44 protein-coding genes and 1 tRNA gene (2 of these 45 cut by a window edge) are annotated in these 57,671 nt (G+C 55.4%); 23 read left to right on the plus strand and 22 right to left on the minus strand.

Features of this window, described 5'->3' with window-relative positions; translation table 11 throughout:
* The 5 genes from SD961_RS13605 to ompC form a co-directional block, all read left to right on the plus strand.
* Positions 1–10,238 carry the 3' portion of an Ig-like domain-containing protein gene (locus SD961_RS13605; protein ID WP_318790880.1) on the plus strand. The gene continues 8,026 nt to the left of window position 1, outside the view, so the window shows 10,238 of its 18,264 coding nt (coding positions 8,027–18,264); the start codon falls outside the window, past its left edge; it ends in the stop codon at positions 10,236–10,238.
* Between the two features lie 420 nt (positions 10,239–10,658).
* Positions 10,659–12,011: a TolC family outer membrane protein gene (locus tag SD961_RS13610; RefSeq protein ID WP_412916680.1), complete on the plus strand. Its 1,353-nt coding sequence runs from the start codon at positions 10,659–10,661 to the stop codon at positions 12,009–12,011.
* Positions 12,012–12,046: 35 nt separating this feature from the next.
* The gene (locus SD961_RS13615) at positions 12,047–14,200 is read left to right on the plus strand and encodes a type I secretion system permease/ATPase (protein ID WP_318790881.1); all 2,154 of its coding nucleotides are present in this window, start codon (positions 12,047–12,049) and stop codon (positions 14,198–14,200) included.
* Positions 14,197–15,366, plus strand: coding sequence for an HlyD family efflux transporter periplasmic adaptor subunit (locus SD961_RS13620; protein WP_318790882.1), 1,170 nt, complete (start codon positions 14,197–14,199; stop codon positions 15,364–15,366). Before SD961_RS13615 ends, SD961_RS13620 begins: the two co-directional genes overlap by 4 nt.
* A 594-nt stretch (positions 15,367–15,960) precedes the next feature.
* Entirely contained in the window at positions 15,961–17,076 is a 1,116-nt protein-coding gene (ompC, locus tag SD961_RS13625) for a porin OmpC (protein WP_318790883.1), read from the plus strand.
* A 75-nt stretch (positions 17,077–17,151) separates the two neighbouring features.
* Here the strand turns inward: ompC and SD961_RS13630 are convergent, their stop codons facing one another.
* On the minus strand, positions 17,152–17,280 hold the full coding sequence (locus tag SD961_RS13630) for a hypothetical protein (RefSeq protein WP_318790884.1): 129 nt from the start codon (positions 17,278–17,280) through the stop codon (positions 17,152–17,154).
* Positions 17,281–17,439: 159 nt separating this feature from the next.
* Here SD961_RS13630 and apbE point away from each other — a divergent pair, with 159 nt between their 5' ends.
* The 3 genes from apbE to SD961_RS13645 all read left to right on the plus strand — a co-directional run bounded on the left by apbE (position 17,440) and on the right by SD961_RS13645 (position 20,888).
* Positions 17,440–18,480: an FAD:protein FMN transferase ApbE gene (gene apbE, locus SD961_RS13635; protein ID WP_318790885.1), complete on the plus strand. Its 1,041-nt coding sequence runs from the start codon at positions 17,440–17,442 to the stop codon at positions 18,478–18,480.
* Positions 18,481–18,502: 22 nt separating this feature from the next.
* On the plus strand, positions 18,503–19,147 hold the full coding sequence (gene alkB, locus SD961_RS13640) for a DNA oxidative demethylase AlkB (protein ID WP_318790886.1): 645 nt from the start codon (positions 18,503–18,505) through the stop codon (positions 19,145–19,147).
* 88 nt (positions 19,148–19,235) lie between these two features.
* Positions 19,236–20,888: a multidrug ABC transporter permease/ATP-binding protein gene (locus SD961_RS13645; protein WP_318790887.1), complete on the plus strand. Its 1,653-nt coding sequence runs from the start codon at positions 19,236–19,238 to the stop codon at positions 20,886–20,888.
* Between the two features lie 111 nt (positions 20,889–20,999).
* Here SD961_RS13645 and SD961_RS13650 read toward each other — a convergent pair whose 3' ends face one another.
* From SD961_RS13650 to SD961_RS13675, 6 genes are all read right to left on the minus strand, one after another.
* Positions 21,000–21,776, minus strand: a complete 777-nt coding sequence (locus tag SD961_RS13650; RefSeq protein ID WP_318790888.1) for a 4'-phosphopantetheinyl transferase family protein — start codon at positions 21,774–21,776, stop codon at positions 21,000–21,002.
* 71 nt (positions 21,777–21,847) lie between these two features.
* Complete coding sequence (locus SD961_RS13655; RefSeq protein ID WP_318790889.1) at positions 21,848–22,054, minus strand: hypothetical protein; 207 nt, start codon at positions 22,052–22,054, stop codon at positions 21,848–21,850.
* Between the two features lie 149 nt (positions 22,055–22,203).
* Positions 22,204–23,028 (minus strand): benzoate transporter, encoded by an 825-nt coding sequence (locus SD961_RS13660; RefSeq protein ID WP_318790890.1) that lies wholly within the window; start codon positions 23,026–23,028, stop codon positions 22,204–22,206.
* A 154-nt stretch (positions 23,029–23,182) separates the two neighbouring features.
* Positions 23,183–23,259: transfer RNA gene (locus SD961_RS13665), tRNA-Pro, on the minus strand.
* 83 nt (positions 23,260–23,342) lie between these two features.
* Positions 23,343–25,094, minus strand: a complete 1,752-nt coding sequence (gene yejM, locus SD961_RS13670; protein WP_318790891.1) for an LPS biosynthesis-modulating metalloenzyme YejM — start codon at positions 25,092–25,094, stop codon at positions 23,343–23,345.
* Between the two features lie 21 nt (positions 25,095–25,115).
* Positions 25,116–25,343, minus strand: a complete 228-nt coding sequence (locus tag SD961_RS13675; protein WP_306211671.1) for a YejL family protein — start codon at positions 25,341–25,343, stop codon at positions 25,116–25,118.
* Positions 25,344–25,499: 156 nt separating this feature from the next.
* On the opposite strand from SD961_RS13675, the gene yejK reads away from it, so the two are divergent.
* Positions 25,500–26,504, plus strand: coding sequence for a nucleoid-associated protein YejK (gene yejK, locus SD961_RS13680; protein WP_318790892.1), 1,005 nt, complete (start codon positions 25,500–25,502; stop codon positions 26,502–26,504).
* A gap of 90 nt (positions 26,505–26,594) precedes the next feature.
* On the opposite strand, the gene rplY is transcribed toward yejK, so the two are convergent.
* Positions 26,595–26,879 carry a 50S ribosomal protein L25 gene (rplY, locus tag SD961_RS13685; protein ID WP_306211675.1) on the minus strand — a complete coding sequence of 95 codons (285 nt, stop codon included), beginning with the start codon at positions 26,877–26,879 and terminating at the stop codon, positions 26,595–26,597.
* A 193-nt stretch (positions 26,880–27,072) separates the two neighbouring features.
* Complete coding sequence (locus tag SD961_RS13690) at positions 27,073–28,827, minus strand: DEAD/DEAH box helicase (RefSeq protein WP_318790893.1); 1,755 nt, start codon at positions 28,825–28,827, stop codon at positions 27,073–27,075.
* 183 nt (positions 28,828–29,010) lie between these two features.
* Here SD961_RS13690 and rsuA point away from each other — a divergent pair, with 183 nt between their 5' ends.
* From rsuA to SD961_RS13705, 3 genes are all read left to right on the plus strand, one after another.
* Entirely contained in the window at positions 29,011–29,715 is a 705-nt protein-coding gene (gene rsuA, locus SD961_RS13695; protein WP_318790894.1) for a 16S rRNA pseudouridine(516) synthase RsuA, read from the plus strand.
* Between the two features lie 39 nt (positions 29,716–29,754).
* On the plus strand, positions 29,755–30,954 hold the full coding sequence (locus SD961_RS13700) for a Bcr/CflA family multidrug efflux MFS transporter (protein ID WP_318790958.1): 1,200 nt from the start codon (positions 29,755–29,757) through the stop codon (positions 30,952–30,954).
* A 419-nt stretch (positions 30,955–31,373) separates the two neighbouring features.
* The gene (locus tag SD961_RS13705) at positions 31,374–31,715 is read left to right on the plus strand and encodes a YejG family protein (protein ID WP_318790895.1); all 342 of its coding nucleotides are present in this window, start codon (positions 31,374–31,376) and stop codon (positions 31,713–31,715) included.
* Positions 31,716–31,725: 10 nt separating this feature from the next.
* Here SD961_RS13705 and yejF read toward each other — a convergent pair whose 3' ends face one another.
* From yejF to SD961_RS13740, 7 genes are all read right to left on the minus strand, one after another.
* Positions 31,726–33,309: a microcin C ABC transporter ATP-binding protein YejF gene (gene yejF / locus SD961_RS13710; protein ID WP_318790896.1), complete on the minus strand. Its 1,584-nt coding sequence runs from the start codon at positions 33,307–33,309 to the stop codon at positions 31,726–31,728.
* Positions 33,309–34,334, minus strand: a complete 1,026-nt coding sequence (locus SD961_RS13715; RefSeq protein WP_318790897.1) for a microcin C ABC transporter permease — start codon at positions 34,332–34,334, stop codon at positions 33,309–33,311. The genes yejF and SD961_RS13715 overlap by 1 nt, the downstream gene beginning before the upstream one ends.
* Positions 34,334–35,425: a microcin C ABC transporter permease YejB gene (locus tag SD961_RS13720; RefSeq protein ID WP_318790898.1), complete on the minus strand. Its 1,092-nt coding sequence runs from the start codon at positions 35,423–35,425 to the stop codon at positions 34,334–34,336. The genes SD961_RS13715 and SD961_RS13720 overlap by 1 nt, the downstream gene beginning before the upstream one ends.
* A 10-nt stretch (positions 35,426–35,435) precedes the next feature.
* Entirely contained in the window at positions 35,436–37,244 is a 1,809-nt protein-coding gene (locus SD961_RS13725) for an extracellular solute-binding protein (protein ID WP_318790899.1), read from the minus strand.
* A gap of 269 nt (positions 37,245–37,513) precedes the next feature.
* On the minus strand, positions 37,514–38,089 hold the full coding sequence (gene mepS / locus SD961_RS13730; protein WP_306211696.1) for a bifunctional murein DD-endopeptidase/murein LD-carboxypeptidase: 576 nt from the start codon (positions 38,087–38,089) through the stop codon (positions 37,514–37,516).
* 504 nt (positions 38,090–38,593) lie between these two features.
* On the minus strand, positions 38,594–39,301 hold the full coding sequence (locus SD961_RS13735) for a phosphatase PAP2 family protein (protein WP_318790900.1): 708 nt from the start codon (positions 39,299–39,301) through the stop codon (positions 38,594–38,596).
* Between the two features lie 40 nt (positions 39,302–39,341).
* Positions 39,342–40,328 (minus strand): GTP-binding protein, encoded by a 987-nt coding sequence (locus SD961_RS13740; protein ID WP_318790901.1) that lies wholly within the window; start codon positions 40,326–40,328, stop codon positions 39,342–39,344.
* Positions 40,329–40,485: 157 nt separating this feature from the next.
* Between SD961_RS13740 and SD961_RS13745 the strand changes: the two genes are divergently transcribed.
* Positions 40,486–40,800 (plus strand): hypothetical protein, encoded by a 315-nt coding sequence (locus SD961_RS13745; RefSeq protein ID WP_318790902.1) that lies wholly within the window; start codon positions 40,486–40,488, stop codon positions 40,798–40,800.
* Between the two features lie 51 nt (positions 40,801–40,851).
* On the opposite strand, the gene yeiP is transcribed toward SD961_RS13745, so the two are convergent.
* Positions 40,852–41,424: an elongation factor P-like protein YeiP gene (yeiP, locus tag SD961_RS13750; RefSeq protein ID WP_318790903.1), complete on the minus strand. Its 573-nt coding sequence runs from the start codon at positions 41,422–41,424 to the stop codon at positions 40,852–40,854.
* A 172-nt stretch (positions 41,425–41,596) separates the two neighbouring features.
* On the opposite strand from yeiP, the gene SD961_RS13755 reads away from it, so the two are divergent.
* The 4 genes from SD961_RS13755 (at position 41,597) to fruA (ending at position 45,950) form a co-directional block, all read left to right on the plus strand.
* Positions 41,597–41,851: a YkgJ family cysteine cluster protein gene (locus SD961_RS13755; RefSeq protein WP_318790904.1), complete on the plus strand. Its 255-nt coding sequence runs from the start codon at positions 41,597–41,599 to the stop codon at positions 41,849–41,851.
* 314 nt (positions 41,852–42,165) lie between these two features.
* Positions 42,166–43,299, plus strand: a complete 1,134-nt coding sequence (gene fruB, locus SD961_RS13760; RefSeq protein ID WP_318790905.1) for a fused PTS fructose transporter subunit IIA/HPr protein — start codon at positions 42,166–42,168, stop codon at positions 43,297–43,299.
* A complete protein-coding gene (fruK, locus tag SD961_RS13765) occupies positions 43,296–44,234 on the plus strand; it encodes a 1-phosphofructokinase (protein ID WP_318790907.1) in 939 nt (312 codons plus the stop codon). Before fruB ends, fruK begins: the two co-directional genes overlap by 4 nt.
* Before the next feature lie 15 nt (positions 44,235–44,249).
* Complete coding sequence (gene fruA / locus SD961_RS13770; RefSeq protein ID WP_318790908.1) at positions 44,250–45,950, plus strand: PTS fructose transporter subunit IIBC; 1,701 nt, start codon at positions 44,250–44,252, stop codon at positions 45,948–45,950.
* 60 nt (positions 45,951–46,010) lie between these two features.
* On the opposite strand, the gene nfo is transcribed toward fruA, so the two are convergent.
* Both nfo and SD961_RS13780 read right to left on the minus strand, forming a co-directional pair.
* The gene (nfo, locus tag SD961_RS13775; protein ID WP_318790909.1) at positions 46,011–46,853 is read right to left on the minus strand and encodes a deoxyribonuclease IV; all 843 of its coding nucleotides are present in this window, start codon (positions 46,851–46,853) and stop codon (positions 46,011–46,013) included.
* A 70-nt stretch (positions 46,854–46,923) separates the two neighbouring features.
* Entirely contained in the window at positions 46,924–47,982 is a 1,059-nt protein-coding gene (locus SD961_RS13780; protein WP_318790910.1) for a YeiH family putative sulfate export transporter, read from the minus strand.
* Positions 47,983–48,084: 102 nt separating this feature from the next.
* Here SD961_RS13780 and SD961_RS13785 point away from each other — a divergent pair, with 102 nt between their 5' ends.
* From SD961_RS13785 to cirA, 6 genes are all read left to right on the plus strand, one after another.
* A complete protein-coding gene (locus tag SD961_RS13785) occupies positions 48,085–48,456 on the plus strand; it encodes a YkvA family protein (protein ID WP_318790911.1) in 372 nt (123 codons plus the stop codon).
* A gap of 9 nt (positions 48,457–48,465) precedes the next feature.
* On the plus strand, positions 48,466–49,332 hold the full coding sequence (gene yieE / locus SD961_RS13790) for a DNA-binding transcriptional regulator YeiE (protein ID WP_318790912.1): 867 nt from the start codon (positions 48,466–48,468) through the stop codon (positions 49,330–49,332).
* Positions 49,333–49,522: 190 nt separating this feature from the next.
* Positions 49,523–50,989: an amino acid permease gene (locus tag SD961_RS13795; protein WP_318790913.1), complete on the plus strand. Its 1,467-nt coding sequence runs from the start codon at positions 49,523–49,525 to the stop codon at positions 50,987–50,989.
* A gap of 269 nt (positions 50,990–51,258) precedes the next feature.
* The gene (locus SD961_RS13800; RefSeq protein ID WP_318790914.1) at positions 51,259–52,341 is read left to right on the plus strand and encodes an iron ABC transporter permease; all 1,083 of its coding nucleotides are present in this window, start codon (positions 51,259–51,261) and stop codon (positions 52,339–52,341) included.
* Positions 52,338–53,126, plus strand: a complete 789-nt coding sequence (locus tag SD961_RS13805; protein WP_318790915.1) for an ABC transporter ATP-binding protein — start codon at positions 52,338–52,340, stop codon at positions 53,124–53,126. The genes SD961_RS13800 and SD961_RS13805 overlap by 4 nt, the downstream gene beginning before the upstream one ends.
* A 167-nt stretch (positions 53,127–53,293) precedes the next feature.
* Entirely contained in the window at positions 53,294–55,261 is a 1,968-nt protein-coding gene (gene cirA / locus SD961_RS13810) for a catecholate siderophore receptor CirA (RefSeq protein ID WP_318790916.1), read from the plus strand.
* A gap of 111 nt (positions 55,262–55,372) precedes the next feature.
* On the opposite strand, the gene fghA is transcribed toward cirA, so the two are convergent.
* From fghA to ptrR, 3 genes are all read right to left on the minus strand, one after another.
* Positions 55,373–56,215 carry an S-formylglutathione hydrolase gene (fghA, locus tag SD961_RS13815; protein WP_318790917.1) on the minus strand — a complete coding sequence of 281 codons (843 nt, stop codon included), beginning with the start codon at positions 56,213–56,215 and terminating at the stop codon, positions 55,373–55,375.
* 13 nt (positions 56,216–56,228) lie between these two features.
* Positions 56,229–57,353 (minus strand): S-(hydroxymethyl)glutathione dehydrogenase/class III alcohol dehydrogenase, encoded by a 1,125-nt coding sequence (locus SD961_RS13820; RefSeq protein WP_318790918.1) that lies wholly within the window; start codon positions 57,351–57,353, stop codon positions 56,229–56,231.
* A 202-nt stretch (positions 57,354–57,555) separates the two neighbouring features.
* Positions 57,556–57,671, minus strand: partial view of a putrescine utilization regulator PtrR gene (gene ptrR, locus SD961_RS13825; RefSeq protein WP_318790919.1) — the 3' portion only. The gene runs 760 nt beyond the window's last position; only the last 116 of its 876 coding nucleotides appear in the window; the start codon falls outside the window, past its right edge; it ends in the stop codon at positions 57,556–57,558.

The following is a 57,671-nucleotide window of genomic DNA, read 5'->3' on the forward strand; positions in this document are numbered from 1 at the left end:
GTAGCCAGAGTTACAGCGTAACGGTAGGTGATACTGCCGGAAACCCTGTTACCGTTAGCGGCGATTTTACGGTCAATACAGGTCTGAGCGCGCTGGCGGTTGATCCCGTCAGTGGCGACGGCTATTTGAACCGGACGGAAGCGGGGGCCGATCTTACCTTAAGCGGCTCTTCCTTCAATGTGCCGGAAAACAGCGAACTCACGGTGACCTTGAATCAGGTCAATTACACGGCCATCGTGGGAGCTGATGGACGCTGGAGCGTCAGCGTGCCTTCTGCCAATCTGCTGGAACTGCCCGATGGTCCGTTAACGGTTACGGTAACCGGCAGCGACTCTGCAGGCAATCCAGTCGCCAACAGTGCCAGCCTGACCGTTGCCGTGACCGATCTGCCAGCGTTGACCACAAATCAACCCTTCAGTGACGGGACTTTAAATGCGGCAGAAGCGGGCGTGGCTCAGACCTTAACCGGCACCACGGGCGTTACCGGCGACGGACAGACCGTCAGTGTGGTGATCAATGGCACCACCTATAGCGGCACCGTGGATGGCGACGGCAACTGGAGCGTCAGCGTGCCGGCAGAGGTGCTGCAGACACTGCCACAGGGAGAGACAATCGCCACGGTTAACATCAGCGATGCGGCAGGAAACGGGGCTACAGGCGACCTCACGCTGACCGTGGACACGCTGCCGCCTGCGGTGGATGTGGCTGCGCTGGCGGGTGACAACATCCTGAACGCAGCGGAACAGGGAGTGGCGCTGCCGGTGACAGGAACGGGTGATGCCAGTGACACAGTAGTGGTAACGCTGAATGGGCGGGATTACACCACCACCGTCGGCGATAATGGTCAGTGGAGCGTTACGGTTCCCGAAACCGATCTTGCTACGCTGACCAACGGTACTTACATCGTAAGTATCACCGCTACCGATGCGGCAGGAAACAGCACTTCGATCGATCGCCCGCTGGCGGTCAAAGTTGATGCGGCTTCGCTGCCGACGCTGACGATCAACACCTTTGTCGGCAATGACATCCTTGATGGCGCAGAGCAGCAAACCGCGCAGACGCTCAGTGGCTCCACCACCAATGTGGAAGCCGGGCAGACAATCACCGTGACGATTAATGGTGATATCTACACCACGCTGGTTCAGGCCAGCGGAACGTGGAGCGTCAGCCTGCCTTCAGCCGCGTTAGCTGCACTGAATGACGGCACCACCACCCTTAACGTGGCGGTAAGTGATGTGGCGGGCAATCCGACCTCCGCCAGCCGCGATATCACCGTTAACAGCGCAGCATCCGGCATCAGCCTCGATCCGCTGAGCAATGACGGTTATCTCAACGCCACCGAAGCGCTTGATGATCTGATTGTTTCCGGTACAACGGTCAACGTTGTGCAGGGTAGTACGGTCACCCTGAGCTTTAATGGTCAGACATTTACCGCACTGGTAGGCGCTACCGGCCTCTGGAACGCCATCATTCCCGCCTCAGCCCTGGCAGGCATCCCGGATGGTACCGCTACGCTGAGCGCCAGCGTAGTGGATAATACCGGTACCACCCTGACGGGCCGCGGGTCGCTTAGCGTTCACGTCAACGATCTGCCGCTGGCTACGGTGGATACCCCCTTTGCGGATGGCGTACTCAACGGTACGGAAGCAGCAGCACCGCAAACCCTGAGCGGCACCACTGGCGTAACGGGCGATGGTCAAACCGTGGCGATAGTCGTGGATGGCACAACCTATAACGGAACTGTCGATACGAACGGGAACTGGACAGTGGAACTGCCAGCCGCCGCGCTTCAGGCGCTGCCGCAGAATGATTCAACGCTGCCTGTCACCGTGACCGATGCGGCCGGAAACAGCAACACGCTCGCCATTCCGCTCTTGGTGGATACCGTTGCGCCAACGCTGACGCTGAACCCGATCGCAGGAAATGATGTGGTAAATACCGGGGAAGCCGCCGGTGAGATCACTGTCAGCGGCGGCAGCACCGGTGCGCAGGAAGGGCAACTGGTCACCGTGGCCATTAACGGGCAGAGCTATACCACGCCTGTGGATGCTGCCGGAAACTGGACGCTGCAGCTGCCGGCTGGTCTGCTTGCACAGGCTGCCGATGGGACTTATCCACTAACCGTCACCCTGAGTGATGCCGCAGGAAACAGCGCGACCGAAACGGTACAGCTGACGGTAGCCACCGAACAGTTGCAGCCGACTATCGCTACGCCGTTCGGTGATGGCTATCTCAACGGCAATGAAGCAACAGCTACGCAAACCCTCAGCGGCACCACGGGCGCCACGGGTGCCGGTCAGACCGTATCGGTGAATATCGGCGGGCAGGATTATTCCGCCGCCGTCGATGCTAACGGTAACTGGTCGCTACCGGTTGCCACTACACTGCTGCAGGCTCTGGGCCAGGGGGCGCAAACGCTTGTTGTTACCGCGGCGGATGCCCAGGGGAATACGGGCGAAATCAGCACCACAGTCACCGTGGATACGGTTGTGCCAACGCTGACGCTGACGCCTGTTGCCGGGGACAACATCATTAACGCTGCCGAAATCCTGCAGCCTGTTTCCATCAGCGGTACGGCGTCACTCAGCGAAGCTGGTCAGCAGATAAGCATCAGCTTTAACGGCCAGACATATCAGCAAACTGTGCAGAGCGATGGCAGCTGGCGGCTGGATCTCCCTTCCAGTGTGACGCAAACGCTGGCAGACGGCAGTTATCCGGTTACCGTCACGCTGACGGACAGCGCGGGCAACATCACTACTGATACGCTGACTGTAACGGTGAATGCTTCACTGGCGAACCTGCCCACTATCACCGTGGCTGCGGTAGCCGGGGATGACTACATTAACGCGCTGGAAAGCGGTGCTGATGTGACCGTGTCGGGAAGCACCACGAATGTAGCTGCGGGGCAGACGGTAACCCTTACCCTGAACGATGCCACTTACACTGCTGTTGTTCAGGCGGACGGCAGCTGGAGCGCCGTGGTGCCTGCCGCCGCTGTGGCACTGCTGGCTGATGGGGCGCAGACCCTGACGGCTTCTGTCGCGGATACCTCCGGCAATCCTGCCAGTACTACGCATCAGGTTACGGTGATTGCTCAGGCGGCCGATCTGCCTGTCATCACTGTTAATCCGATCGCCAGCGATGATGTGGTTAATTATCAGGAGTCGCGTAGCGACCTGCAGATCACCGGAACCAGTCAGAATATCGCAGCGGGTGACAACATCACCGTCACTCTGAACGGTGCAAACTACACCGCGACGGTGGATGCCAACGGCAACTGGACAGCTACCGTTCCGGCGGCGGCTGTACAGGCGCTGGATCAGGGGGCAAACAGCCTCACGGCCAGCGGCAGCGACGTTGCCGGCAACCCTGCTTCCGCTAGCGGAAGCTTCAGCGTGGATACCAATCCGCCGATCCTTACGGTGTCGTTGGGTGCGGGCGCAGATGGCATTCTGAACCTGGCTGAAGCGTTGAACGGCCTGCTGGTGAGCGGCACTTCAGAAGCCAATACCACCGTTAACGTCACGCTCAATGACAAAACCTATACCGCGACCGTTGGCACAGGCGGAACATGGAGCCTGACTGTTCCGTCTGGCGACCTGCTGCTGCTGCCTGATGGTCAGGCGCAGGTGGGCGTCTCTGTCACGGATAGCGCAGGCAATACCACCTCTGACGTAGTGAATTTAGGCGTGGCAGTCAACACTCTTCCTGTTCTTACGCTGGCCACGCCTTTTGTCGATGGTCTGCTGAACGCGGCAGAATCAGCGGCGGAGCAGGTTGTTAGCGGAACGGCGACAAACCTCGCCGCAGGCACGGAGGTGCAGGTCAGCGTGGGTACAGTAAGTGTCACCGGAGCCGTACTGGCCGATGGCACCTGGAGCGCGACTTTCCCGGCAGGTACGCTTACCGATCTGGCTGACGGCGCGTTGCAGGTTTCCGTGACGGCGGCTGATGCGGCAGGCAACCCGGCCAGCGTGAGCGGCAGCGTGGAAGTGCTGAAAAATGTAACGCTTGATGCGGTCATTGCCACGCCATTTGTGGATGGCGCGCTCAATGCCGCTGAAGCAGGCGTGGATCAGGTCATTCGCGGCACCACCGGGATTACCGGAGCGGGCCAGATTGTGACGGTAACGCTTGATGGCAGAGAAGTTACGGCAACGGTAGGCACCAACGGCAACTGGAGCGCCACGCTGACGCCAGCGCTGGCGGCAACGCTGGGCAATGGCACCCACACGATTGCGGTTACGGTAACGGATCGGGCAGGCAACAGCAGTACGGATTCGCTTGATTTCAACGCTATTGTCACCGGGCTGCCTGCACCGACGCTGGTGACGCCGTTTACAGATGGCACACTGAATGCTGCGGAAGCAGCCGTAGACGGCACGCTGACCGGCGTCACCGGTATTATCGGGGCGCAAACCGTCAGCGTTAACGTCAACGGCACGATTTACCAGGCCGCAGTAGATGAGGCGACCGGAAGCTGGAGCCTTGCTCTGCCATCCTCTCTGCTGGTCACTCTGCCGGATGGCAACTGGCCGATTACGGTTACCGCCACGGACAGCGCAGGCAACGTCGGCACCACCAGCGGCAGCCTGCTGGTGGCAGTACAGAGCGTACCGGACGTCAGTCTCAACCTGCCGTTTGGCGACGGCCAGCTGAGCATTGCTGAAGCCTTCGCTACGGCGGGCCAGACGCTCAGCGGATCAACCGGCAAAATTGGCGCAGGCCAGCTCGTTAACGTTACCATCAGCGGCTTTAACGGCGACGCGGCGGTGGCAGCAGCCGTTGACGCCAGCGGCAACTGGTCACTGAACCTGACGCCAGCCCAGCTTCAGGCGCTGGCCAACGGCAGCCATACGGTTTCCGTTACTGCCACAGACAGTGCAGGCAACAGCGATACGGTGACATCAGGCTTTACCGCCTTGCTTACTGCTCCGGACCCAACCATTAATACGCTGTTTGGCGACGGCTACCTGAATATTGCCGAGGCTGCCGGTGCGTTAACGCTGACCGGAACCACGGGCGCAGTAGGGGCGAATCAGGGCGTCCAGTTGCGGATCGACCTTGCCGGGGTAACCTATACCGGCACGGTCGATGCCACGGGTAACTGGTCGGTGACGCTGCCTGCAGGCGCACTTTCTGGCCTGGCTTCCGGTACGCACAGCGTCAACGTGACGGTAACGGATCCGGCAGGCAACACCACGACGGAAGGGCTGGACTTTACCGCCGCGCTGAGCGCGCCGGTGCCAACCCTGAGCACGCCGTTTGTTGACAGCTTCCTGAACGGCACGGAACTTGCGGCAGGCGCAGCGCTTACCGGGACCACCGGATTGACCGGCACGGGACAAACTGTTCAGGTGACCATCGGGGGCACCAATTTCAACGCTACCGTCGCCACCAACGGGGCCTGGACACTCGATCTTACCCCTGCCCAGTTGACTGATTTGGGCGAGGGCGTAAAAGCCGTCTCCGTGGTCGCTGCTGATGTGGCTGGCAACAGCGCCACTATTGGCGGCAGCTTCACCGTCGATACGGTTGCGCCAACCATTACCCTTCAGCCGTTTGCCGGCGACAATACGCTAACCTACGTAGAAAGCCTGACGGCCCAGACGTTGAGCGGCACCACCACTGGCGCAAGCGCAGGCCAGCTGGTTACCGTGACTTTAGGCACCTCGACACTCACCGGTGTGGTGCAGGCGGACGGTAGCTGGACGGTGAACGTCACGACAGCGGCAATGACGGCGCTGGCTGCGGGCGGCACTGCGGGAACCATCACCGTTTCCGTAGCGGACGTGGCGGGAAATATCGGTACGGCCAGTGCCAACGTCACCCTTGATCTGACGCCTCCGGCCACGCCGCTGCTTACGCTTGCGCCGGTATCGGACGACAATATTGTCAACAGCACTGACGGGGCGACGCTGACGGTGGGCGGGACCTTCGCCAATCTGCCGGGCGTAGCGGGGGCCGTAACGGGCGATATTACCGTACGTGTGGATGGCGTGATTGTAGGTACTTATCCCATTATCACGGCGGATGGCGACTGGACAGTGACGATCCCCAATACTGCGGCGTCACTGGCAGATGGAACGCATACTGTAACCGCAACGCTGGTCAGTACCGGAACAGCCGATCTCACCTCGACTGAACAGGTTGTGGTCGATCGCGTCGCTCCTGGCCTGACCATTAACGCTTTTGCTGGCGACAATATAGTGAACGGCAGCGAAGCCGCCGTAGCGCAGATCCTCACTGGTACCGCTTCAGAAAGTGAAGTTGGCAGGGCGGTCACGGTGACGCTGGAAGGTAAAACCTACACCGGTATCGTTCAGGCCGGGGGAACCTGGTCTGTTACCGTACCATCAGGCGATTTGCAGGCATTAACCAACGCAGGCCACACAATTACCGCCACCCTCAGCGATGCGGCAGGCAACGTGACCACAGTAGATCGCCCGATAACGGTAGATACCGGCGCGCCGCTGCTGCAGGTCGATGCGCTGCTGGACGATAATCTGCTGAATGCTACCGATATTCTGACGACCCAGTTAGTGACCGGGAACGCCTCTGGTGCAGAAGGGCAGACTATCGGACTCTATCTGGGAGACGGTTCACCGATTGCCACCGCCCTGGTGCAGGCTGACGGCACCTTCAGCCTTCAGCTCACGCCAGAGGTGCTGGGCAGCCTGACTGACGGTACGCTGGTCTTTGGTCTGCGCGTCAGTGACGCATCCGGCAACCAGACCGACGCCACGCTGACGGTAAACAAAGTGGTGAACCAGGCGCTGAATTTTGTCACTGATTCACTCACCATCTTTGGCGATGGCTTCCTGAATGCGGCTGATACGGCCGTTGCGCAGACGATTTCCGGGGTGGTAAATTCCGCCGGGATCGGGGCTACTGTTGCTTTGACTCTGGGCCAGACAACCCTGACCGCAAATGTTAACCAGGACGGGACATTTGCGCTGGTGGTGCCGCCAAGTCTGTTGGGTGCATTGCAGCCTGGCGACACGACGCTTAATCTGGTCCTGACTGATGCTGCCGGGAATACCCGTACCCTGGGGGAAACCGTCACCACCATTCTTGATAACCCGGTCATTGGCGCTCTGACTAACCTCTTTGGCGACAATGATCTGCTGAACATCGCAGAATCCACCGTCGCGCAGACCATTGGCGGCACCATTGAGGGGGTAACCGGTTCCAGCGTCACCGTGACGCTGGGATCGAAATCCTATCAGACTACCCTGCAGGCAGGAGGGCAGTGGAATGTCACCATTCCGCCGCTGGATCTGGCTGCCCTGACCCAGGGTAACCTTTCCCTCGGCGTGACGGTGGTCGATCCGGCGGGCAATACCGCCTCCACCTCAACCACGGTAGGCATCTTTACTGCTCAGCCAACCATTAGCCTCAGCTCCATCTTTGGCGACGGTATCCTTAATATTGCCGATGCGTTGACCAACCAGACTATCAGCGGCGTAGTAAACAATGTCGCCGCAGGCACGATTATCCGGCTGAACGTAGGGACCGCAGAAGTGAACGCCACCGTGGGGGCAAACGGAGCCTTCACCGCTACACTAACCCCGGATATTCTCGGAACGCTGAGCAGCGGTAATCTCACCGTGGGTGCCAGCCTCACCGACGCGGCAGGGAATACCGCCAGCACCTCGCTGGGTGCTGTGGTTAAACTTACCGCTCCTTCTGTTTCGGTCAGCCCGCTGTTTGGCGATGGCTTACTGAACCTGGCGGATGCAGTGCTTGGCCAGACCATTGGCGGCACGGTGACCAATGCGGGTGCCGGTGCTCGCGTGGTGGTCTCTATTGGCACTACGCAGTTTGTCACCACGACTTTAGCGGACGGCACCTTCAGTCTGGCGCTTTCTCCGGCCATTCTTCAGGGGCTGAGCGACGGTAATCTTAACGTGGGCGTCAGCGTAACGGACAGCGCTGGCAACACCACCAGCACCTCGGCAACCGCGCTGGTGGGCTTGCAGTTGCCGACCATCACCCTGAACCCGCTGTTTGGTGATGGCGTGCTGAGTCTGCTGGAGTCGCTGGTGACGCAGACCATCAGCGGTACAGTGGGCGGAAACGCGGCTGCTGGCTCGACGGTTGCTATCAATATCGGTAACACTACGGTGACCGCAACGGTAGGGCAGAACGGCACCTTCAGCGCGCAGGTAGCGCCGGATATCCTTGGTACGCTGCTGGATGGCAATCTTACTGTCGGCGTCCGGGTAACGGATGCCGTGGGTAACGTCTCCAGCACCAGCGCGGGCCTGAAAGTAGGTATCCATACCACGCCAACGCTGACGCTGAATACCGTCTTTGGCGACGGAATTCTTAGCGCAGCCGACCTGACCACGGCGCAAACCATTAGCGGCAGCTCGGCCAACCTGCCTGCGGGGAGCACGGTTACCGTCAGCCTTAGCGGCAGAAGCTATACCACCACCGTCGGCAGTACGGGAGCATGGAGCCTGAGCGTGCCGAGAGCGGATCTTGCCGCGCTGGCGAACGGTACGCTTGCCGTAAACGTCTCCGCAACCGATGCCTATGGTAATGCCGCCACCAACAGCGGCTCGGTAAGCGTTATCGCCCAGACGCCGCCAACGGTGACTATCTCCAGCGTGTTTGGCGATGGCCTGCTGAGCGCCACGGATGCTCTCAGCACGCAAACCATTACCGGTACGTCTACCAATGCCGAAGGGTCAATCATCACCGTCCGCGTCGGTACCGCAACGCTGACTACGACCGTTGCGGCGAACGGAACCTGGACAGTTTCAGTCCCGGCCGCCACGCTGGCTGCTTTGCCGGATGGCACAGACGCGGTAACCGCCACGCTGACCAATGCGGCGGGCAACAGTGGCGCGGCTAACACCACGGTACTGGTTGGTACGCATACGCTGCCGACCGTAAGCCTGACCAGCTCAACAGTATTTGGTGGCGACCACTATCTGAACCTTAGCGAAGCCAACGTAGCGGAAACGATTAGCGGCACCTCCACCAATGCGGCAGGCAGAACGGTGACGGTTAACGTGGCGGGCAATATCTACACCACCACGGTGGGCGCGAACGGCGCATGGAGTGTTTCCGTACCTTCAGCCGCCTTGAAAGGCATCGCCGACGGTAGCCACACCGTTTCGGTCTCCGTGACGGATGCGGTAGGAAATATCTCTACCGCCAGCGATACCTTTACAGCGGTAACGCACAATCTGCCCGCTATCGGCGTGGACCCGGTGCTGAGTCTGGTCAGCGTCCTGCTGACCGGCCTGACAATTTCCGGGGGCACGCTTAATCTGGCGCAGGGAACCCGGCTGAACGTTACGCTGGGCGGGCAGACACAGCAGGCCACGACGGATGCGCTGGGTCGTTACAGCGTGAAATTTACCGGAGGATTGCTCACCGCACTCAGCCTGAACAGCATCGTAACGGTAACGGCGGTGGATGCGGCGGGCAACCCGGCATCAACCAGCAACACCCTGCTGCTTGGCTCGCTGCTGCCGGTCGCCAGCGCTTCCGTTGCCACAGCTTCAGTGCTGATGGCAGTAGTGGCGGATGATTCCACCACTACTGCGGCCTCTACGCACGCCACTAGCAGTGAGGAGAGCACCACCACGGTAACGCACGCCGCAGCCGTCGATTCCACGCTGGTAACAGAAAACGATATCAGCACTACCGATACCAGCATCGCGGCTGCTTCAGCCAGTGACGCCACAACTGCCACTGCGGCTGCGGCTACTACCGTGGCGGATGACAGTGCCTATACCATTGGCGGCGTGGTTATCACTTTAGCGGATGGGCAGACGGTGGAAGGAGCTTCGGTCACAGGGAGCAGCGGCAACGACACGGTAACGGTGAATTCGCTGAACTTCACCCATATCGATGGCGGTGCAGGTACGGATACGCTGGTGCTGAACGGTGAGCATATGACTCTGGATCTTACCTCGCTGGGGCTGAAAGTGGAGCACATCGAAATCATCGACCTGGGTAAAGCCGGCAGCAACAGCGTCAAGTTGGATCTCAACGAAGCGCTGAACATCACCGACAGCCAGGCCAGTGATTTGATGATTAAAGGGGTGCTGGGCGACCAGGTCACGCTGGCTAACGGTGAGGGTGGGATCTGGGCAACAGCAGGGCAGCGTACGGTGGACGGACAGACGTTTGACGTTTACCACAACTCGGCGCTCTCTTCCGGCAATACGCTGGGAGACGTGCTGGTGCAGCATAATTTGCAGGTTCACGTGGTGTAACAAAGACTTTCCCTGCACGGGAGGTGAAATTCTCGTGCAGGCAGTATAAAGTTAAGAGGAGGTTAACTGTTTGAGCAGCAGATCAGGCGTATACAATAACCAGACAGAGCGCCCGGCGCGTAAGCGTTGCGTAAAGAATGACCACTATAACTAATATGTGAAAGGTGCCTCACGGGGCGCCTTTCCCTGTATGAGGGGTTTCCTCTCATTTTTATGCCAGACGAAAGGGCAGGAATATTTACCCTTTCGCCTGTTGCGGATTACGCTGTAATCCCCTGAACACCGGGTCCGGCTCAGCTCCCTCTTCGGCGCTGGCTTATCTGTGCCTGTGGAAAATAAGATATTTTTATCTTTACCGGCATGACTTTACCTTTTTCTCCGGTGTACAAGGGAATTCCGATGGTGTATTCAGGCAGTAAGATGAAGAGAGTGTGGCTCTCATTCTGTATGGGTGGGCTTTGCTTCTCTCTGGCACAGCCCGCACTGGCGGCGAAAGAGCCAAAAGCGGAGTTTAACTGGCGAGCGGCACCCAGCGAAGAGCAAATATCCACCCTTACCCTACGCGATGCCATCCTTCGCGCGTTTGCACGTAACCCCAAAATTTCCCAGGCAGCCGCGCAAATTCATGTCGGTGAAGCCGATCTGGATGCTGCTAAAAGCGCGTGGTATCCGCAAATCTCCCTGCAGGCTTCCGGCGGGCGTTCGCACCAGACCGACTCGGCGGGAAGCCTGAACAACAATGGCTCTGGCGGCATCACCTTAAGCCAGCTCCTGTATGACTTTGGCCGCACCGGCGGCGCAATAGATGAACAGCATAAGCTCTCGGACGCCTATCGCTATGCGCTCTACGACACCATGACCACTGTGGCGCAGGATACATTACGAGCCTATCTTGAGGTAAAGCGGTATCGGGCGCTGGTGGAGGCCGCAAACAATAACCTGGCCTCGCTGCAGCGAGTACGTGATATCGCCACACTGCGTGCGGACGCCGGGTTAAGCTCGCAGTCTGACGTGCTACAGGCAGAAACCCGCATCGCCGGAATGCACGCCACGCTGGAGCAGTATCGCGCTCAGGCCCGCTCTGCTCAGGCGCAGCTTACCGTGCTGACCGGCGTGGTCTCCAGCGAGCTGCCCGAGCTGCCGCAGTCTTTGCTGGATCAGCAAATTACTCTGGACAAAATCGCCTACGAAAAAAGCGCCGCAGTGCGCAGTGCGCAGGCCAAACAGGAAGCGGCGATGGAGCGAGTCCGTCAGGCACAGTCTAATCACTGGCCCACCATCAGAGTTCAGGCTGGCCGGACCCGCTATGAAAACGACAGCCGTTCCTACTGGGATGATGAACTGCAGTTGCAGGTAGAAGCTCCGCTCTATCAGGGCGGGCTGGTCAATGCCAAAACCCGGGCGGCGGAGGGCGACCGGGAAGCCGCAGAAGCCGCCATTCAGCAGTCGAAACTCGATATTAACCAGCATGCTTCTACGGCCTATGCCGACATGATCGGTGCGCAGCAGCGCCAGACGGCGGGAGAGGCGCAGCTTGGCAGTGCCGACCACACCCGTTCGGTCTATGCCGATGAATACAAACTGAACAAGCGTAGCCTCAACGATCTGTTGAGCGTGGAACAGGATGTGTTTCAGGCTGACAGCAGCCGCCTGATGGCGCTGTACGATGGCTGGGACGCCACGGTTCGTTATGCCGCAGCGGTAGATAACCTGCTGGATATCATGGGAATCGATCGCGAAGCCACCAGTGGGCAAACCCTCCCGTCACTGTGACGCCAGGCGCACACGCAACTATTTAAGGCAGTACTATGGACAAACAGACCGCAACCACCGATAACTGGATCGACGCCATGCTGCGCGTAGCCGCGCGCTTTGGCAAGCCTGCGGATGGCTCCACCTTACGCCAGCAGATGCGCTGGTTTGAGCACCTGGCGCCCGAGCAGCAGCTTGAAAGACTGGCTGGCCTGCTGGGGCTGCATATGACCATGATGCCGCGCGACAAGATCCGCTGGCGGCAGGAAGTCACGCCGGTGATCCTGATCATGGAAAACGGCAATGTGGTAGTGGTGGAGAACATTGATGCTGAAGGAAAAGCGCGTTACTGGCTGAGCGACGGCGGCGATGTGGTACGTGAAAGCGAACTGGCGCTGCTGCTGGCGCAATGCCAGGAGCAGGTTGGCATTGTTGGCGTGGCGGCACGTGGGCGTGACGCACGTATTGATGAGTTCGTTAAGCCTTACAAAAAGCACTGGTTCTGGGAGAACTTCCGCGGCATGGGGCGGAAGATTATGGAGATCTCTCTCGCCTCTGTGGTGGGAAACGTGCTGGCGCTGGCGGGAATTTTATTCTCCATGCAGATCTACGATCGGGTGATCCCGGCACAGTCTGAAGCCACGCTGTGGGTGCTCTTCTCCGGGGTCCTGATCGCCGCCGTAATGGAATATCTTATCCGGTTGATGCGCACCCAGGTGTCCGATCTGATGGGAAAACGCATCGATCTCAAAGTCTCCTCAATGCTTTTTGCCCGTGCGATGAACATTCGTAACGAGGCGCGGCCCAAATCAACCGGCTCCTTTATCTCACAGCTGCGTGAAATCGATCAGGTACGTGAGCTGCTGACCTCCACTACCGTCGGCGCCGCAGCCGATATGCCTTTTGTGATCCTGTTTCTGTTTATCATGGCTTTTATTGGTGGCCCGCTGGTGATTATCCCGCTGCTGGCGATCCCGCTGATCGTTATTCCCGGCCTGCTGGTGCAGATCCCGATGGCAAAGCTGGCGAAAGAGGGCTTGCGTGAGGGGGCGCTGCGTAATGCGGTGCTGGTGGAAACTATTGAGGGCATTGAAGACATTAAGTCTCTGCAGGCGGAACCCTATTTCCAGCGTCAGTGGGAACAAACTCATGAAGTGAGTGCGGCAGTGGGCATGCAGCAGCGCCTGTGGGGAGCGCGTCTCACCGGCTGGGCTTCCACGGTTCAGCAGTTGACCTACGCCAGCATGCTGGTGTTTGGGGTTTATCTGGTGCTGAGCGGGGATATCACCACAGGTACGCTGGTGGCGAGCAGTATGCTCTCTTCCCGCACTATCGCCCCCCTGATGCAGCTGACCATGGTGTTCTCCCGCTGGCAGCATGCTAAAAGCGCCATGAGCGGGCTGGATGAGCTGCTGAAAAAGCCGCTGGATCAGGTTGAAGAAGGCGAGATGGCGCATTGCCCGACGCTGACCGGGCACTATGATCTGAAAGGGGTGCAGTACAGCTATGACGAAGAGAATGTGAAAAATGTGATTACCATCGGCCAGTTGCAGATCAAGCCGGGTGAACGCATCGCCATTCTTGGCAAAGTGGGTGCCGGAAAATCGACATTGTTGCGGCTGCTTGCCGGGCAGGCGATGGCGACCCAGGGCAAAGTGATTGTGGATGGCGTGGATATTCGCCGCATTGACCCGGTAGATCTCCGGCGCCAGCTTGGCTGGTTATCGCAGGACTCACGGCTGTTCTTTGGCACCCTGCGGCAAAATTTGATGCTGGGCAATCCCCATGCCAGCGAACAGGAGATGCTACAGGCGCTGCGTATCAGCGGCGCGCTCAGCCTGGTACAGCAGGATGCTGCCAGCCTGGATCGCATAATCAATGAAGGGGGGCGTGGCCTCTCCGGCGGGCAGCGTCAGATGGTGATGCTCAGCCGGATGATCCTGCGTCAGCCGCAGGTGGTGCTGATGGATGAGCCTACCGCCTCAATGGATGAGCAGTTGGAGGAGCACGTTATCCGTCAGATGCAGGGATGGCTTTCCGGACGCACGCTGGTGCTGGTGACGCATCGTCCCGCGCTGCTGAAGCTGGTGGACAGGATTGTGGTGATGGATAACGGCCGCATTATTGCTGACGGCCCGAGAGATGAGATCATCCGTAGCGCCACGGCGCAGACAGCGAAACAAAACGCCGCGCGGGGGGATGCAGCATGAGCCTGATTATAGTGGACCGCAACCTTAAACGGAGCGAAAAAAAGACCTCGGCAATCATCTGGCTCTGTACGGCCGCGCTGGTGATTTTCTTTGTCTGGGCGCATTTTGCCATTCTGGATGAGGTCACCGTCGGGACCGGTAAGGTGACTCCCTCCAGCCGTGCGCAGGTAATTGAAAGTCTGGATGGCGGAATTGTCGATCAGCTTAACGTGCACGAAGGCGATATCGTCGAGAAGGGGCAGGTGCTGGCCAGGCTCGATCCTACGCGGTTTCAGTCCAACTTTGGTGAGGCTGCTTCCAAAGCCCGCACGCTTCGCGCTTCCGCCGAGCGGCTGCAGGCCGAGCTGACGGGCGCTCCGCTAGCCTTCAGCGCCGAGACCCTTAAGGAGCCGGAGCTGGTGGCACGGGAAACGCAGCTTTATCAGTCCCGTCGTCGCAACCTTTCAGAAACGGTCAGCAACCTGGAGCAGTCAAAGAAACTGGTGCAGGAGGAATTACGCATGACTGCACCGCTGGTAGCCAAAGGGGCCGCAGGGGAGGTGGAGGTAATCCGCCTTCGCCGTCAGGTCAGCGATCTGCAGGGAAAAATTGACGAAGCAAAAAATGACTATGCAGTGCGCGCGCGCGAAGAGCAGGTGAAAAACAATGCCGATCTGGATGCGCAGTTGCAGGTGGTGACCGGTAAAGAGGATCAGCTCACCCGCGCCACAATCTACTCGCCGGTACGCGGTATTGTGAAGGATATTCAGGTTACAACCGTGGGGGGCGTGTTACAGCCCGGCGGCAAACTGATGGAGATTGTGCCGCTGGAAGATCAGTTACTGATTGAAACGCGCATCAACCCACGCGATATCGCCTATATCAGGCCGGGGCTGCCCGCCACGGTGAAAGTCACCGCCTACGACTCTTCCATCTATGGCAATTTGCCCGGCGAGGTTGAAACCGTCTCGCCAGATACGCTGCAGGATGAGGTGAAACGCGATCAGTACTACTACCGCGTCTATGTCCGTACGCAGAAAGCAGAGTTAACTAACAAAGCGGGCAGGAAATTCCCTATCGTGCCTGGAATGGTGGCCAATGTGGAGATTAAAACCGGTCAAAAATCGGTGATGGATTATTTGATTAAGCCGCTGAATAAAGTTAAAGAATCGATGAGAGAACGCTAGAAAAATAACGCCACTGAATAGTTTATTAATGTTACTTTCTGCCATTAATTAACATGCCGTTTAGTGGCGCTATTAATTATTAATTTGTGCTGAAACAGGGCAAAAAAAAGCGCATCAGGGGAGTTGTTGTTCCAGGGGGATTATCTTTACTTAAATTGACATTAAGCAGGAAAAAACAATAAAAAAATGCCGAACACAAGGTTCGGCGGGAAATAGGGTAAAACATCACATTCGGGGTGAATGAAGGTAATACTTAAATAAAATGATGATAGCGGAATCATTGTATAACCTGATGACCATATTTTTTTATCATTCAGTGCTCAGCAGAGGATGTCACCTTAACTCTATGAATTACAGGCACAAGGAATTTTTATGACGTTGCGGGTGATATTTTTTATCAATATGTGCTGATGAAAAGTTCCGCAAAACTTACATTTAGCAATATCTATCTTACATCCTGAAACCCAATCGGAAATTTAGTATCATTTTCTTTATAGATTATTACTCCTGCCGCACTAACATGGCTCTGCCGGCTGAATATTCGACGTTCAGCACGCAGTGGCAAAATAAGGCATATAACTAGAGGGTAATAAAATGAAACTTCGTGTTCTCTCCCTGATGGTCCCAGCGATGCTGATCGCCGGTTCAGCAGGTGCGGCAGAGATCTACAACAAAGATGGCAATAAACTTGACCTCTTTGGCAAAGTAGACGGCCTGCACTATTTCTCCGATAACGACGGTTCTGATGGCGATCAGTCCTATCTCCGCTTTGGTTTTAAAGGCGAAACCCAGATCAGCAATGAGCTGACCGGCTACGGTCAGTGGGAATACCAGGCTGCGCTGAACACCGCTGAGTCTGAAGGCACCGCTGACAGCTTTACCCGCGTAGGTTTTGCCGGTCTGAAATTTGGTGATGCAGGATCGCTGGATTACGGTCGCAACTATGGCGTGGCGTATGACATCGGCGCCTGGACAGACGTTCTGCCTGAGTTCGGCGGTGATACTTATGGCGCAGACAACTTTATGTTCCAGCGCTCTAATGGCCTGGCGACCTACCGTAACAATAACTTCTTTGGTCTGGTGGATGGCCTGAACTTTGCGGTTCAGTATCAGGGAAAAAACGACAGTGCAACCGAACTGGGCGGACGTGACGTTCTGGCTGGCAACGGCGATGGATGGGGTCTCTCCACCACTTACGATCTGGGCGAAGGGTTCGCTATCGGTGCGGCCATGTTCAGCTCGGACCGTACTAACGAACAGAACGGCGGCTCGGCGGGCACTGATACCATTCTGGGCCGTGGCGATAAAGCTACCGCTTATACCGGCGGTCTGAAATATGACGCTAACAACATCTATCTGGCAGCCATGTACACCCGCTCACAAAACGCTACTCGTTTTGGTGCCAGCGATGCGACCACTTACGGCTATGCTAACACCGCAGACAACTGGGAGCTGGTTGCTCAGTATCAGTTCGATTTCGGTCTGCGCCCATCCCTGGCCTTTGTCAGCTCTCGCGGCAGCGACATTGAAGGTTACGGCTCGCAGAACCTGAAAAAATATGTTGATGTGGGCGCGACCTACTACTTCAACAAAAATATGTCCACCTATGTTGATTACCAAATCAACCTGCTGGATGACAACAACTTTACCGACGCGACCGGCATCAACACTGATGACGTTGTGGCGCTGGGTCTGGTTTACCAGTTCTGAGTTGTCAGGGAGCGCAGGCCGCTGCGCTCCCTCGTTTTACTGCCGTTCCCTTCTCACTTCCTGTCTCTTTTTTCGCTAGTTATTTGCCCGATGATGCCGGTGACGTGGACGAAAGAGCTGTTTGGTATGCGTCTGCTTGTAATGCTTATAGCCTGAAAAGATAATCAGCCCCAGGCTCACGGCAAGGAGGAGGTAATAGATCATAGGATCTCCTTTAAAATCACTTGTTGGCAGCCTTTTATGGCCTGCATTCACTACGTATCCTGGTGAGCAATACCGATAAGATCAAGTGGGTTTTTCCGCACATAACTGCCTGAAATGCCTGATTTCGGACCAAAATTAACTACAGGTTGATTGCGTTTAATGAAGAAGAATTGGCTGTATTCTATTGCTATGGCAGCATTTATTATGCTTTCAGGGTGTGACGATGATAACCAGAGTCGCAGCCATTCCGCGCTGGTTTTAGAAGGACGCACAATGGGAACATTCTGGCGTATCAGCCTGGCAAATGTCCCCCCGGAGCGCAAAGCCAGCCTGCAAAAAGCGGTACAGCAGCAGTTAGATGAAGACGACCGTCAGCTCTCGACATGGAAAAAAGAGTCCGTGCTGTCACGCTTTAATCAGTATCGCGGCAGTGAACCTCAGCCGGTCAGCGATAATATGGCTGATATCGTTACCCTCTCTCTGCGCATCGGTAAAATGACCGCTGGGGCGATGGACATTACCGTGGGGCCGCTGGTGAATTTATGGGGTTTCGGGCCTGAAAAGCAGCCGGTCACCACGCCGGACCAGGCACAGATTGACGCCGCTAAGGCGCTGACCGGACTACAGCATCTCCGCGTCATTCAGCGTGCCGATGGCGCTTACCTGCAGAAGGACTTGCCTGACCTCTATGTCGACCTCTCTACGATGGGAGAAGGGTTTGCCACTGACCATCTTGCCAGATTGATGGAGGAAGAGGGGATTACTGACTATCTCGTCTCTGTGGGTGGTGCAGTGCTGACCCGCGGTAAAAACGCCCAGGGTCAGCCCTGGAAGGTTGCGATCCAAAAGCCCACGGATAAAGAGAACGCCGTGCAGGCGGTGGTCGATCTGCAGGGGCATGGCATCAGTACCTCCGGCAGCTATCGCAACTATTATGAACTGGATGGCAAACGTCTCTCCCATGTGATCGATCCGGCGACGGGGCGGCCCATTCAGCATAAACTGGTTTCTGCCACGGTGATTGCCACCACGGCGCTGGAAGCGGATGGCTGGGATACCGGGCTGATGGTGCTGGGCGAAGAGAAAGCCAAAGCGCTGGCGCTGCGGGAACATCTGGCGGTCTATCTGATCCAGAAGCAGGACGACGGCTTTACCACCTGGATGTCGCCGCAGTTTAAAGCCTTTATTCTGCCGCAATAGCAGCAACAGCGAAGGAGTCATCATGCTGGATTTGTTTAGTGAAGAAGCGCCCTGGGCCGAACCTCTGGCGGAGGGCGCAGTGATCCTGCGGCGGCATGCACGGGATGAAGCGGAAGAACTGATAAGGCTGGTGGAGGAGATCTCCGCGCAGAACCCGTTTCATCATCGCATTACCCCCGGCGGCCACCGCATGTCGGTGGCGATGACCAATTGCGGAGATTTCGGCTGGTCTACGGATTCACGAGGCTATCAGTACAGCGAACGCGACAACGTCAGCGGCCGCCGCTGGCCTGATATGCCGGACCCTTTTCGTCTTCTTGCCCGCAGCTGTGCGGATGCGGCGGGCTTTCCGCAATTTTCGCCAGATGCCTGCCTGATCAATCGCTATGAGCCAGGCGCCAGACTCACGCTGCATCAGGATAAAGATGAACAGGATCTGAAACAGCCGATAGTTTCCGTCTCGCTTGGGCTGCCGGCGGTTTTCCAGTTTGGCGGTTTTGAGCGCAGCGACGCCACCCAGCGGGTGCTGCTGGAGCATGGCGATGTGGTGGTCTGGGGCGGCCCCTCGCGGCTCAGGTTCCATGGCATTCTGCCGCTTAAGCCAGGCAGTCATCCCGTTACTGGCGCTTTCCGCTTTAACCTGACCTTCCGGCGTGCTTTTCGCTAGCGCAAAAAGAGGCGGATGAGAATTATAATTGATATCGTCTGGCGACTCATTAAACTGCACACTGCCTTGTTCTTACCTGGATGGTGTCATGGAGTTGCTTCGCGTGGTGTACCGGCAATATCGCTGGCCTTTTGTTTTCGTTATTGTTCTCAGCCTGCTTAGTGCGGCGCTTGGCATAGGGCTGATCGCTTTTATCAACCGCGAGCTGATTGTTGCCCTGAATTCGTCAGTCTGGGTACTGCCTGAATTCCTCGGGCTGTTGCTGCTGTTAATGGCCGTGACGCTGGCTTCACAGCTTGCCCTGACGCTGCTTGGACACCATTTTGTTTATCGCCTGCGCGGTGAATTTATCAAACGTATTCTCGATACCCAGGTCGAACGTATCGAGCAGATTGGCAGCGCACAGCTGCTGGCCGGACTCACCAGCGACGTACGCAATATCACCATCGCTTTTGTCCGTCTGCCTGAGCTGATTCAGGGCATTATCCTTACCCTGGGCGCAGCGGCCTACCTCGCCTGGCTTTCGCCGGAAATGCTGTTTATCACCGCCGTCTGGGTGGCGATTACCATTATTGGTGGCTGGCTGCTGGTGGCAAAAGTCTACCGCCATATGGCCAGGCTCCGTGAAATTGAGGACAACCTCTACACGGACTACCAGACCATTATTGAAGGGCGGAAAGAGCTGGCCCTTAACCGCCAGCGCGCTCATCTCATTTATGAAACGGTTTATCAGGAAGATGCCCGCAAATACCGGCACCATATTGTGCGCGCCGATACTTTCCATCTCAGCGCGGTAAACTGGTCAAATATTATGATGCTGGGCGCAATTGGCCTGGTCTTCTACATGGCTAATGGCCTCGGCTGGGCGAATACCGCCGTCGCAGCGACCTATTCACTGACGCTGCTGTTCCTGCGCACGCCCTTGCTCTCTGCGGTGGGAGCGCTGCCTACGCTGCTGACTGCTCAGGTGGCGTTCGACAAGCTAAACACCTTCCAGCTGACGCCGTACCAGTCTGAGTTCACCGTTCCTGCCGTCAGCAAAAACTGGCAGACGCTGGAATTACGTAATCTTGTTTTTCATTATGGCGATCGCGGTTTTGAAGTCGGGCCGGTCAACATGACGCTGAAGCGCGGAGAGCTGGTCTTCCTGATTGGCGGCAACGGCAGCGGAAAATCGACGCTGGCGATGCTGCTCACCGGGCTTTACCAGCCGGTATCCGGGCAGATCCTGCTGGATGGCGAAGTCATAGAAGCTGCAAATATTGGCAGCTATCGCAGCCTGTTTTCAGCCGTGTTTACCGATGTGCATCTGTTTGACCGGTTAATCGACAACCAGGGGGAAGCCGCTGACCCGGCAAAGGTGCAGCTCTGGCTTGAGCGCCTGAAAATGCAGGACAAAATTAAGCTGGAAGGCAACAAGGTGCTTAATCTTAAGCTGTCGAAAGGGCAGAGCAAGCGCCTGGCCCTGCTGCTGGCTACTGCTGAACAACGCGATATTTTGCTGCTGGATGAGTGGGCGGCTGACCAGGATCCTCACTTCCGCCGTATCTTCTATCGTGAGCTGCTGCCGTGGCTGCAGGAGATGGGGAAAACGGTCTTTGCCATCAGCCATGACGACCACTATTTCCTGCATGCCGACCGTCTGCTGGAGATGCGTGAAGGCAAGCTGAGCGAACTGACCGGGGAAGAGCGGGAGCTGGCTACGCTGGACGCGGTCAAACGCACAGACGTTGTTATGTAACCAATTAGCGTGGGTTACCGCTGAAGCAACTGTGCCGATCTTGAAGGATAACTGCCTGGTGAGGCAACAGGAAGAAGGCTTTTGCCTGAGGTTCAGGTTGAGGTTTCTCTCTCAGAGGGCCTCAACGATCCAGCTAAGGATGCGGGATGAGGTTCTCTCTACCCGCCCGGTAAATTCTCTGCCTGCGGGAAAATCACTGGAGTGCGAGGTTGTTAACCGCAGCAGGACTTTCTCTGCCTGCGGTGCACAGAACACGATTTCTGCCTCGCTGAAGCTCATAAATTTTCTGAGTCTGGGAGAGAGCGCTTTATAAAGACTCTCCTTCAGCGAAAAGGCCAGAGTCAGCGCATCGGGGAAGGGCAGGCCGCTCTGCATCAGCAAATGCTTCTCCTGCGGCGTAATAATGTTCTCCTGCATCGCTTCTGCCGTCTCTGCCCGCATCACCTGTTCACAGTCCACGCCCAACAGCTTGCCGCTCTCTGCTTTAGCCAGCAGCAGCGCTATTTCCTGCGTGCTGTGTGAGAGCGAGCCGGAGAATCCGGCTGGCCAGACCGGCGCTCTGCTGGCATCGTTCGCCAGAATCCAGGGATCGCTTCCCAGTCGGCACAGCGCGTGTCGCACCAGCGCTCTGCTGGCAAGATATTCTGCACGACGTTTCCTGACGGCCTTATTCAGATGCAAGGGGACGGGCAGCCGCAGAGTAGTAAAGAGCTGTTCATCAAAACAGGCAAGGTCGTAGTTGGCCTGAATAAGGCAGACATTGGGGTGATCGGCTGGGGAACGAAAGGTTACGTTTGTGATAAAACCGCCCGAATCGGCGAGCGCTAAAGGTTTCAGCGGCAGAACATAAGGGACGCTCTGGGAGTCCGGCAAACTCTGGATAGGCACCGTATACCTGACCTGCTTATCTTGATAATGCGTAATTTAAGCAGGTTAGAGGGTTAAGAGCAAAAAAGCGATCAGTCGTTAGAAGGGATGGCAAAGTTTTTCAGCGAAACCACGAAATGTTTGTTACCGCGAGAAATTTTAGCGCCACGATCGCACCAGTGGCTGGCCAGCCGGAAAAAATCGTCGCTATCGATGTCATACGCCAGCTCTACTTTGCTGATACCAGAGTGCAGCATCTCATCCGCATCTTTGAAATTCTTTGCTTTGATTATCGCCATTTTCAGTCACCGGGTAGGTTGGTGCAATGTTGCCAGAAAAGTGTAGCGACAGCGTATGTTAGTTTCGTGACAGTTTTGTTGCAGCGGGGGAGAATGAGATTTTCGCCATATAATAGTGTGATTAAGGTCTCACTCTTTCATGCTTTTCATCATTTGATAAATTTTTTGAAGAGTTGCTGATTAGCAACTAAATATTGTGGAAAAGTACTGATATCTAATGGTTGTACTTGTAATTTTCGGTCTCTGCCCCAGATGTCTTCCGCTTGCTCAATAACTTTGGTTATGTGATCAGGATTATTAAACTCAGGCAAGTCATATTCAGTATGTGAAATGGAAGACATTTTCTCAGCAATGCGTTGTGGGGTCATAATCCAGGAAAAATGCCATCCGCCATCAGCAATAACAGCCGTGTTCCATTTCAACCATTGCCATTTTAATCTGCTTCTTTTAATAGATGAGCGCTTTGTGTTACGTAGCTCCTCGGGTTTACCACCAAAAAATCCAACTAAATTTTTATAGGCGATCGCTTTGGGTAATGTGCATTTACGGGGTGAGCCGTTGGTGTTAAACACTTGAAGATTAAAGTGATAGTTATAAAAATTTTGATGTATGACGGTGCACAGTTTGTTCTTTTTGATAGAGGGAATGATGGCTGGATTAAAAATCTCATCAACATCAGAAACGAGTATAAGGTCGTCTTGCTCAGCATCAACGAGGCCCGCCATAATCGAATTTCGGGTATCAGCTTCGTTCTGCCAGGCATCCAGGTGGGGAGGTTGATCGAACATAACATAGATAATTTTATCTTCGAACCGCTTAAATTTCTCTATATTAAAATTTAATCGCTTCGGTTTGCCTGTGAACGTGTGGGTTGACTCAACAATGACGAACTTGTCGACCACCTCTGACAACGTATGTAACCGAAGATCCAACAACATATCTTCATCGTAATATAAAAAACAATCGTAAATCATCAGCAGTCCCAGCAGAAGGATTTAAATTATTGATAAGTAATTTTAGTAAAAAGAAAGATAAAAAATAATGATTCAGATGCTGAATATAATAAAAAAACAAAAAAACCCGTAATTCTGTAGAATTTACGGGCTTAATGATAATGCATTGAAAATTTGGTCGGCACGAGAGGATTTGAACCTCCGACCCCTGACACCCCATGACAGTGCGCTACCAGGCTGCGCTACGTGCCGACTCGTGAGCTAATAGTACGCAAAACGCGGTCGATTGCAAGAGGCTAACACGTTGACTGCTATGAATTTAAGCAATCGCTCTGTCAGTCAGCGATAAAGCGCTTCTCTTCTGTCAGCACCTGAAGCAGCAGCGCAAGCTGCGGCTTGTGATCCTTCAGGCGGTTACCCTTTTCATCCCAGGCGGTATAGCTGCCGCTGTTATCCAGCACCAGCGTGATCGTAGGCGTGGTGATCACTAGCTGACGATCGGTACTGCTGGCTACCCAGTTATGACGTCTCTGGGCTGCGAAGAGATCTTCACCCTGTGAATAGTCCGCCGCAGGGGTACTGACATGCAGCAGGCGCTGCATCAGCGTGGTCATAATGTCCTGATGATCGGTCAGCTTTCGCACCTGCTGCGCTGGCGTATCAGGCCAGTGCACAATCAGCGGCACCTGAAGATTTGCCCGGTTGCCCAGGCTGCTGTCGCCATCCAACGCAACACCATGCTCTGCGGTGATAACCACCACCGTTTTTTCCAGCAGCCCTTTTTCCTGCAGTGTGGTCAGCACATCCTGAATCTGCTTATCCACATCCGCGGCGGTACGGGCGTAACGGCGGGTGATATTTTTCGCAGGCCCTTCTTTGATCTCATTTCCACCCAGTGAAAGGTAGGAAAACCACGGCGAACTTTGCGACTTCTGACTTTCCAGCCAGCGTTGCCACTGGGCCGTGGTCTGTGCGTTAGTCTGCGTTTGCGACGGCGGCAGCGAGAAGTCTGCTAACAGTGCCTGACGATAGAGCGGTGAAGCAAAACCATCAGAGGCAAAGAGGCCAAACTGGTAGCCCTGCTTGCCCAGAGAGTCAACCAGCGCAGAAGGCACTCTGGAGGAGAGCACGCCATCCATATAGCTTGGTGAGATGCCATAAAACAGCCCAAACAAGCCGCTGTCAGCCCGGCTACCGGCACTAAAATGCTGGGTAAAGCTGACGTTCTGCTGAGCAAATTGCGCCAGGTGGGGTAGCGATGTCGACAGCGTGCTCTGGTTCAGGCCATCAACAGTGATAATCAGTAAATTATTGCGCGTCCCGCTGTCCCGGAAGGTGATGTCATTCAACGGATAGGCAACAGAGACCGCTTCAGGATTACCCTGTTCAACCAGTCGGCGCTGATACTCCTGCGCATCCAGCAGGCCGTGACGCTCCAGGAAGCGGCGGGCAGTCATAGGATAGGAGAGCGGCAGGTTAGAACGCTGCATGGTGATCGGACGATAGAAGTTCGCATCCGCCCAGATATAGAGCAGATGGCTGGTGAAAAAAGCAATAATAAACAGAAGAGCGAGCGGCTTGCCGAAGTTGCGCCTGTTAAGGCTGCGCAGCTTCTGCCAGCTCCAGGTGGCAAACAGCATCTCCACCAGGAAAATGGCGGGCACGCTGATAAACATCAGCTGCCAGTCGCGGGCCATCTCCGTCTGATCCGGGTTCACCACCAGCTGCCACACCACCGGGTTGAGGTGCAGGTGGAAGCGATTGAACACCGCGCTGTCTACCAGGATCAGCGTCAACCCTGCGGTGGCGATAATGGCAGAAAGGAAGCGCAGCAGCCGCTGCGACATCACCACAAAGGTCAGCGGAAAAATGATCAGCAGGTAAGCGGCAAAGACGATAAAGCTGAAATGGCCCAGCCAACTGGTAAAGGCGTAAATGCGCCCGGCCAGCGAGGCAGGCCAGTCAGAAACAAACAGGTAGCGGCTGCCCAGCACAAAAGCCACGATGATATTAAAGAGGGCGAACCAGTGCCCCCAGCTAATCATCTGGGAGACTTTTTCACGGTAGCGCTGCCGATTTGTTACCATAACAGGGTCAGGATCATCAGATTAATGGGCTTTATCGTCACGCACGGAAGCCTTAAGCGCTTCGGCGAATGAGTGCGCCAGCGAGTGCCGTTGAGCTGGCGCTACGCTGGTATTCAGCAAATTGGTCACCATATTTCCCAGTACCATCAGGGAAAGGTCGGTGGGGGCCTTGTCTTTTTCAAGTACATGGGCCAGTTCTGCGAGGAGTTTTTCCACGCGGTCGTCACTGTAGCGAGATGATTGTGGCATAACGTCGAATTTATTGAGTATTAAAGGGCGGCATCTTACCGTAAAACCGCGATTTTTTCTGCACTTTTATCGATCGCAACAGGTTAATGTTGCTGGCAGTTGATCGCCGGAAGACTCGGTGATTGAATACGCGCTAAATCTAAAGGAGAGTCTACCATGAGTCTGGATATTGAGCAGATTGCCCTGCATCAGTTGATCAAGCGCGATGAGCAATCGCTTGAGCTGGTGCTGCGCGAAACGCTGCTGCCTGCCAATGCGCCCGTCACCGCGATGATGGAAGAGCTGCACCGCGTTTACAGCGCTAAAAGCAAGGCTTATGGCCTGTTTAATGAAGAGAGTGAACTGGCAGATGCGCTGCGCAACTGCCGCAAAGGGGAAGATGACTTCCTGGCGTTCAGCCGCGCTGCAACGGGACGTTTACGCGATGAACTGGGGAAATATTCCTTTGCCGAAGGCGGCATTGTGCTGTTCGGTCACTACCGTTATCTGGCGGTAGAGTATTTGCTGATTGCGGTGCTGAACAGCCAGAACAGTATGCGTGTTAACGAAGAGCTGGACATCAGCAGCACGCACTATCTGGATATCAACCACGCCGATATTGTGGCGCGTATCGATCTTACCGAATGGGAAACTAATCCTGGCTCCACCCGCTATCTGACTTTCCTGCGTGGCCGGGTAGGGCGTAAAGTCGCCGATTTCTTTATGGATTTCCTGGGTGCCAGCGTTGGCCTGGATACTAAAGCCCAGAACCGGGGGCTGTTGCAGGCCGTTGACGATTACTGTTCTGAAGCCAGCCTCGATAAAAACGAGCGGCAGAACTATCGCCAACAGGTTTACAGCTACTGTAATGAACAGCTGCAGTCTGGCGAGGAAATCGAGCTGGAGGGGTTATCCAAAGAGCTGGCTCCGCTGGGTGAAAAAACGTTTCAGGCCTTTACGCAGGAGCAGGGCTATGAGCTGGAAGAGAGCTTTCCTGCTGACCGCAGCACGCTGCGCCAGCTAACCAAATTTGCCGGAAGCGGCGGTGGGTTGACGCTAAACTTTGATGCGCTACTGCTGGGAGAACGCATTTTCTGGGACCCCGCGACCGATACGCTGACCATCAAAGGCACGCCGCCTAATCTGCGTGACCAGCTGCAACGCCGCAGCAGCGGAAGCTGACAGGAGCGATCTGCCGCTCTTTTCTGCCTGACGCAAGCCAAAAAAAACGCCGCATAAGCGGCGTTTCTTTCACAAAAACCTGGTCGGCAATTAAGCGCGAACGAAGTCGATGTGGTGCAGTTTTGGCTTGAACGGGTGACGCTGAACAGCCTGCACTTTTACTTTTTCTTCTTTACCATTAACAACCAGAGTCAGAACTTCAGTGTAGAAACCCGGTTTTGCCTGGGTGTTCATTACTGAGTCGTGGTCCAGTTCGATGGCTACAGCTGCTTCTTTACCGCCATAAATGATGGCCGGGAATTTGTTAGCTGTACGCAGGCGGCGGCTCGCACCCTTGCCCTGCTCTTTACGTTCTTCTGCATTGATAGTGAACATTGTTCAATCTCTTTATCGGATTATCCTGCTACAGGCGACCCAGCAGCAGGTTGGAGTATTCAACTTTTGCTTCAGCAAAAGCGGGGCGCATTATAGCCCAGGTTAGGCGCTGCGGGCAATGGATTAAAGTTGCCGTGAAAATGCGCGCCGTTATTCAGGCTAATCCTGTTCTTTATACGGGGGTTGCGCCCTGTTAGCGGAGTTCGTTGGCGCGGCGGTAGCGGCCCTGGTAATCGAACATTTTTTCCCGTATCTGCCAGTAATGACGCTGCTTGCGGGCGACCACAAAATCGGGCTGGCGCAGCAGCGGTTGCAGGGCAACGATATCCGCCGCGTTTTTCCAGCCCAGCGGCACGCCGGGCGCGCGTTGATGTGGCCGTAAAAAGACCTGCTCAAAGGCGGTGCGTTGTGCGGGGGTAGTGAGCCGGAAGCGTTCGCTCACTTCGGTCGCTTCTTCATCGTAGTAGCGCGCTTTCAGCCATTCGCCTTTCTCATCCCGGCCACACTCCAGCACCATAGCGGCACAGCGTAAAACCAAAGCATCCTTGAGTTTCAGCGCCGCCTTCAGCATATCGTCCGGGTCCACCAGTACCGCGTCGCACTCGTGACAGCGTCGTGCCGCAATATCGTTTTCAGCATTGCAGTGCGGGCAACTTTTGAAGCGGAAGCGGAAGTCACACTGCTCCCTTTCACCCTCGTCATCTTCCAGCACGCCCTCACAGCGGCGGCCAAAATGTTCAATGATGGTGCCGTCCGCGGTTGTTTTTCCCCAGAAGGTATTGGCGAACCCGCAGGCGGGACAGAAAACCTGCACCGGTTTGTTATCGCTTTTCCCTTTAGGGGAGCCGACTTCAGGAGTGAAAATATCGTGTGGATTACCAGCATAGTCGAGGATCAGGCAGTCGGTTTTTCCCGGCGAGAGGCGCAAACCTCGCCCGACAATCTGCTGATAAAGACTGACCGATTCGGTAGGACGGAGAATGGCGATCAAATCCACGTGGGGCGCATCAAACCCGGTAGTTAATACGGCCACGTTGACCATATAGCGGATTTCACGCGCTTTAAACGCGGTAATCAGCGCATCCCTTTCTGCGCCTGGCGTTCCTGCGCTGATCAGCGCTTTACTGCCAGGCAACAGGCCAAGCACTTCTTTTGCGTGATCGACCGTTGAAGCAAAAATCATGACTCCCTGCCGATCCTGTGCAAACTCGACGATCTGCTGAACGATATGGGGAGTAATACGCTGCTGTTGCTTCAGCTCACGGTTGAGGTCCGCTTCGCTGAACAGGCCATTTTCATTGGCGGTCAGACGGCTGAAGTCATATTGTACTACCGGCATATCAAGCCTTTCCGGGGGAACCAGAAAGCCGTGCCTGATCATATAGCGCAGCGGCAGTTCGTAGATACAGTCCCGAAACAGCGCCCGTTCGTCACCTCTGACCATGCCGTGGTAATGGAACTGATAAATCCAGCCTTTGCCCAGACGGTAGGGCGTTGCGGTCAGACCCAGCAGGCGAAGCTGGGGATTGCTCTGGCGCAGATGCGCGAGGATTTGCTGGTACTGACTTTCATCCGCATCGCTGATGCGGTGGCATTCATCCACGATCAGCAGCGTAAATTCACCATCAAACTGTGCCAGATTGCGCGCAACGGACTGGACGCTGCCGAAGACCACCTTGCTGCGGCTCTCTTTGCGCTGCAAACCGGCGGCGAAGATATCCGCCTCCAGCCCATAAGCCTGATATTTGCTGTGATTCTGCGCCACCAGCTCTTTGACATGGGCCAGCACCAGCACCCTTCCGCGTGCCAGCCGGGCCAGCTCGGCAATCACCAGGCTTTTGCCCGCGCCGGTAGGCAGCACGATCACGGCGGGCTGGTGGGAGCGACGAAAGTAGCTGAGCGTGGCATCAACCGCTTCCTGCTGATAGGGACGTAGCGTAAACGACATGAGTTAGCAATCTGCGAGCAAAACCGCATTATGCCACGAAAGCAGAATTCGTGCGCTTCAGCCTCTGTGCCTGAGCGCTAACTCCCGATATACTGTGGATTCATTTCGAGACTCTCTCTTCAAACGTGCCCGTTACGGGTGCGTCGGTTTTTATTTTCAACTCAAACAGGCAGTGCAGATTTAATGCGACTTGATAAATTTTTATCTCAGCAACTGGAAGTCAGCCGGGCAATTGCCCTTCGTGAGCTGCGGGCTCGTAAAGTCACCGTTGATGGGGAAGTGGTCAGGGAAGGCGCCTTCAAGCTGAAACCTGAAAACCAGGTTGAGTACGACGGCAATCCTCTGCATCTGCAGTTTGGTCCCCGCTACTTTATGCTGAACAAACCTCAGGGCTACGTCTGTTCTACAGAAGATCCCGATCATCCTACCGTACTCTTTTTCCTGGAAGAGCCTACCGCCTATAAGCTGCATGCGGCCGGGCGGCTGGATATCGACACCACCGGGCTGGTGCTGATGACCGACGATGGCCAATGGTCCCACCGTATTACCTCGCCACGTCATCATTGTGAAAAAACTTACCTGGTCACGCTGGAGTCACCGGTTGCAGAGGATACGGCGGAGAAATTTACCGCCGGGGTGCAGCTGCATAACGAGAAAGATCTGACCAAACCGGCCAGACTGGAAATCATTAGCGAGAATCAGGTGCGCCTGACCATCAGCGAAGGGCGCTATCACCAGGTGAAGCGGATGTTTGCCGCCGTGGGTAATCATGTGGTGGCCCTGCATCGCGAACGGATTGGCAGCATTGTGCTGGACGAAGAGATGGAGCCGGGTGAATACCGTGCGCTGACGGCAGAAGAGATCGCCAGCGTGGTTGTTCCCCGCTAGCGGCAGACTAATTCAGAGAGGAAGTGAGCAGCAATGAGGGTGCGTAAGGACAAGAACTCATCAGTGGGTCTGGTGGTGATCCTCGGCCTGTTGGCCATGTTAATGCCGTTATCGATTGATATGTATCTGCCTGCGCTACCGCAAATTGCCCGCGAGTTCGGCGTGTCGGCAGGCAGCGTGCAGATGACGCTGAACCTCTACATTCTGGGGTTTGCGCTGGGCCAACTGGTGTATGGTCCTCTTGCTGACAGCTTTGGCCGCAAGCCGGTGATTGCTGTGGGAACCCTGGTGTTTGCCGTGGCTGCCGCAGCCTGCGCGATGTCGCAAACCATCGATCAGCTGATCTTTATGCGCCTGCTGCATGGCCTGTCGGCAGCGGCGGGCAGCGTAGTAATCAGTGCTCTGATGCGTGACAGCTACTCGAAAGAGGAGTTTTCCCGCATGATGTCCTTTGTGATGCTGGTTACTACCATTGCGCCGCTGCTGGCCCCGATAGTGGGCGGCTGGCTGCTGTTGCTCTGGAGCTGGCACGCCATTTTCTGGGCCATTTCCGGCGCGGCCGTGGTCACTACGGTGCTGGTGGTCACGCAGATCAAAGAGACGTTGCCCCACGACAAGCGGCAGAAGTTTCACCTGCGCACCACGCTGGGCAATTTCCTCTCCCTGTTCCGCCACAAGCGGGTCTTCAGCTACATGCTGGCCAGCGGCTTCTCCTTTGCCGGGCTTTTCTCCTTCCTGAACGCCGGGCCGTTTGTTTATATTGAACTGAACCATATCAGCCCGCAGGACTTTGGTTACTACTTTGCGCTTAACGTAGTGTTCCTGTTCCTGATGACGCTGCTTAACAGTCGCTCCGTTCGTCGGTTCGGCCCGCTGGCGATGTTCCGTTTCGGTCTGCTGATACAGTTCACCATGGGTCTCTGGATGGTGATTGTCAGCGCCTTGAACCTTGGCTTCCTGCCGCTGGTGTTTGGCGTGGCGATGTTTATCGGCTGCGTGGCCATGGTTTCATCGAATGCGATGGCGGTGATCCTGGAAGAGTTCCCGCATATGGCGGGTACTGCCTCCTCGCTGGCCGGTACGCTGCGTTTTGGCGTCGGTGCGCTGGTCGGGGCGCTGCTCTCAACGCTGTCGTTTAACAGCGCATGGCCGATGGTAGGGTCGATATTTATCTGCTCGACCTTCTCTATTTTGCTGTTTATCTACGCCACGCGCCCGCGTAAAGCGGCCGCAGCCTGAATTATCTTGTGCGCCTGACTCTTCAGGCGCACAGGGTTTTCCACTCTGGCAAATTTTCCTTTTGCCAGTTCGCCAGTTCGCTATTTCACCTTTACGTTTTGCACCGCCTCCCTCTCTTTATCTCTGGTACATCCCTTCTGCTTACTGCAATGCTGTTTTCAGCAACACCGGTTCTGTACAACCCTCAATAACGGTATTGTTATTTATTTGTAAAAATAACTGATGGAAAAGTTACCGTCGTGCAACAAATTAGTTGTTATTACGCCCCTGACGCGGTAAATATAACGTTAAAATGAGAGTTACTTCTCAAATTCAGCCCGTTAAGCGGGTGAAGAACAAAGCCATTGCGAACCCTGATGATGCTGATAAAAGCAGGTTGGCGTAGCTGAAGAGAACCGGTACCGGTCTGGGGAGTTTGGGTGAATACGTTACAACATTCTGTGGTACATCGTTTACCGCAAAGCTACCGTTGGGGAGCGGGACCGACTGGCAGCAGCGTCGAACCGCTGGTGGTAAATAACCTCTCTGCAGATGACGATCTGATTGGCCTTACGCTGCTCAGCCATGAGGGCGAGCAGGCAAGAGAGATCATGCGCATGATTCAGGATGCGCTGGCGGAAATCCAGATTGAGTGTGCCGTAGTGGAGTACGCGGGCGAACCCTGTCTGTTTGTGACCCGTCAGGATGAGTGTGCCACCACATGTCGGCTGAAAAACTTTGGGGTGGGCATCGCCGAACCCTTTCAGGATGCCTCTGCCTGACCTGATCCGGTCAGGCAAGAGAGAGTAGCTGCCGCATATACTCTGCCCGGGGCGCAGCAAACAACGCTTCACACTCACCTTGTTCCACCACTTCTCCCTCCCGCAGCACCACCACCTGATGGCATAGCGAACGCACCACCTTCAGATCATGGCTGATAAAAATGTAAGCCAGACGATGGGTTTGCTGAAGCTTCAGCAGCAGAGCCAGGATCTGCTTCTGTACCGAGCGGTCAAGAGAAGAGGTCGGCTCATCCAGAATAATCAGCTGTGGCTGCAGAATAAGCGCGCGGGCAATGGCGATGCGCTGACGCTGTCCGCCCGAAAACTCTGCCGGATAACGGTGCCGGGTATCGGCATCAAGACCGACTTCCTGCATCGCCTCAATCACTTTTGCCTCACGCGCCGCTGCATCCAGCCTGGGGTGATGCACCTGAAGGCCTTCAGCGATAATTTGCAGCACGCTCAGCCGGGGATTTAGCGAAGAGTTGGGGTCCTGAAAAACGACCTGCACCTGGCGACGAACCGGCAACATTTTGCGGCGATCCCACTGATGCAGCGGCTGGTCGTGGAACCAGATTTCACCTTCAGAGGCAATCAGCCGCAGCAAAGCCAGGCCGGTGGTGCTTTTTCCGGAACCGGACTCGCCCACCAGACCCAGACTTTCGCCCGGCCGCAGCGTAAAGCTCAACGACTTCAGCGCGTGATGGTAGCCGCTAATCCGCCGCAGAAATCCCTGTTTGAGAGGAAAAGAGACCCGCAAATCCTTAACCTGCAATAAAGGTGGCGCGTCGTCATCCGCCGGAGCAGGGCGCCCTTCGGGTTCGGCATTAAGCAAGGCCTGCGTGTATGAATGGGCCGGTGCACTGAACAGCTTTGCGGTTGTATTGCTCTCCACCGCCTGGCCGTTACGCATTACCACCACGCTGTCAGCCAGCTGACGCACAATATTGAGATTATGGGTGATAAACAGCAATCCCATATTCATCTCCTGCTTTAACTCTTTCAGCAGCGTCAAAATTTGCGCCTGCACGGTCACGTCAAGTGCCGTGGTCGGTTCGTCAGCAATCAACAGCTCCGGCTGAGTCAGCAGCGCCATCGCAATCATCACGCGCTGACGCTCGCCGCCGGAAAGCTGATGAGGGAAATCCCTCAGGCGTCTGGCGGCCTGGCGGATCCCAACCCGATCCAGGCAGGTCAGCATCTCCGCTCTGGCCGCCTCTTTACGCATGCCCCGGTGCAGTGACAGCACTTCATACAGCTGCTTTTCGATGCTGTGCAGCGGATTAAGCGACACCATCGGTTCCTGAAAGATCATAGCCATGCGGTTACCGCGCAGACCGCGCAGCATTTGTTCATTCGCTAGCAGCACATCCTGCCCGGAAAACAGGATTTCGCCCTGTGGATAGAGAACGGGCGGCGAAGGCAGCAACCGCATCATCGACAGCGCCGTGACGCTTTTACCGGAGCCGGATTCCCCCACCAGCGCCAGCGTTTCACCAGCATCAACAGAAAGCGACAGATCGCTGACCACCAGACGCTCCACGTCGCCCTGGCGAAAGGCGATACTCAGATTATTCACGCTCAGCAATGACATCAGTACACCTTACTGGGATCAAAGGCGTCACGAACCGCTTCGCCGATAAAAATGAGCAGCGACAGCAGGATCGCCAGTGAGAAGAACGCGGTAATTCCCAGCCAGGGCGCCTGCAGATTATTTTTCCCCTGTAGCAGCAGCTCGCCTAAAGAAGGCGACCCCAGCGGCAACCCGAAGCCGAGGAAATCGAGAGAGGTCAGGGTGGTTATGGAGCCGCATAAAATAAACGGCAGATAGGTCAAAGTGGCGACCATAGCGTTTGGCAGCATATGGCGGGACATAATCTTACTGTCGCTGACGCCAAGCGCCTGCGCCGCACGGATATAGTCGAAGTTTCGCGTGCGCAGGAACTCTGCTCTTACCACGCCCACCAGTTGCATCCAGCCAAAAGCGACGGTGATCGCCAGCAGCCACCAGAAACCGGGCTGGATAACGCTCGACAGCAGAATGATTAAAAACAGGGTAGGCATGCCGGACCAGACTTCAATAAATCGCTGGCCCCAGAGATCCACCCTGCCGCCGTAGTAACCCTGCGAGGCGCCCACAACAATGCCAATGACGCTGGAGACCAGCGTCAGCATCAGGCCAAAAATCAGCGAAATACGCATACCGTAAAGAATACGCGCCAGCACATCGCCGCCGTTGGCATCGGTGCCCAGCCAGTTCTGGGTCGAAGGGGGCGAAGGGAAGGGCACCGTGGTGGCAAAATTGATCGAGCCGTCACCAAAGCGGACAGGCGCCCAGATTGCCCAGCCCTCTTTATCCAGGCGTGATTTCAGCCACGGGTCCTGGTAGTCCGCCGCCGTGGCTAAAGCTCCGCCGAAGTCGGTTTCATCGTAATCCACCAGCAGCGGGAAATAGGTGCGGTCGTGATAATGCACCAGCAGCGGCCTGTCGTTGGCTATCAGCTCAGCACCCAGGCAGAGCAAAAACAGCACGGCGAAGATCCAGAGCGACCAGTAACCACGGCGGTTATGGCGGAATCGCGCCCAGCGCGCCTGATTAACGGGGCTTAAATAATTCATTAGCGTCCCTCAAAATCGATGCGTGGATCGACCAGCGTATAGGTGATATCGCTCAGGATATTCAGCAGCAGGCCAATCAGCGTGAAAATATAGAGCGTGCCAAACATCACCGGATAATCGCGCTGGATCGTGGCGTCATAGCCCAGCAGCCCCAGACCGTTCAGGGAGAACATCACCTCTATCAGCAGCGAACCGGTAAAAAACATGCTGATAAAGGTCGCCGGGAAGCCGGCAATCACCAGCAGCATCGCGTTGCGGAACACGTGACGATAGAGAATTTTTTTCTCATCCAGCCCTTTGGCGCGGGCGGTAACCACATACTGTTTGCGGATCTCATCCATAAATGAGTTTTTAGTCAGCATGGTGAGCGTGGCGAAGCCGCCGACCACTGTGGCGATAACCGGCAGGGTGATATGCCACAGATAATCGATAATTTTGCCATACCAGGGCAGGGAGTCGAACTGGGCAGAGACCAGCCCTCTTAACGGGAACCAGTCCAGATAGCTGCCGCCGGCAAACAGGACAATCAGCAGAATACCAAAAAGAAAAGAGGGGATAGCATAGCCGATAATAATCAGCGAGCTGCTCCAGATATCAAAGGCGCTGCCGTTACGCACCGCTTTCTTAATACCCAGGGGAACAGACACAAGATACATGATCAGCGTACTCCACAGCCCCAACGTGACTGAAACCGGCAGGCTCTCTTTAATCAGTTGAATGACCGAACTGCTGCGAAACAGGCTGTCGCCAAAATCAAAGCGCACGTAATTCCACAGCATGGTGAAGTAACGTTCATGCAGCGGCTTGTCAAAGCCGTAACGTTTAGTGATCTCTGCGATAACTTCAGGATCAAGCCCGCGGGAACCGCGATACTGGCTGTCAGTCGGGCTGGCGTTGAGCCTGGTGCGCGTCTGCGCTTCACCGCCGTTCCCTCCGCCCGGCATTCCGGTGGTTTGCCCGAACTCGATATTGGCGAGCGCCTGGTCAACAGGCCCGCCTGGCGCTATCTGCACAATAAAGAAGTTAATCGTGATGATCGCCCACAGGGTGGGGATGACCAGCAGCAGTCTGCGAAGTAAATAGGCGCCCAAGCTCTTCTCCTTAACGACGTTGGGCCGGCAGCTGCGCGGCTTTATTCACATCATACCACCAGCTGTCGAAGCCCAGAGAATAAGTGGGACGCGTACCCGGCATGGAAAACTTGTTCCAGTAGGCATACCGGTTGGTAGCGTTGTACCACATCGGGATCATGTAGTAATTCCAGGTCAACACGCGATCCAGCGCCCTGCCAAGGGGCAGCAGAGCAGCCTTATCGCCCTGGTGCTGGTTGATTTTGGCAATCAGCTCGTCCAGTACCGGACTTTCTACATGCGGGCGATTATAACTGGAGTCGATAAAGGCAGAGGCCCAGTAAATTTGCAGATTACTGTCGGGGAAGGGCATAGCCGGATAAGGGGAGGGCAGCATATCAAAGTCGCTTTTGCGCAGCCGTGCGAGATATTGTGAGCTGTCTACCTGGCGAATAGTCAGGGTAATCCCCAGCCGGCTGAGGTTATGCTGGAACGGCAGCACCCACTGATCGTTGCCTCCGCTACGCAGCAGCAGCTCAAAAACGAAAGGCTTGCCGGATTTGACGTTGATCAGCCGGTGGTTTTTCAGCTCCCAACCTGCCTGTTTAAGCAGTTCCAGCGCCTTCAGCATATTATCGCGGTCATAGCCGCTGCCATCGGTATGGGAGGGCTGATAAATCTGCGAAAAGATTTCATCAGGAATTTTCCCTTTCAGCGGCCCCAGCAGCTCAAGCTCCTGCGCATCGGGATAGCCAGTGGCGGCATACTCGGTGTTCTGAAAATAGCTGCGGGTGCGCTTATAAGCATGGTAGAAGAGCGCTTTATTCATCCACTCAAAGTCAAAGCTCAGGGAGAGAGCTTCTCTGACACGCCGGTCGCTGAACAGCGATTTCTGCACGTTAAATGCCAGCCAGGTAGAGTTGGTCGCCACATCATTAGGCTGTTCCTCTTTGCTGATAAACTGATTATCAAAATTTTTGCCGCGATACTGCGTGGCCCATTTTTTAGCCGAGCCTTCGGTACGGAAATCAAACGCACCAGACTTAAAGGCTTCAAACGCTACGTTATCATCGAGGTAATAGTCATAGCGCAGCGTATCAAAATTAAAGCGCCCTTTATTGACCGGCAGATCGGCGGCCCAGTAATCTTTGACCCGCGTATAGGTGATGTACTGACCCATTTTATAAGAGGCGACCCGGTAAGGGCCACTGGATAAGGGCGGCTTTGCCAGCGGCTCCCCCAGATTATGGTCCTTCCAGAACTTTTCCGGAAAAACCGGCGTAGAGAGCAGAGAGAGCATTTTGTCACGGTTACTCTCCGGCAACTCAAACCGCACCGTCAGGCGTGAAATAGCTTTCGCCGTTACGCCTTTATAGAAAACGCGATATTGCGGCACCCCTTCCGTCATAAATTTATTGAAGGTGAAAGCGACATCTTCCGCGGTGATGGCGGAACCATCATGGAAACGTGCGCGGGGATTCAGGGTGACCTCAATCCAGCGACTGCTGTCAGGGTAACGGGCAAATTCAGCAATCAGGGGGTAATAGCTGCCGGTCTCATCATCGGAAGTGGTGAACAGCGGATCGTACAGCGTATCCGTGCCCGCGCCAGGGTTCCCGCGTGTGGCAAAGCGGTTAAAATTGTCATAGGTACCGATAGCGGAGAGGGTAACGCTTCCGCCTTTTGGGGCAGCAGGATTAGCATAATCATAATGGGTGAACTGGGTAGCATATTTGGGTTCACCAAGCTGCGCGAAGGCATAACTCTCATTGATATTTTCAGCGCGGGCAGCAAGCGCGAACAGGCTGAAAAGTAAAAATGTAAACCAGCGCACTATCATGGTGTTAATCAGCTCCCGCAGAGATAAACAGATGTCGCAAGGTTAGCAGCAGCGCAACAGACGAAGCAACGGCAAACAGCGGCTCTTTACGCTTTCAGACACTCACCCCGCAAGAGAGAGCCTGGGTTTGCGCTAAATCAGGCTATCCGCTGCGGCTTTGCAGGGAAGTGTTATAAAAGTCGGCTTCTCTGTGATGGCCGACGGCTAAAAAAAAACGCTGCCGAAGCAGCGTTTATTATCTCGTTTTCGCAGACTTCAGGGATCTGAAATCAGCTCGGCGTGTGGCTCAGCACCCGGCGCGCTTCGCGGTAACGCTTCTTCCAGTAGCTGTCGTTCAGACTTGAGATCATAACGCCACTGCTGGTAGAAGCGTGAACAAAGTTATCATTGCCGAGGTAGATGCCGACGTGCCGACCGGTAGAACCGGCGCGGAACAGAACGATATCGCCTGGACGTAACTTGCCACGGTTAATGCTTTTTCCGGAATCTTCCTGCTCATAGGTCGAACGGGGAAGATCTAAACCAAACTGCTCACGGAAGGTGGTCTGTACAAATGCCGAACAATCAATGCCGCGTTTGCTGGTACCGCCGAGACGGTAACGAACGCCTTTCCAGTCCGCATACTGATCCATCAGGCGGGATTTAATATCCACATTCTGGACCATCTGTTCGAATTCATCCTGAGACGCTTGAAGTAAAAAGCCGTTCTGGCCTTTAACTGCATGAGTATCAGTTTGTGCATTATTGCTGGTATTCGTCGAGCTACATGCTGATAAAACTGTCGCTAATGCGATTGCGGGCAACACCCGCCAGATATATCTCAGTATTGGTTGAGACTTGACCATTATGTTTGTAATCCCTTGAGGTCCTTAACGACGAGGTCGTTAGAAAAGTTGCGAAACGGAACGAGATTAATTAGCGCGACAGGGTAAGACAATTCCTGAAACGCAGAAGTGTGCAAGGGAGCACATTTTTTAGCGTAAATCCTGGAAATGGTCTACTGAAGTAGCCTAACTGAAAGTGAGGTTACCCGATTACAAGCCCCATGGCGAGGGGTTTAAACGACTTTTTACAGGTTTTTTTGATATGAAATAGGAATGTATCAATGCGCGCACTTTATCGGCAATCATGGAGAAAACTTGAGGAAATAATGGAACGAAGTGTGCAAAAAACAGGCGGAGATGAAAAAATGAGATTAATACCGCTGGACAATAGCGCTAAGTCACCGTTTTTTGTCGGGCGGTAACCATAATAAAAACTTCTCGTTACTCTTTAATAAGGAGGCTAATAATAAGGGCGGTAAATAAGCTGCTGAGGAATCAGCCCCTTTTTACCGCCCCGAATCATCTTTATTTAGCGGGTTTGTATTTGCCCGGCAGGTGACGATAGAGCGCATTAACCAGGTAATCGCTAATTGGGGTCAGTAAGCACCAGCTCATGCCAACCAGCACCACTGAGAGCGACCCCACAACCACATCAGTAAACCAGTGCGCGCCGATCATAATGCGCGGCGAAGCGAAAACAATCACAATCGCTACCGCAATCATAAAGGCGCGGCGCGTGAAATAACGCAGCATAAAGCAGGCAAATATCATTAGCATCATGCCGTGGTCGCCGGGGAAACTGTCAGTTGAAGCATCTTTAGCCGGGATCCCGGTTAATTTCGTGACGTGATTAACGTCAGGGAAAAATTTGGTCGGACTTGGGTGGGAGACCGGAATTAAATGCCCCAGCTGGTTCAGCACCACGGCACAAATTAACATCGCAATACCAATCGCCAGTAACCTGCGGCGGCCAGGCGGGGTTTCACGCCGCCAGAAATGCAGATATAAGCCGCCCATCGCCAGTAATGAAACACCGTCAAAGGCGCGGAAGTTGGTAACAGCCAACAGCCAGAGCAGCGGCTTATTAGTCAGCAGCCGGTCGTTAAACCAGTAAAAGATATTTTTATCCAGCTGGAACCAAAAACCGTGGTTAACCGGCAGATACCAGGAAAAGAAAAGCGCAAATCCCAGGACATTAAGCACCAGGATGGTCAGTAAACGGTTAGTGGTCATTTCGCGTTAAGGATAAATTAAGAAAAAGTAATAGCGTAGATTATACCTCAGGAGTTAAACGAAGTTTCAACAAAGAACTTTGCAACCTGTTCCAGTCCGCTTCCGCCTCATGAATCATTTCAATACGGCTGTCTGGCGGAGAGGAGGGGCGGGTTTCAATATGAAAGTCGTCGCCCTGACGGTTGACGCTGACCAGCCCTTCTTTAATACGCATCACCCCTTTTACGCGGGTAACGGGCGCAAGACGGACCCATTCAAGCAGGCCAATGGTGTCAAACACCGTCTCATCATCAAATATCCAGCCGCAGGCATGGTAGCCCTGTCCCTGATTTAACGACCGCCGCCAGCGTGTTCCCGCAGTCAGCGACAGAGCAGCCAGCCCGAAAGGGGGCGCGGCGTGTGAATGATGCTGCTGCGCCTGAGGTAACGTGCGCAGATTCAGGCGCGGCTGCGCCAGCAGAGTCTGGTCTATTTTGCCGAAGCTGACCGGGATCACCGGCCGTTGCAGCGCATCGTTGCTCTGCCACTGCGCCAGGGCTGCTCTGTCCGCATCCTGCCAGCGATCTTCTTTATTCGCCACAATGATATCGGCTGCGGCCAACTGATCGCGGAAATTTTCATTCTCCACTACGCGGGGATCAGCAAACTGACGGGGGTCCAGTACGCAGAGAGAGGCATCCAGAGTCAACCACGGGCGATACACCTCTGCCGAGAGCATATCCAGAATCTGCTTTGGATGACCCAGACCTGTGGGTTCAATCAGCAGGCGGTCGGGTTTAGCCTGCTTCAGCAGCATATTAAGCCCAACCTGCATCGGCAAACCGTTGACGCAGCACATGCAGCCGCCGGGGATCTCTTTCAGAATGGCACCGCTTTCCGCCAGCAGCGCACCGTCAATACCGATCTCACCGAATTCATTGACCAGCACCGCCCAACGTTCTTTTTCTGGTTTGTTAGCCAGCAGGTGCAGCAGGGTAGTGGTTTTACCGCTGCCCAAAAAGCCGGTAATCAGGTTTACCCGGGTCATTTATCTCTCCTGTAACGACGATCGCTTATCAAGTTGTGCTGTTTTTGGCCGATTAAGGATTTATTGCTGCCAGCATGAAATCCTGGGGGGCTTCTGTTCAGGATGTTTGCTGCCAGACATCTATGCTTATCAGACAACAAACGCGATAGTGAGGGTTATGATGAAAAGCATTCAACCAGCTTTAATAATTATGCTTTTGGCCTCCGGAACCAGTCATGCATTGGCGCATGAGATGGCCACGGATAACAATTCTGGCGCTATTGGGTTCCAGGGCGCTCTGGTGGAAACAAGTTGTGCAACGGACCTGAAGCAAAACCAGGTCATTACTTCCTGTATGCGGGACGGCACCAATCAGGTGACAACTTCTCCCGTTTCGGCAAGCGCTCACTTACCCCCTGCCATAGGAAGTTCTGAGGTTAGCTGGCTGGACAGCACACACCAGCGCGGCATCCTGACCCAAAATTATAATTAAGTGTTATAACATAACAATTAAGGCGATGCACTGCGCACCGCCTTCAGGGCATTAGTCGGCACGTGCCATATAACGACGCTCGGCAATATGAATGCGAATTTTGTCGCCGTTACTCAGATATTCCGGAACCTGGATCACCAATCCGGTGCTCATTTTGGCCGGTTTGGTGCGGGCGCTGGCAGAAGCCCCTTTGATGCCGGGCGTGGTTTCCACAATTTCCATGTCCACCGTCTGTGGCAACTCAAGCGCCAGAATCTGCCCATCCATTGTTAATACCTGAATGCCGGGAATGCCACCTTCAGGCAGAAACAGCAGCTCTTCTTCAATCTGCTCACCCTTAAAGACGTAAGGCGTGTAATCTTCATCATCCATAAAGACATATTCGTCGCCGTCGATATAAGAGAAGGTCACCTGACGACGGCTCAGAGAGATGGTATCGATGATCTCGTCGCCCTTAAAGCGCTCTTCAACTTTAAGCCCGGTCCGGATATCGGTGAAGCGCATTTTATACAGAGTTGACGCACCACGGGCGCTGGGACTCTGTACATCAATATCTTTAACTAACAGAAGTTTACCGTTATGGCTCACCGCCATCCCTTTTTTGATCTCATTGGCTCTTGGCATGCTGAACTCTCGATAATTGGGCTGTGAAAATTTCTCGCGACAACTTACTCTGGCTGACCTGTTCAGGCAAGTACCAGACCGGAAAGGAAAGGGTGAAATTGTGCTTCAGTAAAGGATAGCCTTCGCCGCATGCGCCTGCTATTGTCGCGCTTTCAACGTCGGGGAATAAACGATGAAGTGCCGTGACGCCTGTGGGGCTTGTTGTACTGCGCCTTCTATCTCTTCGCCTATTCCCGGTATGCCCAACGGCAAGCCTGCCAACACCCCCTGCATCCAGCTTGATGAGCAGCAGCGCTGTAAAATTTTTGCCTCGCCGCTCCGGCCTGCCGTTTGTGCTGGCTTAAAACCCACGGCTGAAATGTGCCACAGCAGCCGCCACGAGGCGTTGATCTGGCTGTTGGATCTGGAGCAGCAGACCGCGCCTTAATTAAATTCCCCGGTTCCATCCTGCATTTATCGCCAGAACAGCGATCTGTTTTATTCCCTCCCGCTAACTGATTCTTCTTCAGCAGCCGTCAGCAAGCGCAGCGGCACCCTGCTGCTTTTCGGAAAAAGGTCAGCAAAATGTGCGTGGCATCAAAAATCTGCTACGTCGTTGTCGGTAAAACTTGCCAGCCATTGGCGAACAGGAACACACTCCTTGAAACGTTTCAGCGGTGTCTGTTCAGCTTGTTGCTTCTACAGTCAGCGCTTTTTTCTCAAAATAGCTGAAACGATTCAAATTCAGCAGAGAGGAGAACTATGTTCCAGCTAGCACTAGATGCCATCCATCCTGGCGCCACCGCCGGGAATAAAGACGAGGCTATCCGCCAGGTTGCTGCCGCGCTGACCTTAGCCGGCAATGTGGGGGAAGGATATGTGAACGGGATGCTTGCCCGCGAACAGCAAACTTCCACCTATCTGGGCAATGGTATAGCCATTCCTCACGGCACCACCGACACCCGCGATCTGGTTTTGCAGACCGGCGTACAGGTTTTCCAGTTCCCACAGGGCATCGCCTGGGGCGAAGAGCAGACCGCGTATGTGGTCATCGGTATTGCGGCTAAGTCAGACGAGCACCTTGCGCTGCTACGTCAGCTTACGCATGTGCTGAGTGATGACAGCGTGGCTGAGGAGCTGAAAACCACAGATTCCGCCGAAACACTGCGCAGCCTGCTGATGGGTGAAAAGCAGGGTGCTGAGTTTAAATTTGATACTTCGCTGATTGCTACAGAGGTGGCCGCCAGCGATTTAATGACGCTGCAGGCACTCAATGCGGGACGTCTGCAACAGGCTGGCGCGGTTGATGCCCGTTTTGTCAGCAGCGTAATTTCTGGTAAGCCGCTGAACCTGGGGCAGGGCATCTGGCTGAGCGACAGTACCGAAGGCAACCTCGGCAGCGCTATTGCCATCAGTCGTGCCGCTGAACCTTTTGACGTTCAGGGTGAAAAGGCCGCGCTGCTGCTGACCGTATCGGTAACGGACGATCGGCCAATGAGCGTGCTGAACTACCTCAGCGACCTGCTGATGCAGCAAAAAGCTGAACGCCTGCTGAAGGCGGATGCGGCGGGCATTCTCGCGCTGCTGACCAGCGAAGTCTCTGAGCAGGCTGACGTGCTTACTGAAGAGTTCACTATCCGTAACGAGCACGGACTGCATGCCCGTCCCGGTACGGCGTTGGTTACGGTTATCAAACAGTTTAACTGCGACGTTACCGTGACCAATCTCGACGGCAGCGGCAAACCGGCCAACGGACGCAGCCTGATGAAAGTGGTTGCGCTGGGCGTGAAGAAAGGCCATCGCCTGCGCTTTACCGCCAGTGGTGAAGATGCCCGCGCGGCGCTGGACGCCATTGGTGAAGCTATCTCTGGTGGCCTGGGCGAGGGTGCAGCATGAGCAGACGCGTTGCTACCATCACGCTAAATCCCGCCTATGACCTGGTGGGTTACGCACCGGAAATTGAGCGCGGCGAAGTCAACCTGGTAAAAACCACCGGTCTGCATGCCGCCGGTAAAGGGATTAACGTGGCCAAAGTCCTGAAGGATTTGGGCATTGATGTCACCGTGGGTGGTTTCCTGGGGAAAGAGAATCAGGATGGCTTCCAGCATCTGTTCAGCGAGCTGGGGATCGCTAACCGCTTCCAGGTTGTGGAAGGGCGGACGCGCATCAACGTAAAGCTGACTGAAAAAGAGGGGGTCGTAACCGATTTCAATTTCTCTGGTTTTGAGGTGACGCCTCAGGACTGGGAACGGTTCACCACCGATTCACTAACCTGGCTTGGCCAGTTTGACATGGTGTGCGTTAGCGGCAGCCTGCCGGCAGGCGTGGAACCGGATGCCTTTACCGACTGGATGAAAGCGTTACGCACCCACTGCCCCTGCATCATTTTTGACAGCAGCCGTGAAGCGCTGGTCGCCGGACTCAAGGCGGCCCCCTGGCTGGTAAAACCAAACCGCCGCGAGCTGGAAATCTGGGCTGGGCGTAAGCTGCCAGATTTGCAGGACGTGATTGAAGCAGCGCATGCGCTGCGGGAGCAGGGCATTGCCCACGTGGTTATCTCACTCGGTGCAGAAGGCGCGCTGTGGGTGAATGCTTCAGGCGAATGGATCGCCAAACCACCCGCTTGTGAAGTGGTCAGCACGGTAGGTGCCGGGGATTCTATGGTTGGCGGGCTGATTTATGGCCTGCTGATGCGTGAATCCAGCGAGCACACGCTGCGTCTGGCTACGGCTGTTGCGGCAATGGCCGTCAGCCAGAGCAATGTGGGCGTAACCGATCGTACCCAGTTGGCCGCGATGATGGCGCGTGTCGACCTCCAACCTTTTAACTGACAGCAGGAGAGCATAATGAAAACGCTGCTGATAATTGATTCTTCGCTGGGGCTGGCCACTGGCTATCTGGCAAAAAATATCGCAACGGCCGCGGCGGCCAGTAAAGGTGTGACGCTGACCGATAATCTGGCTGAAGCAGACCAGATCATTGTCGCCGGTAAAAACGTTCCGGACGGCGTTTCGCTTGAGGGTAAAGCAGTTTATCTGACCGATATCGAACAGCTACTGCGTCAGCCCGATGCGGTACTGGCGAAAGCGCAGACGGAAGCAAAACCCTGGCATGCGCCTGCGGTAGCGGCAACAGCCGCCCCTGCGGCCGCTGCGGCAGAGAACAGACCAAAACGCATCGTCGCTATTACCGCCTGCCCAACTGGCGTGGCGCATACCTTTATGGCGGCGGAAGCCATCGACACCGAAGCGAAAAAACGCGGCTGGTGGGTGAAGGTAGAAACCCGTGGCTCTGTGGGCGCGGGCAATGCCATTACGCCTGAAGAGGTTGCAGAAGCCGATCTGGTTATTGTGGCGGCTGATATCGAAGTGGACCTGGCGAAATTTGCCGGGAAACCGATGTATCGCACTTCAACCGGACTGGCGCTGAAAAAGACGGCGCAGGAGCTGGATAAAGCGGTAGCGGAAGCCCGCCCTTATCATCCCAAAGGCGGCAGCAACGCTTCTCAGAATGATGACAGAAAAGAGAGTGCAGGCGCCTATCGCCACCTGTTAACCGGCGTTTCTTATATGTTGCCGATGGTGGTAGCGGGCGGTCTGAGCATCGCACTCTCCTTCGCTTTTGGTATTACTGCATTTAAAGAGCAGGGAACGCTGGCGGCGGCACTGATGCAGATCGGTGGCGGCAGCGCCTTTGCTCTGATGGTTCCTGTGCTGGCAGGCTTTATCGCCTTTTCCATCGCTGACCGTCCGGGCCTGACGCCAGGTCTGATTGGCGGCATGATCGCCACCAGCATCAACGCCGGCTTCCTTGGCGGGATCATCGCGGGCTTTATAGCTGGTTACGCGGCGAAATTTATCAGCAGCAAGCTTAAGCTGCCGCAGAGTATGGAGGCGTTAAAACCGATCCTGATTATTCCGCTGATCGCCAGCCTGATCACCGGTTTGCTGATGATCTATGTAGTGGGTACGCCGATTGCCAAAATTATGGAAGGGCTGACTCACTGGCTGGCTAATATGGGTACCGCTAACGCCGTCCTTCTGGGCGCAATCCTCGGCGGCATGATGTGTACCGATATGGGCGGCCCGGTGAACAAGGTGGCCTACGCCTTTGGGGTTGGCTTACTGAGTTCCCAGACCTACGCACCGATGGCAGCTATCATGGCGGCCGGTATGGTGCCGCCGCTGGCGATGGGGCTGGCGACGCTGGTAGCCCGCAGGAAATTTAATAAAGGTCAGCAGGAAGGAGGCAAAGCGGCGCTGGTTCTGGGGCTGTGCTTTATCTCTGAGGGCGCCATCCCGTTTGCTGCCCGAGATCCGATGCGTGTTCTGCCTTGCTGCATTATCGGCGGCGCGTTGACCGGTGCTATTTCAATGGCGGTAGGGGCTAAACTGATGGCACCTCACGGTGGGCTGTTCGTGCTGCTGATCCCAGGCGCCATCACCCCTGTGGTGGGCTACCTGATCGCCATCATCGCAGGCACGGTGGTCGCGGGTCTCTCCTACGCGGTGCTGAAACGCCCGGAAGCGGAATTAGCTAAAGCCTGATTTCCTGAGGGCAATAAAAAAGCGCGGGCGACCGCGCTTTTTTTATGATCGCAATCGGTCTCAGTTCTGTTCAGACTTCAGCCAGGCAATCTCATCTTTCCAGATATCCGGGTTCACGGTTTCCAGAATCAGGGGGATGCCGTCAAATCGCTTATCTTTCATCAGCCAGCTGAACACGGTTTTACCTATTTTGCCTTCACCCAGGCTGTGATGACGGTCAACGCGGCTGGCAAAGTCGCTTTTGGCATCGTTCAGATGCAGACCACGCAGATATTCAAAACCCACAACGCGCCCGAACTCAGCAAAAGTCTTCACGCAATCCTCTTCGGTTCTTAAGTCATATCCGCCAGCAAAGGTGTGACAGGTATCAATACAGACGCCAACGCGCGACTTATCTTCCACGCCATCAATAATGGCGGCCAGGTGTTCAAAGCGAAAGCCGAGGTTGCTGCCCTGACCGGCAGTATTCTCGATAACCGCAGTGACGCCCTGCGTCTTGTCGAGTGCGATATTCACCGACTCGGCAATGCGCTTCAGGCAAGCTTCTTCATCAATCTGGTGCAGGTGGCTGCCTGGGTGGAAGTTCAGCAACGACAGGCCAAGCTGCTCACAACGATGAAGCTCATCCACAAATGCCACGCGCGATTTCTCCAGCGCCTCCGCTACCGGGTGCCCCAGGTTAATCAGAAAACTGTCGTGGGGCAGGATTTGTGCAGAGGTGTAGTGATACTTTTCGCAGGCCGTACGAAAGGCGGAAATGACTTCATCAGTCAGCGGCGCTGCCCGCCACTGGCGCTGGTTTTTGGTAAACAGCGCAAACGCAGTGGCTTCGAGTTCATGTGCGCGCAGCACCGCCTGATCCACACCGCCAGCCGCGCTGACGTGGGCACCGATATATTTCATGCCTTATCTCCTGTTAAATTGCCTGCATGCAAGAGGCGAGCGGGCAATGATAACCGGAAACGGCGTCAAGTCATGACAACAAATGCTGGATCCCAAGGTTAATCGCACCGCCGCCAACCACCAGCCAGATAAACAGAGCCAGTCCCAGCAGCAGCGGTTTAACTCCGGCCCGTTTCAGGGCGCTGATATGGGTGGTCAGACCCAACGCAGCCATTGCCGTAGCCAGCACAATATTGTCCATTTGATTCAACGCATTAACCACGGAAACGGGCAGCAGATGCAGCGAGTTGACCATCGCAACGGCGATAAACACCAGCGCAAACCAGGGGAAGCGCAAGGTAGCAGACTCCGCTGAACCGCCTGATGCCTGCTGCCGTACCCTGGCGCTAAGCAGCAGCAGGAACGGGGCAAGCAGCATCACCCGCAGCATTTTGGCTATCACCGCCGCATTTTCCGTCTCCGGACTCACGGCATGCCCGGCGGCCACCACCTGGGCAACTTCATGCATTGTGGAGCCGGTGAAAATACCCCAACTGGTCAGCGTTACGCTGCTGAACAGGGCAGAGGCCAGCGGATAAAGCAGTGGGTAGATAAAAATCGCCAGCGTACCGAAAATCACCACGGTCGCGATGGCCACCGCTACTTTAGAGGCATCGGCCTTAATTACGGGTTCGGTGGCCAGGATGGCGGCGGCACCGCAGATGCTGCTGCCGGCACCGATTAACCAGACGGTATCGCGGTCCAGTCCAAAGACCCGACGGCCCAGCCAGCAGGCCAGTAAAAATGTAGAACTCAGCGTCAGGAGATCAATCACCACGCCGCTGACGCCAACGTCGGCGATTTGCTGAAATGTCAGCCTGAAGCCATACAGCACGATGCCAAGGCGCAGCAGCTGCTGTTTCGCCAGCACCACGCCAGGATCGCAGCTGTCGGCAAAGCGGGGATAAAAGGTATTGCCCACCAAAATACCGGCCACGATAGCCAGCGTAAGGGCGCCTAATCCCAGCGCAGAGACGGCAGGCAGGGTGCTGAGCCAGCTTGCGCCTGCGGCTAAAACCAGAGAAAGCAGCAGACCAGCGGCATAACGAACGGGCCGATGTTGCGGATGCAGAAGAGTCAGTGTGGTCATAGCAAGCTCCTTTTCGATACCCGGATCATGGAGAAAAGTGGCTTAAAAGTGAAATTGATTATATATTTATAATTAACCAGAATAAGTGATAAGGGGCGGGCTGTGTTTGGACGACTGCGGAAGTGGGTAAAACTTGTCAAAAAGGATGCGCTGACCCTGTGGTTCGCCTGTCGCGATCCCCGCACGCCGCTGCGGTTTAAGCTGATGGCCACAGGGCTGGCGGCGTACGCTTTCAGCCCCATTGACCTGATCCCGGACGTTATCCCGGTGGTTGGTCTGCTGGACGATGCCGTTATCGTACCCTTTGGCATGATGCTGCTGTTGCGTCTGTTGCCAGCGGCGATCAGAAACAGCAGCCGTTCCAGGGCAGAGCTTCAGCGCGCCAGAGGAAAAAAAGTATTCAGCGGACTGGGCGTCGTGCTACTGGCCTGGATCGCCCTGATAATTTATCTGATTTATCGCCACAGCGCTTAGGGAACCGCCATGCATATTACATTAAGGCAGCTTGAGGTCTTTGCCGAGGTGCTGAAAAGCGGCTCGACCACCCAGGCTTCGCAGGTTCTCTCGCTTTCTCAGTCTGCGGTCAGCGCCGCGCTGGCGGATCTGGAAAACCAGCTCAGCGTGCAGCTTTTTGACCGCGTGGGCAAGAGACTGGTCGTCAACGAGCATGGTCGTTTGCTCTATCCCCGCACGGTAGCGCTTCTTGAGCAGGCGACGGAAATTGAACAGCTGTTCCGGGAAGATAACGGCGCGCTGCGCGTTTATGCCAGCAGTACTATCGGCAACTACCTGCTGCCCGGTATGCTGGCCGGCTGGCGAAAGGATTATCCTGAACTGCCGCTGGAACTCAGCGTGGGCAACAGCATGGATGCCATTACTGCCGTGGCGGATTTTCGGGTGGATATCGGTCTGATTGAGGGGCCGTGCCATATGCCTGATATCCTCAGTGAACCCTGGCTGGAGGATGAGCTGGTGGTGTTTGCCGCACCTGATGCGGAGATCTTTAGCCAGCCCGTGACGCTGGAAACGCTGGCCGCCGCGCCCTGGATCCTGCGTGAGCACGGCTCAGGCACGCGTGAAATCGTGGATTATCTGCTGCTTTCACATTTGCCGCAGTTCCGGCTGGCGCTGGAACTGGGTAATTCTGAGGCGATTAAACATGCCGTGCGTCACGGCATGGGGATCAGCTGTCTTTCCCGACGGGTGATAGCGGAGCAGCTTGCCGTGGGTACGCTAAAAGAGGTGGTTTTACCGCTGCCCAGGCTTAAACGTACCCTGTACCGCATACATCACCGGCAGAAGCATCTGTCAAAATCCCTGCTGCGTTTCTTAAGCTACTGCACCGAGTAGCTTTGCTCCCGGCCTCTCTTTTGCAGGCCGGAGTCACTCTCCCTCTCCGCTTTTTGTAGGGATAAAAAGACTCAAACTAATAATTTTGCGCCGATCATGAACCTATCTTATAACGGCGCGGAATCACTATGCCTGTCGGGTCAGTTTGCTACAATCGCGCCTTATTTTTACCAGGACGTAGCATTTCAAGATGGTTCAGGACACAAAAACAACACAACAACCTGCGCTGCGGCGTGAGTTAAAGGCGCGTCACCTGACGATGATCGCCATTGGTGGTTCCATTGGAACCGGCTTATTCGTGGCCTCTGGGGCCACTATTTCTCAGGCAGGGCCGGGTGGCGCGCTGCTCTCTTATGCCCTGATCGGCCTGATGGTTTATTTTCTGATGACCAGCCTCGGTGAGCTGGCGGCGTTTATGCCGGTCTCGGGATCGTTTTCCACTTACGGCGCCAACTATGTGGAAGAGGGCTTCGGCTTCGCGCTGGGCTGGAACTACTGGTACAACTGGGCCGTCACCATCGCTGTCGATCTGGTGGCTTCACAACTGGTGATGACCTACTGGTTCCCGGACACGCCAGGCTGGATCTGGAGCGCGCTGTTCCTCTGCATTATCTTCCTGCTGAACTACATCTCCGTTAAGGGATTTGGCGAAGCGGAATACTGGTTCTCGCTGATCAAAGTAGTCACGGTGATCATCTTTATTGCGGTAGGCGTGCTGATGATTACCGGCATCCTGCGGGGTGGGGAAGCCGCGGGCTGGCAGAACTGGCAGATTGCCGATGCGCCGTTCTCGGGTGGTTTCTCGGCGATGATTGGCGTGGCGATGATTGTTGGCTTCTCCTTCCAGGGAACGGAGCTGATAGGTATTGCGGCGGGTGAATCTGAGGACCCGGCAAAGAACATTCCCCGCGCGGTTCGTCAGGTGTTCTGGCGTATCCTGCTGTTCTATGTGCTGGCGATCCTGGTGATCAGCCTGATCATCCCTTATACCGATCCGAGCCTGCTGCGTAACGATGTTACTGATATCAGCGTCAGCCCGTTCACGCTGGTGTTTAAACATGCTGGCCTGCTCTCGGCGGCGGCTGTGATGAATGCGGTGATCCTGACGGCAGTATTATCTGCGGGCAACTCGGGTATGTATGCCTCAACGCGAATGCTGTTTACCCTGGCTCGTGAAGGAAAAGCGCCACGCATCTTTGGCAAACTGTCCAGGGGCGGTGTCCCACGCAACGCGCTTTATGCCACTACGGTGGTTGCAGGGCTTTGCTTCCTGACCTCGATGTTTGGCAACCAGACCGTCTATTTATGGCTGCTGAATACCTCAGGCATGACCGGGTTTATCGCCTGGCTGGGTATCGCCATCAGCCATTATCGTTTCCGCAGAGGGTACATAGCTCAGGGGCTGGATCTGGCCGACCTGCCATACCGTTCCGGCTTCTTCCCGCTGGGGCCGATCTTTGCCTTTGTTCTCTGCCTGATCATTACGTTAGGGCAGAATTATCAGGCTTTCCTGTCGGATACCATTGACTGGTACGGCGTGGCCGCCACCTATATCGGCATTCCGCTGTTCCTGATTATCTGGTTCGGCTATAAGCTGACAAAAAAGTCCCGCTTTGTGAAATACAGCGAGATGGAATTCCCGAAATTTGAAAAGTAGCCTTCAGGGCAGAGTATTAAGGCGCGGATCCCGCGCCTTTTTTTCGTCTGTAAGCTGATGTTACAAATATTATTGATAACTATTATCATTTGCTTTATTGTTACCGCCGTCACTTTTCCTCTCTGTCCCGCCCCGGCTCTTTCTGATCTCGCGCGTCGTACAGGGAATAAAGAGCGCGCTGAAAGGAGAATCGTTACCCTTAAGGGGGTAAGTGTTACAACTTTCTCTTTATCATCGCGGCTGGATCCGAGTCATTACAGGTATTGAGAATGAGTGTAACCCACGACCCCGTACAGTACGCCGACAGGCAGCCCGCTGAAGGCGTGATGGGCCGTTACCATCATATGTTACGTCACCGTCTGCTGATGATGAGCCTGCTGGTGCTGGCTATCCTCGCTTCGCTGGTGCTGGATTTCACCCTCGGCCCCTCCGGCTTATCGCTGCAAGCGCTGTGGCACACGCTGCTTTCCCCCCAGTCAGTGGAAGCGGGCACGCGGGTCATTGTCTGGGAGATCCGGCTGCCGTATGCGCTGATGGCGGTGGTGGTCGGCCTGGCGCTTGGCCTGGCCGGTGCTGAAATGCAAACCATCCTCAATAATCCGCTCGCCAGTCCGTTTACGCTGGGCGTCTCTTCTGCCGCTGCCTTTGGCGCTGCGCTGGCTATCGTGTTGGGTATTGGTCTTCCGGGCATCCCTGACCAGTGGTTTATCTCCGCTAACGCCTTTGTTTTTGCCCTGTTTGCTGCCCTGATGCTGGATGGCGTCACGCGCTGGACTCGGGTGGCTACCTCTGGCGTGGTGCTGTTCGGCATTGCGCTAGTCTTCACCTTTAACGCGCTGGTCTCGATGATGCAGTTTATCGCCAGCGAAGATACGCTTCAGGGGCTGGTGTTCTGGACCATGGGCAGCCTGGCGCGAGCCTCCTGGGAGAAGCTGGGCGTACTGACGCTTGCTCTGGTCATTCTTGTGCCGTTCTCGATGATGAGTTCCTGGAAACTCACAGCGCTGCGCCTTGGTGAAGATCGGGCTGTGAGTTTCGGCATTGATGTGCGCCGTCTTCGCCTCGGCACGCTGCTGCGCATCAGTATCCTTTCAGCGCTGGCGGTGGCGTTTGTCGGCCCGATTGGCTTTATTGGCCTGGTGGCACCCCATATCGCCCGAATGATTTTTGGTGAGGATCACCGTTTCTACCTGCCAGCCAGCGCGCTTACCGGGGCGCTGGTGCTGTCGATGGCTTCCGTAGTGTCGAAAAACCTGATCCCTGGGGTGATTATTCCCGTTGGCATCGTTACCTCACTGGTGGGCGTGCCGTTCTTCCTGAGTATTATTCTGCGCCACCGGGGGAGTGTGTGATGGAAGGCTTACGTATCAGCGGTTTCCACGCCGGTTATCCTAAACGTAAAATTATCAGCGATCTCAACGTGCCGCTGCTGCCCCGAGGTAAGATCACCGTGCTGCTGGGGCCAAACGGCTGCGGTAAATCCACGCTGTTGCGCTCGCTGGCTGGACTGAATCGTGCCGAGGGCGAGGTCTGGCTGAACGGCACCGAGCTGATGTCGCAACCTTTCGCGCGGCGGGCAGAAAAAGTGGTTTATCTGCCGCAGTCGCTGCCTGCGGGCGTCCATCTGCACGTGCTGGAGTCGATCATCGTCGCCCAGCGCGCTTCTGGTGGACGCAGCAGCGCAGCCAGCGAAGCGGAAGTGATGGCAGTACTCGAACAGCTTGGTATTTCGCATCTGGCTTTAAGCTATCTCGATCAGCTTTCCGGTGGTCAGAAACAGCTGGTGGGTCTGGCGCAATCATTAATTCGCCGGCCTGAACTGTTATTACTGGATGAACCCCTCAGCGCGCTGGATTTAAATTACCAGTTCCACGTAATGGATCTGGTGCGCAGAGAAACGCGAAAACGCAATATTATTACGGTGGTGGTGGTGCACGATATTAATATCGCGCTGCGCCATGGCGAGCATATATTAATGTTGCAGAACGGTGAATTAATTGCCGATGGCTTACCGGAAGAGGTGATCACTCCGGCAAGCCTGGCGCGAGTTTATGGCGTGAAGGGCCGTATAGAGCGCTGCACGCAGGGTACGCCGCAGGTGCTGATCGATGGCCTGGTGACCGAACCCACATTTTAATAGTCCGGCAAGGCAAACAATAAAGGGCGGCATTAAGTCGCCCGGATAATAACGTTAATAGAAAACCGGAAGATACCGGGAATTTACAGCAGAGTGAACTCTGCTGATTAGGTGTGAGCAAAAGGTATTGATAACACTTATTCTATATGCGCCTCATGGAGAAAAGCATGTTCAGGTTGAATCCCTTTATTCGCTGCGGGCTGTGCGCGTCCGCGCTCGCCTTTACCTTTCCGGTTTCCGCCGTTGAGTCAGAAGATAAAGATGACACGATGGTGGTGACCGCTTCGGCCACAGAAGTTAACCTTAAAGACGCGCCTGCCAGTATCAGCGTGATCACCGCCGAAGATATCAAACGAAAACCGGTTCAGAACCTCAAAGATGTGCTGCGCGATGTGCCTGGCGTGCAGTTGACCAATGAAGGGGATAACCGTAAAGGCATCAGCCTGCGCGGTCTGGACAGCAGCTATACGCTGATCCTGATTGACGGCAAGCGCGTAAACTCACGAAACGCCGTATTCCGCCACAATGACTTCGATCTCAACTGGATCCCGGCGGATGCCATAGAGCGCATCGAGGTCGTCCGTGGGCCGATGTCCTCGCTTTATGGTTCTGATGCGCTTGGCGGCGTGGTCAATATCATCACCCGTAAAGTCGGTAAAGCCTGGCACGGGACGTTGAGTGCAGATACCACGGTTCAGGAACATCGCGATCGCGGCGACAGCTATAACGGTAATTTCTTTACCAGCGGGCCGTTAATCGACGATCTGCTCGGGGTAAAAGTGTATGGCAGCCTGGGCAAGCGTGAAAAAGACAGCCAGCAGGCATCTGCCACCTCAGACAGCGGCCTTAGCCCGCGCATTGAAGGCTACACCACCCGCGACGGTAATGTGGAGTTCTCGCTTACGCCAACCAGAGATCAGGATATGACGTTCGGCTACGGCTTCGATCGTCAGGATCGCGATTCTGACTCGCTGGATAAAAACCGCCTTGAACGCCAGAACTACTCCGTTGGTCACAATGGTCGCTGGGAGTGGGGCAACACCGAACTGCGTTTTTACGGCGATCGGGTAGACAACTACACCAGCGGGCAGAACATCATTGCTAAAAACAACTCGCTGGATGGCAAGCTGATCCTGCCGCTGGCCGATATCAGTCAACTGCTGACCTTTGGCGGTGAAGTGCGGCACGACAAGCTGGAAGATCCGGTCAACCTCACGGGCAGCGGCGCGACTTCCGCCAGCCAGTACGCGCTGTTTGTGGAAGATGAATGGCGAATTTTTGACTCGCTGGCGCTGACTACCGGCGTACGTATGGACGATCACCAGACCTATGGCGACCACTGGAGCCCGCGTGCTTATCTGGTTTACAGCGCCACCGATACCGTTACGGTAAAAGGGGGCTGGGCCAACGCCTTCAAGGCGCCTTCGCTGTTACAGCTTAGCCCGGACTGGCAAACCAACTCCTGTCGGGGCAGCTGTGCCGTTGTCGGCAGCCCGGAGCTGAAGCCGGAAACCAGCGAAAGTTTTGAGCTGGGCATTTATTACGCCGGTGATGAAGGCTGGCTGGATGGCGTGACCGGTAGCGTTACCGCTTTCCAGAACAACGTAGAGGATATGATCAGCATCTCACGTACCTCTTCAGCCTCCCTAGCACCGGGCTACAGCAATTTTGTCGGCTTTGATAAGAATGGCAAACCTGTTTTCCGTTACTACAACGTCAACAAGGCACGGATCACCGGACTGGAAACGGAAGTGAAGATCCCGTTTAACGAGGCCTGGAAGCTGACGCTGAACTACACCTATACCGACGGGCGTGATTTAAGCGATGGCGGCAATAAGCCGCTTCAGGAGCTGCCGTTACACACCGCAAACGGCACGCTGGACTGGACGCCGTTGCAGGACTGGGCGTTCTATCTGCAGGCTAACTACTCGGGCCAGCGGCGGACGCTGAATGACGATGGCGTCACCCCTGGCGGTTATCTGCTGTGGAATAGTGGCGCATCGTGGCAAGCCACCAAAGCTGTAAAGCTGCGGGCAGGGGTGCTGAATCTGGCAGACAAAGATCTCAGCCGCGACAGCTACAGCTATAACGAAGAGGGTCGTCGCTATTTCGCGGCGGTGGACTATACGTTCTGATCAGCTAAGCCTCTTCAGCAACAACAAGCCGGGCATTGCCCGGCTTTTTTGCTGCCGATCGGCGCATAAACTCCTGGTTCTGAACCCGAACGGGTGGCAGAAGCTTTTACTTTATGCCAGAAGGTGCTGCGCATGGAAGCGCAGGTGATCTTCCACAAAGCTGGCGATAAAGAAATAGCTGTGGTCGTAACCTGGCTGTATGCGCACGGTCAGCGGGAAGCCTTTCTCCTGAGCGATCTTTTCCAGCCTTTCCGGATGCAGCTGATCGGCGAGGAACTGATCGCTGTCGCCCTGATCGATCAGCATCGGCAGCGCGGTGGTGGCCTGCTGCATCAGCCAGCAGCTGTCATACTCACGCCACGCCTGCCGCTCTTCGCCCAGATAGCTGCTGAAGGCTTTTTGCCCCCACGGCACTTCCGCCGGGTTAACAATCGGCGCAAAGGCAGAAGCGGAGGTGAACTTCTCCGGGTTGCGCAGTGCCAGCATAATGGCGCCGTGGCCGCCCATTGAATGTCCCATGATGGCCTGACGATCGCTGACGTTGAAGTTACTGGCGATCAGCGCTGGCAGCTCCTCATTCAGATAATCATACATGCGATAATGGTCGCTCCAGGGTGCCTGCGTGGCGTTCAGGTAAAAGCCCGCCCCCTGGCCCAAATCGTAGCCTTCATCATTCGCCACATTCTCGCCGCGCGGGCTGGTATCCGGCATCACCAGCACAATCCCCAGCTCTGCGGCCAGCCGCTGAGCGCCTGACTTGGCAGAGAAATTTTCGTCTGTGCAGGTCAGCCCGGCCAGGAAAAACAGCACCGGTGGTGGCGCATCGCTCTTTGGCCCCGGCAGGAAAATGCTGAAGGTCATCGGGCAGTTCAGTGCGGTTGACGGATGGCGATAGCGCTGCTGCCAGCCGCCAAACAGTCGGTGTTCTTCAAGTAGCTCCAGAGTAGATGGCATCGATCCTCCCGATCTATTTTTTGAAATGTATAACGGAACGGATCGACTTGCCTTCGTGCATCAGCTCAAAGGCATCGTTGATCTCATCCAGTGACAGGTTATGGGTAATAAAGTCGTTAAGCTGGAATTCGCCGTCAAGATATTGCTGAACAATACCTGGCAGCTGCGAGCGGCCTTTTACGCCGCCGAAAGCGGAACCGCGCCAGACACGACCGGTCACCAGCTGGAACGGACGGGTGGAGATCTCTTCACCGGCACCGGCGACGCCAATAATCACCGACTCGCCCCAGCCTTTGTGGCAGCATTCCAGAGCGGAACGCATGACGTTGACGTTACCGATGCACTCAAAGGAGAAGTCGACACCGCCATCGGTCATTTCGACTATCACTTCCTGAATCGGCTTATCGTAATCTTTCGGGTTAATCAGGTCGGTGGCACCCAGTTTGCTCGCCAGATCAAACTTGCTGGTATTGAGGTCGATGCCGATGATGCGACCCGCTTTGGCCATTTTGGCCCCAATAATCGCCGACAGGCCAATGCCTCCCAGGCCGAAAATGGCCACGGTATCGCCTTCCTTTACCTTTGCGGTGTTCATTACCGCGCCCATGCCAGTGGTGACGCCGCAGCCCAGCAGGCAAACCTCTTCCAGCGGCGCTTCTTTACTGATTTTCGCCAGCGAGATTTCCGGGATAACGGTGTACTCAGAGAAGGTGGAAGTCCCCATATAATGGAAAATGGGTTTGCCATCCTTAAAGAAGCGCGTAGTGCCGTCCGGCATCAATCCCTGGCCCTGCGTGGTGCGGATCGCCTGGCAGAGATTGGTTTTACCCGAAAGGCAGAATTTACACTTCCCGCATTCCGGCGTGTAGAGCGGAATAACGTGGTCGCCCACGGCCACGCTGGTCACGCCTTCGCCAATGGCTTCCACCACGCCGCCCCCTTCATGTCCCAGAATGGCCGGGAACACGCCTTCGGGATCTTTACCAGAAAGGGTATAAGCATCGGTATGGCAAACGCCCGTGGCGACAATGCGTACCAGTACTTCACCTTTCTGCGGCGGCATTAAATCCACCTCTTCGATGGAAAGCGGTTCACCCGCAGCCCAGGCAACCGCCGCGCGAGTTTTAATCATTTGCATGAATCAGTTCTCCATTTAATGGTGTTCCGGCTACTCTGCTTGCCTTGCTGAACCGGGCAGCGCCCGCCAGCCTCGCGTATTCTGTTACGCTGCGCTAAGTGCACGCTGGTCGGGTTCAGTCTGAGTGCGGCAGTAACACCCGGTAATTTTAAATACAGTACGGTTAATCAGTATGGACGAATATTTATCCGGTTAAGGGCTATCAGGAGGCCGTAGCGTCCGATTGTTCAATCATCAGGTACTTCAGGGCTTCCACATTGGGGGTGAAGGCATCACGACGCCAGACCAGCCAGGTGGAAGCCTCGCGCACCTCGTCAG

It is taken from the genome of Erwinia sp. MMLR14_017 (assembly GCF_033657285.1).
Taxonomy (GTDB): domain Bacteria; phylum Pseudomonadota; class Gammaproteobacteria; order Enterobacterales; family Enterobacteriaceae; genus Erwinia.

Coding starts and splice junctions, on each gene's coding strand:
- SD961_RS13610 (WP_412916680.1), top strand. CDS start 10,659: ATGAAGAGAGTGTGGCTCTCATTCTGTATGGGTGGGCTTTGCTTCTCT.
- SD961_RS13615 (WP_318790881.1), top strand. CDS start 12,047: ATGGACAAACAGACCGCAACCACCGATAACTGGATCGACGCCATGCTG.
- SD961_RS13620 (WP_318790882.1), top strand. CDS start 14,197: ATGAGCCTGATTATAGTGGACCGCAACCTTAAACGGAGCGAAAAAAAG.
- ompC (WP_318790883.1), top strand. CDS start 15,961: ATGAAACTTCGTGTTCTCTCCCTGATGGTCCCAGCGATGCTGATCGCC.
- SD961_RS13630 (WP_318790884.1), bottom strand. CDS start 17,280: ATGATCTATTACCTCCTCCTTGCCGTGAGCCTGGGGCTGATTATCTTT.
- apbE (WP_318790885.1), top strand. CDS start 17,440: ATGAAGAAGAATTGGCTGTATTCTATTGCTATGGCAGCATTTATTATG.
- alkB (WP_318790886.1), top strand. CDS start 18,503: ATGCTGGATTTGTTTAGTGAAGAAGCGCCCTGGGCCGAACCTCTGGCG.
- SD961_RS13645 (WP_318790887.1), top strand. CDS start 19,236: ATGGAGTTGCTTCGCGTGGTGTACCGGCAATATCGCTGGCCTTTTGTT.
- SD961_RS13655 (WP_318790889.1), bottom strand. CDS start 22,054: ATGGCGATAATCAAAGCAAAGAATTTCAAAGATGCGGATGAGATGCTG.
- SD961_RS13660 (WP_318790890.1), bottom strand. CDS start 23,028: ATGATTTACGATTGTTTTTTATATTACGATGAAGATATGTTGTTGGAT.
- yejM (WP_318790891.1), bottom strand. CDS start 25,094: ATGGTAACAAATCGGCAGCGCTACCGTGAAAAAGTCTCCCAGATGATT.
- SD961_RS13675 (WP_306211671.1), bottom strand. CDS start 25,343: ATGCCACAATCATCTCGCTACAGTGACGACCGCGTGGAAAAACTCCTC.
- yejK (WP_318790892.1), top strand. CDS start 25,500: ATGAGTCTGGATATTGAGCAGATTGCCCTGCATCAGTTGATCAAGCGC.
- rplY (WP_306211675.1), bottom strand. CDS start 26,879: ATGTTCACTATCAATGCAGAAGAACGTAAAGAGCAGGGCAAGGGTGCG.
- SD961_RS13690 (WP_318790893.1), bottom strand. CDS start 28,827: ATGTCGTTTACGCTACGTCCCTATCAGCAGGAAGCGGTTGATGCCACG.
- rsuA (WP_318790894.1), top strand. CDS start 29,011: ATGCGACTTGATAAATTTTTATCTCAGCAACTGGAAGTCAGCCGGGCA.
- yejF (WP_318790896.1), bottom strand. CDS start 33,309: ATGTCATTGCTGAGCGTGAATAATCTGAGTATCGCCTTTCGCCAGGGC.
- SD961_RS13715 (WP_318790897.1), bottom strand. CDS start 34,334: ATGAATTATTTAAGCCCCGTTAATCAGGCGCGCTGGGCGCGATTCCGC.
- SD961_RS13725 (WP_318790899.1), bottom strand. CDS start 37,244: ATGATAGTGCGCTGGTTTACATTTTTACTTTTCAGCCTGTTCGCGCTT.
- mepS (WP_306211696.1), bottom strand. CDS start 38,089: ATGGTCAAGTCTCAACCAATACTGAGATATATCTGGCGGGTGTTGCCC.
- SD961_RS13735 (WP_318790900.1), bottom strand. CDS start 39,301: ATGACCACTAACCGTTTACTGACCATCCTGGTGCTTAATGTCCTGGGA.
- SD961_RS13740 (WP_318790901.1), bottom strand. CDS start 40,328: ATGACCCGGGTAAACCTGATTACCGGCTTTTTGGGCAGCGGTAAAACC.
- SD961_RS13745 (WP_318790902.1), top strand. CDS start 40,486: ATGATGAAAAGCATTCAACCAGCTTTAATAATTATGCTTTTGGCCTCC.
- yeiP (WP_318790903.1), bottom strand. CDS start 41,424: ATGCCAAGAGCCAATGAGATCAAAAAAGGGATGGCGGTGAGCCATAAC.
- SD961_RS13755 (WP_318790904.1), top strand. CDS start 41,597: ATGAAGTGCCGTGACGCCTGTGGGGCTTGTTGTACTGCGCCTTCTATC.
- fruB (WP_318790905.1), top strand. CDS start 42,166: ATGTTCCAGCTAGCACTAGATGCCATCCATCCTGGCGCCACCGCCGGG.
- fruK (WP_318790907.1), top strand. CDS start 43,296: ATGAGCAGACGCGTTGCTACCATCACGCTAAATCCCGCCTATGACCTG.
- fruA (WP_318790908.1), top strand. CDS start 44,250: ATGAAAACGCTGCTGATAATTGATTCTTCGCTGGGGCTGGCCACTGGC.
- nfo (WP_318790909.1), bottom strand. CDS start 46,853: ATGAAATATATCGGTGCCCACGTCAGCGCGGCTGGCGGTGTGGATCAG.
- SD961_RS13780 (WP_318790910.1), bottom strand. CDS start 47,982: ATGACCACACTGACTCTTCTGCATCCGCAACATCGGCCCGTTCGTTAT.
- yieE (WP_318790912.1), top strand. CDS start 48,466: ATGCATATTACATTAAGGCAGCTTGAGGTCTTTGCCGAGGTGCTGAAA.
- SD961_RS13795 (WP_318790913.1), top strand. CDS start 49,523: ATGGTTCAGGACACAAAAACAACACAACAACCTGCGCTGCGGCGTGAG.
- SD961_RS13800 (WP_318790914.1), top strand. CDS start 51,259: ATGAGTGTAACCCACGACCCCGTACAGTACGCCGACAGGCAGCCCGCT.
- cirA (WP_318790916.1), top strand. CDS start 53,294: ATGTTCAGGTTGAATCCCTTTATTCGCTGCGGGCTGTGCGCGTCCGCG.
- fghA (WP_318790917.1), bottom strand. CDS start 56,215: ATGCCATCTACTCTGGAGCTACTTGAAGAACACCGACTGTTTGGCGGC.
- SD961_RS13820 (WP_318790918.1), bottom strand. CDS start 57,353: ATGCAAATGATTAAAACTCGCGCGGCGGTTGCCTGGGCTGCGGGTGAA.